The organism is Streptomyces luteolifulvus, assembly GCF_008806595.1.
GTDB lineage: Bacteria > Actinomycetota > Actinomycetes > Streptomycetales > Streptomycetaceae > Streptomyces > Streptomyces luteolifulvus.
Genome location: NZ_VZRB01000019.1, coordinates 112,451 through 165,447, shown reverse-complemented (window position 1 = coordinate 165,447; position 52,997 = coordinate 112,451). Strand labels below are relative to the sequence as shown.

At 68.7% G+C, this 52,997-nt stretch carries 39 protein-coding genes, 1 tRNA gene and 13 pseudogenes (1 of these 53 cut by a window edge); 29 read left to right on the top strand and 24 right to left on the bottom strand.

Annotation, left to right across the window (positions count from 1 at the left end; genetic code table 11):
• Nucleotides 1-145: 145 nt before the first annotated feature.
• Nucleotides 146-310, top strand: a pseudogene (locus F7R91_RS44345) (ANTAR domain-containing protein); the annotation flags it as partial.
• A gap of 939 nt (nt 311-1,249) precedes the next feature.
• On the opposite strand, the gene F7R91_RS25770 reads toward F7R91_RS44345, so the two are convergent.
• The 5 genes and pseudogenes from F7R91_RS25770 to F7R91_RS44340 form a co-directional block, all read right to left on the bottom strand.
• Nucleotides 1,250-2,032, bottom strand: a complete 783-nt coding sequence (locus F7R91_RS25770; protein ID WP_150951584.1) for an Fpg/Nei family DNA glycosylase — start codon at nt 2,030-2,032, stop codon at nt 1,250-1,252.
• Between the two features lie 2 nt (nt 2,033-2,034).
• Nucleotides 2,035-2,775 (bottom strand): UdgX family uracil-DNA binding protein, encoded by a 741-nt coding sequence (locus F7R91_RS25765; protein WP_150951582.1) that lies wholly within the window; start codon nt 2,773-2,775, stop codon nt 2,035-2,037.
• Between the two features lie 779 nt (nt 2,776-3,554).
• Nucleotides 3,555-4,118 (bottom strand): hemerythrin domain-containing protein, encoded by a 564-nt coding sequence (locus F7R91_RS25760; RefSeq protein WP_150951580.1) that lies wholly within the window; start codon nt 4,116-4,118, stop codon nt 3,555-3,557.
• A gap of 505 nt (nt 4,119-4,623) precedes the next feature.
• Nucleotides 4,624-4,845: a DUF6480 family protein gene (locus F7R91_RS25750; RefSeq protein ID WP_150951576.1), complete on the bottom strand. Its 222-nt coding sequence runs from the start codon at nt 4,843-4,845 to the stop codon at nt 4,624-4,626.
• A gap of 56 nt (nt 4,846-4,901) precedes the next feature.
• Nucleotides 4,902-5,295: pseudogene (locus F7R91_RS44340) on the bottom strand (CBS domain-containing protein).
• 554 nt (nt 5,296-5,849) lie between these two features.
• Between F7R91_RS44340 and F7R91_RS43845 the strand changes: the two are divergent.
• The 3 genes and pseudogenes from F7R91_RS43845 to F7R91_RS25735 form a co-directional block, all read left to right on the top strand.
• Nucleotides 5,850-5,981, top strand: a complete 132-nt coding sequence (locus tag F7R91_RS43845) for an LPFR motif small protein (protein WP_269144757.1) — start codon at nt 5,850-5,852, stop codon at nt 5,979-5,981.
• Between the two features lie 743 nt (nt 5,982-6,724).
• Nucleotides 6,725-6,913 carry a hypothetical protein gene (locus F7R91_RS42170; protein ID WP_191971638.1) on the top strand — a complete coding sequence of 63 codons (189 nt, stop codon included), beginning with the start codon at nt 6,725-6,727 and terminating at the stop codon, nt 6,911-6,913.
• A 364-nt stretch (nt 6,914-7,277) separates the two neighbouring features.
• Nucleotides 7,278-7,535, top strand: a pseudogene (locus F7R91_RS25735) (ubiquinol-cytochrome c reductase cytochrome b subunit); the annotation flags it as partial.
• A 230-nt stretch (nt 7,536-7,765) separates the two neighbouring features.
• On the opposite strand, the gene F7R91_RS25730 reads toward F7R91_RS25735, so the two are convergent.
• Nucleotides 7,766-8,428 (bottom strand): response regulator, encoded by a 663-nt coding sequence (locus tag F7R91_RS25730; RefSeq protein ID WP_150951574.1) that lies wholly within the window; start codon nt 8,426-8,428, stop codon nt 7,766-7,768.
• Nucleotides 8,425-9,594, bottom strand: a complete 1,170-nt coding sequence (locus tag F7R91_RS25725) for a sensor histidine kinase (protein ID WP_150951572.1) — start codon at nt 9,592-9,594, stop codon at nt 8,425-8,427. The genes F7R91_RS25730 and F7R91_RS25725 overlap by 4 nt, the downstream gene beginning before the upstream one ends.
• 566 nt (nt 9,595-10,160) lie before the next feature.
• Between F7R91_RS25725 and F7R91_RS25720 the strand changes: the two genes are divergently transcribed.
• Both F7R91_RS25720 and F7R91_RS25715 read left to right on the top strand, forming a co-directional pair.
• A complete protein-coding gene (locus F7R91_RS25720; protein ID WP_225320786.1) occupies nt 10,161-11,399 on the top strand; it encodes a DUF418 domain-containing protein in 1,239 nt (412 codons plus the stop codon).
• A gap of 617 nt (nt 11,400-12,016) precedes the next feature.
• Nucleotides 12,017-12,955, top strand: a complete 939-nt coding sequence (locus tag F7R91_RS25715) for a DUF389 domain-containing protein (RefSeq protein WP_150951571.1) — start codon at nt 12,017-12,019, stop codon at nt 12,953-12,955.
• A 114-nt stretch (nt 12,956-13,069) separates the two neighbouring features.
• Here the strand turns inward: F7R91_RS25715 and F7R91_RS25710 are convergent.
• Nucleotides 13,070-13,250 (bottom strand): annotated as a pseudogene (locus F7R91_RS25710) (phosphoglucosamine mutase); the annotation flags it as partial.
• A 539-nt stretch (nt 13,251-13,789) separates the two neighbouring features.
• Between F7R91_RS25710 and F7R91_RS25705 the strand changes: the two are divergent.
• Complete coding sequence (locus F7R91_RS25705; RefSeq protein ID WP_150951569.1) at nt 13,790-15,301, top strand: SDR family oxidoreductase; 1,512 nt, start codon at nt 13,790-13,792, stop codon at nt 15,299-15,301.
• Nucleotides 15,302-15,629: 328 nt separating this feature from the next.
• Here the strand turns inward: F7R91_RS25705 and F7R91_RS42965 are convergent, their stop codons facing one another.
• A complete protein-coding gene (locus F7R91_RS42965; protein ID WP_225320785.1) occupies nt 15,630-15,977 on the bottom strand; it encodes a transposase in 348 nt (115 codons plus the stop codon).
• Between the two features lie 1,170 nt (nt 15,978-17,147).
• Here F7R91_RS42965 and F7R91_RS25690 point away from each other — a divergent pair.
• Nucleotides 17,148-17,972 carry an FkbM family methyltransferase gene (locus tag F7R91_RS25690; protein WP_191971637.1) on the top strand — a complete coding sequence of 275 codons (825 nt, stop codon included), beginning with the start codon at nt 17,148-17,150 and terminating at the stop codon, nt 17,970-17,972.
• A 408-nt stretch (nt 17,973-18,380) separates the two neighbouring features.
• On the opposite strand, the gene F7R91_RS25685 is transcribed toward F7R91_RS25690, so the two are convergent.
• Complete coding sequence (locus tag F7R91_RS25685; protein WP_225320784.1) at nt 18,381-18,722, bottom strand: glycosyltransferase; 342 nt, start codon at nt 18,720-18,722, stop codon at nt 18,381-18,383.
• A gap of 869 nt (nt 18,723-19,591) precedes the next feature.
• On the opposite strand from F7R91_RS25685, the gene F7R91_RS42165 reads away from it, so the two are divergent.
• The 3 genes and pseudogenes from F7R91_RS42165 to F7R91_RS44335 all read left to right on the top strand — a co-directional run.
• A complete protein-coding gene (locus F7R91_RS42165; RefSeq protein WP_191971635.1) occupies nt 19,592-20,713 on the top strand; it encodes an O-antigen ligase family protein in 1,122 nt (373 codons plus the stop codon).
• 1,093 nt (nt 20,714-21,806) lie between these two features.
• Nucleotides 21,807-22,565: a hypothetical protein gene (locus tag F7R91_RS25670; protein ID WP_150951561.1), complete on the top strand. Its 759-nt coding sequence runs from the start codon at nt 21,807-21,809 to the stop codon at nt 22,563-22,565.
• A gap of 37 nt (nt 22,566-22,602) precedes the next feature.
• Nucleotides 22,603-22,683 (top strand): annotated as a pseudogene (locus tag F7R91_RS44335) (IS5/IS1182 family transposase); the annotation flags it as partial.
• A gap of 114 nt (nt 22,684-22,797) precedes the next feature.
• Here F7R91_RS44335 and F7R91_RS25660 read toward each other — a convergent pair.
• Together F7R91_RS25660 and F7R91_RS25655 are read right to left on the bottom strand one after the other, a co-directional pair.
• Nucleotides 22,798-23,181, bottom strand: a pseudogene (locus F7R91_RS25660) (transposase); the annotation flags it as partial.
• Nucleotides 23,182-23,292: 111 nt separating this feature from the next.
• Entirely contained in the window at nt 23,293-23,949 is a 657-nt protein-coding gene (locus tag F7R91_RS25655) for a type III effector protein (RefSeq protein WP_150951559.1), read from the bottom strand.
• A 126-nt stretch (nt 23,950-24,075) separates the two neighbouring features.
• On the opposite strand from F7R91_RS25655, the gene F7R91_RS25650 reads away from it, so the two are divergent.
• From F7R91_RS25650 to F7R91_RS25630, 4 genes and pseudogenes are all read left to right on the top strand, one after another.
• On the top strand, nt 24,076-24,507 hold the full coding sequence (locus tag F7R91_RS25650; RefSeq protein WP_150951557.1) for an Hsp20/alpha crystallin family protein: 432 nt from the start codon (nt 24,076-24,078) through the stop codon (nt 24,505-24,507).
• A gap of 100 nt (nt 24,508-24,607) precedes the next feature.
• Entirely contained in the window at nt 24,608-25,003 is a 396-nt protein-coding gene (locus tag F7R91_RS25645; RefSeq protein WP_150951555.1) for a DUF2267 domain-containing protein, read from the top strand.
• 66 nt (nt 25,004-25,069) lie between these two features.
• Nucleotides 25,070-25,507, top strand: a complete 438-nt coding sequence (locus tag F7R91_RS25640; RefSeq protein WP_150951553.1) for a DUF2267 domain-containing protein — start codon at nt 25,070-25,072, stop codon at nt 25,505-25,507.
• Nucleotides 25,508-26,174: 667 nt separating this feature from the next.
• Nucleotides 26,175-27,435: pseudogene (locus tag F7R91_RS25630) on the top strand (IS256 family transposase).
• Between the two features lie 838 nt (nt 27,436-28,273).
• On the opposite strand, the gene F7R91_RS25625 reads toward F7R91_RS25630, so the two are convergent.
• The 3 genes from F7R91_RS25625 to F7R91_RS25615 form a co-directional block, all read right to left on the bottom strand.
• Nucleotides 28,274-29,317 (bottom strand): TolB-like translocation protein, encoded by a 1,044-nt coding sequence (locus F7R91_RS25625; protein ID WP_225320783.1) that lies wholly within the window; start codon nt 29,315-29,317, stop codon nt 28,274-28,276.
• Nucleotides 29,314-30,591 carry an MFS transporter gene (locus F7R91_RS25620; RefSeq protein WP_150951551.1) on the bottom strand — a complete coding sequence of 426 codons (1,278 nt, stop codon included), beginning with the start codon at nt 30,589-30,591 and terminating at the stop codon, nt 29,314-29,316. Before F7R91_RS25620 ends, F7R91_RS25625 begins: the two co-directional genes overlap by 4 nt.
• Nucleotides 30,592-30,697: 106 nt before the next feature.
• Complete coding sequence (locus F7R91_RS25615; protein WP_150951550.1) at nt 30,698-32,110, bottom strand: CBM96 family carbohydrate-binding protein; 1,413 nt, start codon at nt 32,108-32,110, stop codon at nt 30,698-30,700.
• Nucleotides 32,111-32,456: 346 nt separating this feature from the next.
• Here F7R91_RS25615 and F7R91_RS25610 point away from each other — a divergent pair, with 346 nt between their 5' ends.
• The 4 genes and pseudogenes from F7R91_RS25610 (at nt 32,457) to F7R91_RS25590 (ending at nt 36,730) form a co-directional block, all read left to right on the top strand.
• Nucleotides 32,457-33,614 (top strand): HupE/UreJ family protein, encoded by a 1,158-nt coding sequence (locus tag F7R91_RS25610; protein WP_191971634.1) that lies wholly within the window; start codon nt 32,457-32,459, stop codon nt 33,612-33,614.
• Nucleotides 33,615-35,237: 1,623 nt separating this feature from the next.
• Nucleotides 35,238-35,531, top strand: a pseudogene (locus tag F7R91_RS25600) (3-oxoacyl-[acyl-carrier-protein] synthase III C-terminal domain-containing protein); the annotation flags it as partial.
• Between the two features lie 11 nt (nt 35,532-35,542).
• The gene (locus F7R91_RS25595; RefSeq protein WP_150951546.1) at nt 35,543-36,217 is read left to right on the top strand and encodes a lysophospholipid acyltransferase family protein; all 675 of its coding nucleotides are present in this window, start codon (nt 35,543-35,545) and stop codon (nt 36,215-36,217) included.
• A 117-nt stretch (nt 36,218-36,334) separates the two neighbouring features.
• Entirely contained in the window at nt 36,335-36,730 is a 396-nt protein-coding gene (locus F7R91_RS25590) for a hypothetical protein (protein WP_150951544.1), read from the top strand.
• A gap of 210 nt (nt 36,731-36,940) precedes the next feature.
• Here F7R91_RS25590 and F7R91_RS25585 read toward each other — a convergent pair whose 3' ends face one another.
• Together F7R91_RS25585 and F7R91_RS25580 are read right to left on the bottom strand one after the other, a co-directional pair.
• Nucleotides 36,941-37,288 carry a ribbon-helix-helix protein, CopG family gene (locus F7R91_RS25585; protein WP_150951542.1) on the bottom strand — a complete coding sequence of 116 codons (348 nt, stop codon included), beginning with the start codon at nt 37,286-37,288 and terminating at the stop codon, nt 36,941-36,943.
• 18 nt (nt 37,289-37,306) lie between these two features.
• Nucleotides 37,307-37,902 (bottom strand): annotated as a pseudogene (locus F7R91_RS25580) (reverse transcriptase domain-containing protein); the annotation flags it as partial.
• Nucleotides 37,903-38,437: 535 nt separating this feature from the next.
• On the opposite strand from F7R91_RS25580, the pseudogene F7R91_RS42960 reads away from it, so the two are divergent.
• Nucleotides 38,438-38,581 (top strand): annotated as a pseudogene (locus tag F7R91_RS42960) (IS21-like element helper ATPase IstB); the annotation flags it as partial.
• Between the two features lie 89 nt (nt 38,582-38,670).
• Here F7R91_RS42960 and F7R91_RS25570 read toward each other — a convergent pair.
• The 5 genes from F7R91_RS25570 to F7R91_RS25550 form a co-directional block, all read right to left on the bottom strand.
• Nucleotides 38,671-39,450 carry a methylenetetrahydrofolate reductase gene (locus F7R91_RS25570; RefSeq protein ID WP_150951540.1) on the bottom strand — a complete coding sequence of 260 codons (780 nt, stop codon included), beginning with the start codon at nt 39,448-39,450 and terminating at the stop codon, nt 38,671-38,673.
• Nucleotides 39,426-40,016, bottom strand: a complete 591-nt coding sequence (locus tag F7R91_RS25565; RefSeq protein WP_150951538.1) for a hypothetical protein — start codon at nt 40,014-40,016, stop codon at nt 39,426-39,428. The genes F7R91_RS25570 and F7R91_RS25565 overlap by 25 nt, the downstream gene beginning before the upstream one ends.
• Before the next feature lie 200 nt (nt 40,017-40,216).
• A complete protein-coding gene (locus F7R91_RS25560; protein WP_150951536.1) occupies nt 40,217-40,759 on the bottom strand; it encodes a DUF4760 domain-containing protein in 543 nt (180 codons plus the stop codon).
• A gap of 622 nt (nt 40,760-41,381) precedes the next feature.
• Entirely contained in the window at nt 41,382-41,609 is a 228-nt protein-coding gene (locus tag F7R91_RS25555; RefSeq protein ID WP_150951534.1) for a hypothetical protein, read from the bottom strand.
• Between the two features lie 51 nt (nt 41,610-41,660).
• A complete protein-coding gene (locus F7R91_RS25550; RefSeq protein WP_150951532.1) occupies nt 41,661-42,314 on the bottom strand; it encodes a hypothetical protein in 654 nt (217 codons plus the stop codon).
• Between the two features lie 986 nt (nt 42,315-43,300).
• On the opposite strand from F7R91_RS25550, the gene F7R91_RS44330 reads away from it, so the two are divergent.
• The 5 genes and pseudogenes from F7R91_RS44330 to F7R91_RS25535 all read left to right on the top strand — a co-directional run bounded on the left by F7R91_RS44330 (nt 43,301) and on the right by F7R91_RS25535 (nt 44,600).
• Entirely contained in the window at nt 43,301-43,447 is a 147-nt protein-coding gene (locus F7R91_RS44330) for a hypothetical protein (RefSeq protein ID WP_225320781.1), read from the top strand.
• Between the two features lie 9 nt (nt 43,448-43,456).
• Nucleotides 43,457-43,660, top strand: a pseudogene (locus F7R91_RS44325) (helix-turn-helix domain-containing protein); the annotation flags it as partial.
• Nucleotides 43,661-43,872: 212 nt separating this feature from the next.
• A pseudogene (locus F7R91_RS44320) lies at nt 43,873-44,229 on the top strand (hypothetical protein); the annotation flags it as partial.
• 26 nt (nt 44,230-44,255) lie between these two features.
• Entirely contained in the window at nt 44,256-44,432 is a 177-nt protein-coding gene (locus tag F7R91_RS44315; RefSeq protein ID WP_225320791.1) for a hypothetical protein, read from the top strand.
• Nucleotides 44,433-44,481: 49 nt separating this feature from the next.
• Nucleotides 44,482-44,600 (top strand) — tRNA-OTHER (locus F7R91_RS25535).
• A 753-nt stretch (nt 44,601-45,353) separates the two neighbouring features.
• Here F7R91_RS25535 and F7R91_RS25530 read toward each other — a convergent pair.
• A pseudogene (locus F7R91_RS25530) lies at nt 45,354-46,004 on the bottom strand (helix-turn-helix domain-containing protein); the annotation flags it as partial.
• A gap of 1,742 nt (nt 46,005-47,746) precedes the next feature.
• On the opposite strand from F7R91_RS25530, the gene F7R91_RS25520 reads away from it, so the two are divergent.
• Nucleotides 47,747-49,303 carry a Re/Si-specific NAD(P)(+) transhydrogenase subunit alpha gene (locus F7R91_RS25520; RefSeq protein WP_150951530.1) on the top strand — a complete coding sequence of 519 codons (1,557 nt, stop codon included), beginning with the start codon at nt 47,747-47,749 and terminating at the stop codon, nt 49,301-49,303.
• Between the two features lie 6 nt (nt 49,304-49,309).
• On the top strand, nt 49,310-50,776 hold the full coding sequence (gene pntB / locus F7R91_RS25515) for a Re/Si-specific NAD(P)(+) transhydrogenase subunit beta (protein ID WP_191971632.1): 1,467 nt from the start codon (nt 49,310-49,312) through the stop codon (nt 50,774-50,776).
• A gap of 271 nt (nt 50,777-51,047) precedes the next feature.
• On the opposite strand, the gene F7R91_RS25510 is transcribed toward pntB, so the two are convergent.
• Nucleotides 51,048-51,251 (bottom strand): transposase, encoded by a 204-nt coding sequence (locus F7R91_RS25510; RefSeq protein WP_150951529.1) that lies wholly within the window; start codon nt 51,249-51,251, stop codon nt 51,048-51,050.
• A gap of 44 nt (nt 51,252-51,295) precedes the next feature.
• Between F7R91_RS25510 and F7R91_RS25505 the strand changes: the two genes are divergently transcribed.
• Both F7R91_RS25505 and F7R91_RS25495 read left to right on the top strand, forming a co-directional pair.
• Complete coding sequence (locus F7R91_RS25505; RefSeq protein ID WP_225320780.1) at nt 51,296-51,706, top strand: hypothetical protein; 411 nt, start codon at nt 51,296-51,298, stop codon at nt 51,704-51,706.
• A 383-nt stretch (nt 51,707-52,089) separates the two neighbouring features.
• Nucleotides 52,090-52,997: the 5' portion of an IS701 family transposase gene (locus F7R91_RS25495; RefSeq protein ID WP_225320779.1), read on the top strand. 526 nt of this gene lie beyond the right edge of the window; only the first 908 of its 1,434 coding nucleotides appear in the window; its start codon is at nt 52,090-52,092; its stop codon lies beyond the right edge, outside the window.

Below are 52,997 nucleotides of genomic sequence, written 5' to 3'. Positions count from 1 at the left end.
CAGCCATGATGGCAGCACAGGCACAGGTCTCCCCGGTGATCACAGAGCGTCGCAACTCCATGATCACCAGGACCTGTGCCTGTCTTGCTGCCGGGGTACCAGCACCGCGCCTATCTGCGCGACCTCTTAGTCCGCCGTCGCCGCCAAGGCCACCATCGAAATGGCCAGCGGCATGCTCGCCGAGAGCTGCGGACTCACCCTGGCCGAGGCCCACTCGGCCCTGCGCGCCTATGCGGCCGACAACGGCAGTCGGCTTCCGTGGCCACCGCCCAGGCCATCGTGCGCCGTACGCTCGCATCCGGCGCGGTGATCGAACCCACGCCACGGGCGGTCGCCACGTACGGATCAACGGCGAGATCGTAGGGCTTGCGTACAGCCTGGACGATCTCGTTGGGTTCCTTCGCGAGGCGGAGGTGGAGCTCGTCGACCTGGCACAGCCACCGTTGATCGATTGGTGTGGCGTGGGGGCAGAGCACTGGGGGCCCGAAACGCCAGGGTGAAGCCGTCATGACCCCTTACGCAGCCGGCCTCCGGACAGCCGAGAAACATCCATCGCGAGACCGTCGACACAACCTGCCCGGGTTTGCGCGCCGCCCGCCAGCTTGAAGCAGTCAGGACCCTGTTCCGTGTCAGGTCGCATATGACGCTCCATCTGCGACATTTGGTTTCCAGCTCGTCTCGAGCCTCGGGGGACAGTCTGCCAGTGCGGGCCAGGATCAGTTCCGCGACATGGCCCGGTTTGATGCCCGACACCACCACGACACCGACAGGACCACTGCGTGTGGTCACCTCGCCCGCCTAGCGGGACCAGCGTCGTCGTCTGGCTACTGGCTAGGTGCTGACCGGAGCTCGGGGGGCGCTACGCAAAGCCGCCTTCTCCGTGTCCTTCGTGGACTCTCCGCGAGCGCCTCGGGCGGCGTGCTCCGCGGTCTTGATCCACTGCCGCAGCATCTCGTGGTTCACGCCGAGTTCGGCGCCATGCGTGAGACGGGCTGGCCCGACGAACGGGCCAGCGCCACCGCGCCGGCCCGGAACTCCACCGAGTACTTGTAGGTCCCCACTCGGGACGCCCCTCCCTGAACTCAAGATCCAGTGTCGAGGTATCCACGATCAAGGTGGAAGGCTCGGGGCGTGGATGCCGCCGAAGTCCAACGTCGATCTGTACGCGGCGATCCGCCTTGATTCCCGGGCGGGGCTGTCGAACCGGGTGGCAGGGGCACCTGATGGTGCCCCTGGCTCGGCACTGCGATCAATGCTGACAGTGCTCGCACCAGACGGTACGCCGGCCGGCGACGCGGCGTGACTGCAGCCCTCGGCCGCAACGGGGGCAGGCCGGTTCGCCGTCGTCGCGATGACCGGTGAGCCAGGTTTGCCGCGGCGGTACGCACCCGGCGCGGGTGGCAGTGGCGAGCACGCCGCGCATCGCCGTGAACACGTTGCGCGCCTCTCTGTCATCGAGGGCCCTCGCCGGGCGCCGGGGCGCCACACGGGCCCGCCAGAGGATCTCGTCGCTGAGCAGGTTGCCGAGGCCGGCGATGAGGGACTGGTCCATCAGCACGCCCTTGACCGCGCCCCGCCGCTCGGCGAGCAGGTCCAGGAAGTCCTCGCGTGTCATCTCCAGGGCGTCAGGACCGAGCCGGTCGAGCAGTCGCGCCAGCGCGCGCTGATCTGGGGCCAGCCGTATGCCCAGGAGTTTGCGCTGGTCGCGGTAGCGCAGTTGGCGTTCGTCATCGAGAGTCAGGAGGACGCGGTCATGGGCGATCGGCGGTTCGTCCGCGCGTGCGCAGACCAGTTCGCCGGTCATGCCGAAGTGCCAGACGATGACGGCTCCGTCAGCGACCGGGACGATCAGCAACTTCCCGTGACGCCACGACCGGCCGAGGCGCCGCCCCTCCACCTCCCGGCGCAGGCGTTGGGCGCTGACCCCGCGTAGTACGCCCGTGTCGCGCACGTCGACCCGCCGGACGTACTGGCCACTGCCACATTCGTTCAGTACCTCACAGAAACCCTCGACATCTGGCAACTCCGGCATGTCTAACTCCTGGTACGGTCCTCGGCCTGCAGGCCGGACCTGGCGCCGTCTCCCAGCAGGTCGGCCACGATGCGCAGATCGGCGACAAGACCGTCGTAGACGCGTGTGCGGTCGGAGTCGTCGGCGCGCAGTACGGCGGACGGGTGGATCGTCGCCACCAGCCCGCTGATCCCTTCCTCGGCGCCGCCTGTACTGCCTTGGTCGCCGAGGCCGGGCCAGGGCAGCAGGGCGCCGCGCTGCTCGGTCACCCGGAATCCCGAGCCGAGCAGGGCCTTGCCCGCCGTCCCGCCGAGCGCGACGACCACCTCTGGTTCCACGACCCTCAGCTCGGCCATGAGCCAGGGTCGGCAGGCCGTCATCTCGCGGAGGGTCGGGGCCTTGTGGATACGGCGTTTACGGCCTTCGGGGATCGTGAACTTGAAGTGCTTGACCGCGTTGGTGACATACACCCCGTCCGGATCGATGCCCGCGTCCGCGAGGGCGCGTCTCAGTACTCTGCCCGCGGGGCCGACGAACGGTCTGCCCTGGCGGTCCTCTTGGTCCCCGGGCTGCTCGCCGAGGAGCAGGACGCGTGCGTTCGTGTGGCCCTCACCGAACACGGTCTGGGTCGCGTCCTGGTACAGCGGGCAGCCCCGGCAGTCCGCGGCCGCCTTACGCAGCCCGGGCAGCCTCGCGCGCCGTCCCGGGACGAAGGGGGTCGCGTCATGCTCCTGGCCGTGCCCTCGGGCACCCCCTCCGGTCATGGCACGTCACCTCTTCTCCCTTGGGCTGCAGCACTGCAGGGCCATTCCGGTTCCGAGTACCCAGCGAGGCCCGGTACGTGCGGGGTGGGCGGGCCGCGCTCCTGCGGTGCCGCACACGCCCCTGTAGAGGATTTGCGAGACATCATGCGCATTCACGATGGCGGAACGACTGGTCGGACTGAGCAACGAGGACCTGCGCGAGGTCGCAGTGCTCGGTCTGGTCCGGCTGTCGACCGCTACGGGCCCGACTGCGGCCACTCCTTCGAGAGTTGCGTCGTCCCCACGGTCAAAGGCGGGATCAAGCGGTAACTTCCGTGACCACCTGTCAGGCCTGCGCGTGCTGGGCCGAGTCCAGGAGAGACCGCCGGGCACGCCGAGACTTACCGGGGAGACACATGGCACAGAGCCGCATTGCTGAGTTGTTCGGAACTTCCCAGATACACGTGCCGCACCTGATCAGCCGGTCCTGTCGGCAGGTGGGCGTGCGGGAGGCCGCCAGCAGAACGCGGCCCGGCCCCGGTGTACGGCACCGGCACGGATCACCCCATACGGCTCCAGGTGATCTCATCGCCTCTGCTGTTCGACTCCGCGGCAGAAGACCGGGTACCTCACCGAGGGCGACGCCCACCTTGCCCAGGCTGCGCGGACTCCGCGTCGCTGGCCCTCAACGAGGCGTACCTGGACATCACCGTCCGGTGCCGGGAAGAGCTGATCGGCGAAGTGATCGTCGACGTCTATCCAGGGGCCGCCAAACCCACGGTCGGCCATCCTGCGGGGGATCAGTCCTTCTTGCCGCGCCCGGTCAGTGCGTCGCGCATGCGGTCGACCAGGCCGGCCCCAGGGGCCAGCAACTTGTTCGCCGGTGGCTTGTTCGGGGCGGACGGGTGCGGGCGGGTCGGGGCCATCCTCTTCGCCTGACGCACCTTGTCGCCCAGGTTGTCGAGCGTGTCCGCGGAACACGCCGCGCGCAGCTTGGGGAAGAGGTTCTCCTCCTCGTCGGCCACGTGCGAGCGAATCTCGCTCATGAGCATCCCGATGAGCCGGTCGAACTCGGGATCATCGGCGTCGCACCCCTCCAGGTCCTTCATGATCTGCTCGGCCTTGGAGTGATCGTCAATCTCCTTGTCGGCAAGGGCGTCCCCGCCCGCCATGTGCTTCCGTACAGCCGGATAGAGGTACTCCTCCTCGGCCACCGAGTGCCGGACCAGCTCCATCGTGGCCTGGTCGGCGTACACCTTGCGGTCCTTGTCACCGGACGGTAGCCCCTCGATCCGGCCGAAGAACTCCTCGACCTCTCGGTGATCGGTCACCAGTTCGTCGATGACGTTCCCACCATGACCCATATCCTTCGCCTCCCGTCTGGAGCAGCGGGCCGGACGACCGCCGCGGGCTCCGAGTGCCCGAAGTAGGTGGCCTCACACGGGAGTCGCGAGTGGCTGTGATGCGGCGCCCAGGGGAATGAACGTGCGAAACGACTGAGCCGGGAGCCCCGTATCAGTGCGTCGTCGGAAAGGCCGTTCGGCGCGGCACAATGTGCTGGGATTCTCTGCCTGGCCCCTTCGGGTCCGGACGACGAATCCTCAACATGCACGTGACCTGCGGAGACGGCTTCTTCGCACCACATGTACGAGCGCCTGCTGAATTCAGATGTCGAAGTCGACTACGACGACGACCCGCTGTCCTGGTCGCGTGAGAAGATCTCGGACAACCGGGGACGTCCACCAACCTCGCGAGCGCCAGCTGATCGTTGGTCGTGCCGTCCCCGGCCAGACCGTGCGCCTGCGCGTCGACCGTCAACGGCATGGACATCGTGCCGTTTCAATCTCCGATGTGGCGCTCCGGAGCTCGTCACAGGGCCACGGCCATGGCGATCAGCCCGATCACCACGAGGGCCACCACAATCATGATCACGGTCAGGGGCATCGCTGCCCACCCCTTGCGCAGCTCGGGTTGCTCGGGGTGGGAGATGCCGTGGGTACCCCCTTCGGCGGGCGGGGTCTCACCGGGAGAGACCTGACCGCCCGGTTCGAGTCCTGGGGTCCATTTGGGCTCGGGGTCGGGAGTGGTCATGACACGCCCTCCTCTCGGACTGTCTCGTCCCGCGGTCCTTCGCGGTGCGCGGGAGGTCACTTGTTGGGCCTGGCGGCGCTGATGTCGGCCAGAGCCGAGCGGACTCGCGCTCGATGGCCAAGTCACCGAGGGATACGACACCCACCGCGTGCTCAGCCTGGTCGACGACCCGCACCCGGCGCACCGAGTGCTCACGCAATCATGCCGAGCGCGACGTCGAGGTCGCCATCGGGCCCCACCGTGATCAGGTCGTCGCTGTACGCGTCGGCCTGTCGCCCCGGCCCGGGTCGCGTCCCGCGGCCACCGAGCCGAACACCAGGTCGCGGTCGCTGACCAGCCCACGCGGATCGCCTTCGGTGACCAGCACGGCGCCGATTTCTCGTCGCGCATCATCTGGGCGACTTCCTCCACCGAGGCCTGCGGTTCGACGGTCACCAGGTCGGTTGTCACGACGTCGCGGCATGCTGGGTCATTGGGACCATCCCTTCGTACGGGGCGGTGCCATTCGCCGATGCGGTCCGAGTACCCGCACATGACGGGCCCCCACTTGTACGGCACGTACGACGGGGCTGCCGCTTGCGGGGTCGCTACGAGGGGCCCCTACGGTGTCCCCGCCACCCCACGGACCCTCGAACGCGCCGTACTGCGCATGCTGCGGAACGATGCCCGGATCCGCACCAGTGACAACGCCCGCCGCGAGCTCAACTTTGCGGACTCCGCCCGACGACGGCCGGTTCCATGGCGCGCGTGACCAGGGTATACGCCGTTTCAGCGAGGCGGACATGACGTCGGCTCGCAAAGTCGGTGAGCAGGCGGGCGGCCTCGCCGACGGTGCTGCTCGCAGTCTCCGCAACCATGCCCCTGGCGACGTCCAGTCTGGCCTTCGCCGTGATGACGTAAACCGGGATCCCGGCTGCCACGTCTGTCCCAACCGCACGGAGTGGCGACTCGTGCCACGGGAACTCGTCCGCCTTGACACAGGGACCCGTGTGAGGAGGCCTACCATGTTCCGGGCTATCGCCGACGTACTGCGTGCCATCGGCAGCACAATTGCCGCTGTCGTGACCCTGCCGTTCAGGGCCCTTGCCCGACTGTTCAGCGGAGCGTCGAGCAGTACCCGTGGACACCGGACCTAACGCTATGGCCACCGAGCCGATCCTTGAGGGAGCCGGTGGCCTGCATACCGAATACGACGTCGGCTTCCAGCCGCGGCATGCTCTCCAACAGCCCGGCGACCACCGTCACTGCGTACGACCTTTTCGGGAGGCGTCCGCAATCACGTATTTGTCATAGGGCGGTTCTCGCCCCATGCGTCCAGGGCACGCGCCCGGTGGCGACGCGGTAGGCGAACGGCCCGTGAGGGGACTTGGGGCGAGGCTCCTGGGCGGCGAGCGCTCCGCAGGACAACCGCCGCCCTCCCGCGCAGGGCGGCACCGGGGGAGGAGTCCGTATCCCCGTTCCACACACCGAGCCCCAGGAAGCGGTGACGCACACGCGCCCTCACTTCTACACAGTCGGTGGCGGGCGCCGCAACTACGGCTATCGGTACGTGTGAATCCGCGACCAGATCTACGCTAGGCAAAGCCGCAGCCGCCGTAGGCGCCTCCAACAGCGTCGGCCGGCAGTTCCAGCTGGACTGCTTCGGCGAAGCCTGCTGCTGTTCGCTGCAGCCGAACGCCATCACCGCCTCGACGACCGCCCTGGCAGGCCGTCGGCATTGCCCTGCGCGCCATTGCCGAACGCTGGCGGCAACCGGATGCCGGTATCCGGACGACCAGCTGTGGACCCACAGCCGCCTGACCCGCGTCGCAGGCCTGCGAGCCATGGCCGCCGCCGCACCCCGCCATCCGCACGCCGATCCTGCGCCGTACTGGCCGACTTGATCCTGGCCAGCGTCTCGGCCACGTGCGAGCACCCGGACGGATACTGGCAGCGCACTCCGGACGACCCCACGGTCGATGCCGCGCTGCTGCCTGCCGTCCGTGGTGCGCTGCCCGCCCACGGCATCCGCACCCGCCAGACCCTCGCCACCTGGACCGGCCCCTGGAAAGCCGAGGCGCCTTCCTGAATCGGCGCTGGGCGACATCAGCGCCGATTCATCGAACCAGTAGCCGTACAGCGAGTCCCGAAGCGTACGCCCGCCGGGTGGGTGGCGTGTGCCCAATCAGAGAGTGTTTCGCAGGCTTTGGGCACTCGCCCGTATCCATGGCGCGGAATACACAGCACGGCGGCGTACGACAGCCCGCCGGGCGCCGAGGCTACCGGCGCGGCCGGAAACCGCTGCCGGAGCCGACGATGGGAGGCATTCGGTGGGTCGGGAATGGTGGGCCAGGCCTGGAGGCGAGGTGAAGGCGGCGCGGCGGCGTGCCGCACCAACGTCAGAGGCGGGCCGAGGGCCCGGCGAGCGGTTCACCGACGCCGCAGATGGCCGGCTGCCGGTCCTTGACGGTGGCCAACTGCTGCGCAAGGCGTTTCCGGACCACTGGTCGTTCCTCCTGGGCGAGCTGGCGCTCTACAGCCTGCTCGTGCTGGTGCTGAGCGGGGTGTGGCTGACCCTCTTCTTCAAGCCGGAGATGCGCGAAGTGGTCTACGACGGCCGGTACGTGCCGCTGCAAGGTGTGCGCATGTCGGAGGCATGCGAATCCACCCCGCACATCAGCTTCGATGTGCGCGGTGGGCTCCTGGTCCGGCTGTGAACGATCACGTAATTCCCCGGGCCCGGCGTCACGTAATTCCCCAGGTCCTGACCTCGTTCATGTCTACTTGATCGAGGGCTTGTTTGTCTCGTCGGTGCCGCCTGCTCGGGGCCGCTTGTTGGGCGGTCCCCTGTCACGTCAGAGCGCATCATCGCGGGTGAGAAGACCCCACGAAAACAAGATCCAATGAGACGGGACAGTGGGTGTCGAGGACGGCATTGTTGTCATGGTGCGGGGCGGTCCAGGCCGTGGCGGTGGGCCAGGACGATGGCCTGAGCGCGATCGCGGAGCCCGAGTTTCATGAGGATGCGGGTGATGTGAGTTTTGACGGTCGCCTCGCTGATGTGGAGTGCCGTGGCGATTTCGGCGTTGGAGTGGGCCTGGGCGAGGAGGGTGAGGACTTGGCGTTCGCGGGCGGTGAGTTGGTCGTAGCCGGCGGGTGGTGCGGGGTCGGGGGTGGGGAGGCTGGTGTAGCGGCGGATGAGTGCGCGGGTCATCTGGGGCGAGAGGACGGCGTCGCCTCGGTGGGCGGAGCGGATGGCCTGCTGGATGAGTTCGGCGGGGGCGTCTTTGAGGATGAAGCCGTCGGCGCCGGCGTCGAGTGCCTGGTGGAGGTAGATGTCCAGGCCGAAGGTTGTGACGATGACGATGCGGGGTCTGTACGGCCGGTCGCGCAGCTGGCGGGTGACGGCGATGCCATCGCTGCCGGGCATCTGGATGTCCAGGAGGATGACGTCCGGTCGGGTGCGGTCGGTTTGGGCGAGGGTTTCGGGTCCGGATGCGGCCTCGGCGACGACCGTGAGGTCGTCGGCGGCGGCGACGATGAGAGAAAGTCCGCCGCGCACGAGAGATTCGTCGTCGGCGATCAGGACGCGGATCTGGCTCATGCGGTGCTCCGGGGCAGGGCTGCCGCCAGAGTGTAGCCGCCGTCGGTCTGTGGGCCGGCGGTGAGGGTGCCGCCCAGCGCGGTGACGCGTTCACGCAGACCGGCCAGGCCGGTCCCGCTGCCACTGGTGGGCGAAGGCCGGTCGCCGGCGGGTGGGCCACTGGTGACGGTGACGGTGAGCTGGCCGGGGGTGGTGCGCACGGTGATGCGGACGGGGGAGCCGGGGGCATGGCGGGCGGAGTTGGTCAGGCCTTCCTGGACAGTGCGGTAGGCGGTGACGGCCAGCGGCCGGGGCAGCTCGGCGGCCAGCGCGCTGGTGTCGAGGACGGCGTCGACGCCGCTGGCACGGGCGGCTTCCACGAGGGCGGCGAGCTGCTCCAGGGTGGGCGGCGGGCTGTCGGGGCTGTCGGAGGCCTGGCGCAGGACGTGGAGCATGGCGCGGAGGTCCTCCATGGCCTGCCGGCCGGCATTCTCGATGGAGGCCAGCGCGGTGACGGCGGCGTCGGGGTCCTTGTGGGCGATCAGTCGGGTGCCGGTGGCCTGGAGCACCATCAGGGTGACGGCGTGGGCGACCGTGTCGTGCAGATCCCGGGCAACCGCGTGGCGCTCGGCTGTGACGGCCGTGCGGATCTGTGCAGCGAGCTCGCGTTCGGCGTCGCGCCGCGCCCGTTCGGCCCGGGCAAGGCGGAGGCGGGTCTGGGCCGAGTGCCCGAGCAGCCAGACCGCCCACAGGGCGAGGCTGACGAACAGGGCATCCCAGACGGGGTCGCCATTGACGGCGATCGGACCGGCCCACTCCTCCGCCAGACACAGCACCAGTAGTGCCAGCGACACGCGGCGGCTTGGTGCGTACCGGCCTGCGGTGAAGGCCGCGGTCAGCAGCGCCAGGAAGGGCATCGCCAGGTTCGTGGACGGCGTCAGCAGAGCCGTCTGCGCCATGGCCGCCACGACGGCCACGCTCACGGACACCACGGCATGGCGGAGACCGGTCGCCAGCGGCACGGCCGTCCCGACCGCGCACAGCCCGTTGAGCCACACCGGCCCGACCAGGTCGGCCGAGGAAGCGGCCTCTCGGGTGGCGACCGCTGCGAACGCCACCGCCGCGAGGCCGCCCCACCAGGCGGCGGCCGGAGACGAAAGACGAGGTGGCGGTCGGCGCTCGGTCACCACGTCAGTCTAGGAACCCAGCGCGGCCCTCCTGTGCCCTGCCGCATACGACGAAGGTCGCATTACCGCCCGGCCCGGACCTCTTCGCGTACGACGATGGTCGCACCGAAGAACCAGACGTCCGCCAGACGCCCCCGGCACTCCGCGATTCCTAGCGTTGAACCATCCCTCAACAACGTTTCCAACGACAACGCTTCCAAGGAGAATGCGTGAACTCGCCGCATCAGAGCAGGGTGTTGAACGTCGTCCAGTGCGACGGGCTGGGCCTATCCCTCTGCTGCACTTCCTCACCGTCGGAATCCCGCACCGACCCACGTGGCGGATCTCGTTGCGGACCCTGTTCGTCCTCGCCGCCTCCCACAAGGCCATGCTCTGCGCCCAGGACCACCGCTTCGCGCTCGTGGCCCTGTATGCGGTGATCGCCCTCTGCAGCAAGACAGAGCAACGCCAGGACTCCGCAGTGTTCTCCGCCGGCGGGCCACTGCCGGCAGCCGCGACCCTTGCACCGCCGCTTTTGCCCTGGCCGACGGCGTCGGCCCTCGTGCTGCCCTTGAGAGGAATACCTCGTGCTGCAACCACCCCTCGACACAAATACCAAGTCCGCATCCACGGCCGGCCGCTCGCGTCTGACGGACCTGGACGCCCTGCGCGGCTTCGCGCTCTTGGGCATCGCCGTGGTCAACGCCACCTACTTCGCCTCCGCGTTCCACGGCACCGGCGTCGCAGACCCCGGCGTCACCACGACCTCCGACCGTGCCGTCAGTACGCTCATCACCCTCTTGTTCGAAACCAAGTTCTACCTGCTGTTCTCCTTCCTGTTCGGCTACTCCTTCACCCTGCAACGACTCTCCGCCCAGCGCCGCGGCACCCGGTTCACCGCCCCCTTCCTACGCCGCCTCGCCGCCCTCTTCGCGCTCGGCGCGGCCCACGCGGTGCTGCTGTTCACCGGCGACATTCTGACCACCTACGCCGTCCTCGGACTGGTCCTCCTCGCAGCCGGCGGCCTGCGCGTCCGCACTGTGGCCACCGCCGCATGCGTCCTCCTGGTCCTCACCGCCGCGTTCTACGCCGGTCTCGGGGCGCTGCAGGCCGCCTTCGGCCCACCGAGCACACTGGACGCTCAGGCCGTCACCGCGCACGCCCAGCATGCCACCGCCCTCCTCGCAGGCGACCCGGCGCAGGTCATCACCGCCCGCCTCGAGGAACTGCCCGACACCGCCGCGCTCCTGCTGCTGTTCCAGGCCCCCTGCGCCTTGGCGATGTTCCTGCTCGGCCTGGCCGCAGGAAAACGCGACCTCCTCGCCCGGCCGATCAGCGCGAGCGCCCTGCGCCGCGTCCAGCTGATCGGCTTCCCTGTCGGGCTTGCGGGAGCCGGCCTCTACACCCATGCCACCACCCACGGGACCGGCACCCCCGGCGAGACCTTCGCGCTGGCCGTCGACGTGCTCACCGCCCCCGCCCTCGCCGCCGCCTACGCCGCGACCCTCCTGCGCCTGATCCACAGCCGCTACGGACGACGGATCGCCGGCGCACTCGCCCCGGCCGGCCGCATGGCACTGAGCAACTACCTGACGCAGTCCGCCGTCCTCGCCGTCGTCTTCACCGGTTACGGCTTCGCGGCGATAGGCCGGCTCGCCCCCGCCACCGTCCTCGCCCTCGTCCTGGCCCTCTACGCCCTCCAGTTGTCCGCCTCCGCCCGATGGATGCGTACCCACGCCTACGGCCCCCTGGAGTGGCTCCTGCGCGCCGCTACGCACCTGACCCTTCCGCCCTGGCGCGCCGCCGCCGAGAGGACACCCGTCTGACGTTCCGCTGCCTCAGTTCCTCCGCCATAAACGGGTCTGGCCGGCGCGGCCAGTAGAAGCCGTTGCGGGCGTGCGGCGCACGCCCGTGCGGCCTCCAGCCGTACCAAGTTCTTCTCCGGCGAGTTGAGCGTGGGGCACTCCCAGCGGTGGAGACGGCCGCGTGCCGGCCGATCGCGCACGTGGCCCTGCTCTCCAGCTGCCGCTTCCGGCGGGCGATTACGAGGCTCTCCCTCCCGGTGCCCGGCTCGTCGACTCCGCTCGGTTCGCCATCGTTCCCGGCAACGTCGCCCACACCCTGGCGTACCCTCACCGACCGTGCCCCGAGCTGCCGCGTTGGCAGCCCCTACCTGACCACCTGGCCATCATCCCATCAGTGCGCTGACCGAAATCCTGTCCACGCCCTGGCGGCCCTGTCTCATCACCACCACGTACTACCGCTCCAGTGCCGGCCCCCTGGTCTACACGGACGCGCCCGCCCTGGAAACGGCGTTTCCTCGCCCGCCGCGTAGCCGCGGCGGGCGACGCCCCGATGCCGGAGGATGCCGTGTGCAACGACGACGTAGAGATGCGGCTGGGCCTGCCCGGAGGCGGGGCAGGGGGCCTGTTAGAAAGGCGTCATGCTGCATCTGCGCCTGATCACCCCGGCCGCCACGACCGACGACGTGGTGCGTCTGATCGAGTCCACGGTGGGCACCACGCACCTCGTCGTCGTGCCCGGCGCTGCCCGCGACCCCGCCGGGGACGTTGTGATGTGCGACGTGGCACGCGAGGCCGGTGACGAACTCCTCACCAGACTACAGGAGTTGGGCATCGACAGCTCCGGTTCCATCGCCGTTGAGACCATCGACCTGTCGCTGTCCAAGCGCGCCGACAAGGCCGAGGCGGAGGCCCCCGGCGAGGGCGCGGACGCGGTGCTGTGGGAGCACCTGACGGACGCGACCCACGAAGAGTCGACGCTCTCCGTCACCTACGTCTCCTTCATCACGCTGGCGACCATGATCGCGGCCTGCGGTGTGGTGCTCGACAACGCGATCCTGATCGTGGGCGCGATGGCGGTCGGCCCGGAGTTCGGCCCGCTGGCCGGTATTTCCACCTCGATCGTGCAGCGCGCGCCGCGCCTGGCCCTGCGGTCGCTCAGCGCCCTGCTGGTCGGCTTCGCTGTGGCCATGGCGGTCACGGTCGGCTTCAGCTGGTTCATGGACGCGCTGAACCTGTTCAGCAAGGAGCAGCTGGAGGCCGAACGCCCCAACACCAGTTTCGTCTACGCGCCTGACGCCTTCTCCTTCGTCGTCGCCGTCCTCGCCGGCATCGCGGGCACCCTCTCGCTGACCTCGGCCAAGTCGGGCGCCCTGGTGGGCGTGGCCATCTCGGTGACGACGGTCCCGGCCGCCGCCAACGCCGCGGTCGCCCTAAGCTACGGCGACACGAGCCAGACGATCGGCTCGACGAACCAGCTCCTGCTGAACCTCCTGGGCATCGTCCTGGCAGGAACCCTCACCCTGGTGACCCAGAAGTGGCTGTGGAGCAGACAGCGCCAACGCACCACCACACCGTGAGGGGCAACAGACCCCAAGGGGCGCGGGGAAACTGCGCGACAAGCCACGGCAAACCGCAGCCCGCCCGCAACCCCCACCCCCTACCCGGCGGCCGCCATCATGCCAGCCCCGACTTCACACATCCGCGATCCGCCCCGCCACAGACCGAGCGTGATCGATGTCCGCCGCCTCGACCGCCACACGAACCAGCCGCTCCGTCCCGGCTGACGCAACAGCACCCGCCCCGTCGCCACAGCTCCCGCTCCGCCTCGGCGCCGGCGGCGGCGAGTTCGGCCGAGTCCCCGACCCGGGCCTGACGATCGCCCGCCCAGGCCCGGACCCGGACGCCCTCGAGGAAGTCGGACGCACCGCTCGCGCCGAGTACCTCCCCCTGCTCGCCCTGGGCCTGCCGTCGGCCCGTGCCGAGCTCATCGCGGGCCCCGCGTCCGCGCGGGCCTGCGCCGCGGTCGGTTCTCGCGCACCTTCGAATTGCCTGGCCTTACGCCATCCAGGGCCGGGGTCCGCCACATGGTTGCCGACGCCGTCCGACGCGAGACCGACTCAGGATCCGGAACTGCCGCTGATCACGTTGTCACGGACGGGTCCGGCCTCCGTGGCGTGACGTCGCGGCTCATCGCACCAAGCCCGTGCGCCGACCCCGCTGTCACCCTCCGGCCGGGATCGGCGAGGTTGCGGCGCTCGTCCCCGGCCCCAAGCATGGGCTCAGGGGAACAGCGACAGAGCCCCTCGGAGGGGCACGTCCCAGGAAGGCATGGGAACCATGACGCTTCTTGCGGCCCGGTCCGCCGGCCGTCGCCGGACAAGGCGCACTCGACCGGCCTGCGTGCGATCGGTATGACCGACGACGACCGGCCGACTCGCTGTCTGGTCACCGGCGCCACCGGATACCTGGGCGGCAGGCTGGTGCCGGAGTTGCTGGCCGCCGGGTACTCGGTGCGCTGCCTGGCCCGCTCGCCCGGCAAGCTGCGGGACCATCCGTGGGCCGCGCGGGCGGAAGCCGTGCGCGGGGACGTGACCGACGAGGAGTCCGTGCGTGCGGCCATGGAGGGAATGGACGTCGCGTACTACCTGGTGCACGCGCTGGGCACCGGGCGGGGTTTCGAGGAGACCGACCGGCGCGCGGCCAGGATCTTCGGTGAGCAGGCGCGTGCCGCCGGAGTCCGGCGGATTGTCTACCTCGGCGGGCTGAGCCCTTCCGGAGTACCCGAGCACGCACTGTCACCCCATCTGCGGTCCCGCGCCGAAGTGGGCCGCATCCTCCTGGCCTCGGGCGTGCCGGCAGCCGTACTGCGGGCAGCCGTGATCATCGGGTCGGGTTCGGCCTCGTTCGAGATGCTGCGCTATCTGACCGAGCGGCTCCCCGTAATGGTGACCCCGAGGTGGGTGCGCACCCGTATCCAGCCGATCGCCGTCCGCGACGTGCTCCGCCTCCTCGTGGGGTGCGCACGGCTGCCGTACGACGTGAACCGAGCCTTCGACATCGGCGGGCCAGATGTCGTCACCTACCAGGAGATGATGCGGCGGTACGCCGCCATCGCGGAGCTGCCGAAGCGGGTCATCCTGCCCGTTCCGCTGCTCACCCCCCGGTTGTCCAGCCTCTGGGTCGGTCTGGTCACCCCCGTGCCGGGCGCTATCGCGCGCCCGTTGGTCGAGTCACTGAAGCACGAGGTGGTCTGCGCCGAGCGGGACATCATCCGTTACGTGCCGGACCCGCCGGAGGGGCTGGTCACCCTCGACCGGGCGATCCGGCTGGCGCTGAGGCGCGTGCAGGACGCGGACGTGGCCACCAGGTGGTCCTCGGCCTCGACTCCCCGCACCCCCAGCGACCCGCTGCCGACCGACCCCGGCTGGGCGGGCGGGAGCCTCTACACGGATCACCGCGAGCGGACGGTCGCGGCGTCGCCGCAGGCACTGTGGCAGGTGGTGGAGGCGATCGGCGGCGAGAACGGCTGGTACTCCTCGCCGTTGGCCTGGTCTTTGCGAGGCTGGCTGGACACCCTGGTGGGCGGAGTCGGCCTGCGCCGGGGCCGCCGGGACGCGACCCGGCTGCGGGTCGGCGACAGCCTGGACTTCTGGCGAGTGGAGGAGATCGAGCCGGGCCGGCTGCTCCGGCTGCGCGCGGAGATGCGGCTGCCGGGCCTGGCCTGGCTGGAGATGGCCGTCGACCGGAGTCCACAGGGGCGCACGGTGTACCGGCAGCGGGCCCTGTTCCATCCGCACGGCCTGGCCGGGCACGCCTATTGGTGGGGCTTGGCCCCCTTCCACGCCGCGGTCTTCGGCGGCATGGCCCGAAACATCGCCACCGCAGCCGAATCGGCCTTCCCTGAACCGGCCCGTACCGCCTGAAGGGGCTCAAGGGAACGGTGCGCGTCTCCGTCGCCCTGTTCCACCGCGGACCCCATGGTTGACGACAACCTGGTCCTCCAGGCCACTCTGAGAGACGCGGAACGCGTGGGTCCCGCTCTTCGTCGTCGACACGGGCATCCCGCCGCACCGGCTTCGCTGTACCCAACCGCGAGGCGTTCCTCGCCGACAGCCCGGGCGACCTCGACGTGGGTAGCCTGCCCGGCTTCAGCAGCCGGCCGGTATGTCCGCCTCGTCAAGTTCGACGCCGCGCTCGCAGGTGACCACGCGGCCAGTTGGGGTCGAGACGGCCGTGGTCCGCCATCCACGCTCACAGCGGTGAGGTGAGGTTGCGGAGCTGGTCGACGACGGCGGGCTGGGGGAGGGGGACCGTGCCGATTCCGGGGGGTGGTGTCGAGCCCTGCTTGGTGAGGTGCCCACGGTGCACGGTCAGATCCGACTCGCGGTGGCGTGGGGTGAGCCCGGCCCACGAGCACAGCTGTCTGCCGGTCGGGAAGCGCGTGGCGTCGCCGATCTCGGCGACGAACACCGGGGCCAGGACTGCCCGCCGGCCACGCGGCCTGGCGATGGTGTAGCCGAAACCCGCCGAACGCTCGGACAATCCGAAACCCAGGTAGTCGACGACGACACACCGGTACCGGGATTTCCCAGCGGGCAACGTAGTAACCGTTCAGCGCGAAGCCCACCAGCGTGGAGCGCAGCCTGGGGCACGTTGCCCGGCGGAGGTCTGTCATGTTGTGGCCGACCAGCGCATCGAGATACTCCCGGAAGGCGTGGTCGACGGCTTCCCGGTCGAGCGGGGCGTGCTCCGGGGAAGCCGGGGCGGATGCCGGAGGCGGGGATGGCGGGGCCGAAGGCAGGGGCTGGGTTGGCGCCGACGACGCGAGGCCGCCGGCTTCGGCGCCTGCGCCGCGGGATGAGTCCGCCCCCTGCAGCCACTAATCATGACGACGAGGACTGCCACGGCGAACGCGAGGCTCCCGACGAGGTAGGCACGCCGCTGGGCGGCTCTGACGACATTTGTGACGCCGCTGCCCTGACCTGGCTGTGGGTGAACTGCGCGCCGCGGAAGTCGTTGTGGACTGTTCCGCCCGCTGGCTCCCGGTCCTTCCCGTTCCGCTCGTTCCCGCGATGCTCGGTGCCGTCGCATCCCCACCGGCGGTCCTACTCTGCGTAGTTGTTCGTCACGGTCATCGTGCCGCTGCCCTGCACCTGGCTGGCTGCGGTCGAACCGGGCGCGAGGAAGTCGTTGTGTACCGTCTCCGCTGGGCGGGCAGGTGTCCACCCAGAGCGCCCGGGCCAGGCCGAAGCCGGTCGGCCCGGCTTCGTAGGCCGCCGCGGCTGATCCAACCGAGTACGTCACCATGCTGCGGCGTGAGCCGACAGCGGATCAACTCCCCGCTCACCGTGTCGATCGCGCACGCCACGACACTGCGGGCATGCACATCCATCCCGACGCTCGTACGCTCAGAAGACACCGGGCCTCCTGCAAATGTAGGCACTACCGGTCAGGATGCGCCGGGCCGGCTACCCCACGACAACTTTGCGAGTGAGGCCCGGGCTCAGGACCGGCACCTGCATACCGTCTAGGCCAACCAGGCAGCGACTGAACCGGTGAATCTGGGTCCCGGTCAACCTGCCCTGACCAGCCGGTCAGTCACTCCCGCGCGGCGGGAGAACTTCACTTCGTGGGCCGTGTCGACGGGAGAAAACCCGAACCGCTTGTTATCCCTGGAGCCTGTTGTGGTCTCGATCCAGCCGAGTGGAATTCGCGGCAGCGAGTTCCGGCGGCCGTGGCTGGTCCAAGAAGAACAGAGAGGTGAAGGCCGTGCGTATCTTCCTCGACGTCGGGGCGCATTACGGTGAATCCCTGGACGTTGCTCTCGATCCGAGATGGGGATTCGAGAAGATTTGCTCGTTCGAACCCGCACACTCTTGTCAGCGCGTGCTGCGAGGGTTCCGCGACGAGCGGGTCCGGGTGGTTCCGGCGGGTCTTTCCCGCGCGACCGGCTCAGCGACTTTGTTCGGGGCGGGACTTGGGGGGGCGAGTGTTTACGCCGACAAGGTGAATCTGGGGGGTGACATCGAGCAGGAGACGGTCTCCCTGGTGCGTGCAACGGATTGGGTGCTGGCGAACACATCTGACGGTGATGAGATCTATCTGAAGCTCAACTGCGAAGGCAGCGAGTGCGACGTTCTCGAGGACCTGCTCGACAGCGGTGCCATCAGCCGGATCACCAGCATCTACGTGGACTTCGACGTGCGGAAGATCCCGAGCCAGGCCCATCGGCAGACGGCGGTGGAAGAGCGTCTCCGAGAGCGGCGTCGGCACTTCGTCACCCGTGATGTTCTGAGCAGCCCGGGCGGTCCGCGGGCAGTGAGGGAGTGGCTCACTATGGTGAGTGATCACACGCCTTCCGCCTCCGGCAGGCTTCGCTATCGGCTCGGCCTTCACCGGCCGCGCTCCATCTGGCTGGCCTCGGTGGTCGTCCGGCTGGTCTTGGTGGCGAAGGCCGTATTGCCGCGAGCGATGTATGTGCAGGCGGCGCGGTGTATCCGCAGGCTCGGAGTCGTTGTACAGGCCACCCCGGCAGGTCCGCTGCCCACAGGTCTCAAGTGGAACGGCCGTCGGTCCTTGCGGCGGGGGAAGTGAGAGTTGCCGGGACACAGCTGCACAATGCGCGGGTGGTGCCTGCTGCGTGTGATCGGCCGTGTGGCGTTCGCCGTCGGGGCGTTTTCGACGCCACACTGAAGTCGACGCCCTCTGTCGAGGATGGAGACCGGCACGGTCGTGCCTGTCACCGGGCCGCCCGGATTTGCCGGCCACTGCCTTCTTCAACGGCGCGGTCGTCACCCGTATCACCCGCTTTGAGCATCGCTCCCCTGAGGGGCCTGGCGGACACATCCCTCGCTCTCCTCGTCGAACGGGAGTGATGAGTGCTCCGGGCGAGTCCGCTTGACGACGACGCACCGTGGAGGCTGGAGAACTTCGCTCGCCCGGTGTGAGGGGAAAGAGACTTCAGCGTGGTCGCTTCGGCATGGGACAAGCCTGTCGGCTTTCTCATCGCGTCCCGCCGACCGGGGAGCGCCTGTGCACCGTGTGGTCGTCGATCCCGGTCCCTGGCGCACAGGAATCGCCTGAATGCTGCTGGCCCATCATCGATGCCTTGCCGCCGAGAAATTCCACCTGGTGGGAGAGCCCGAGCCGGGCGGTCTGCACTTGCCAGGGTTTTCTCGACGGTCCGTCGCCCACGATGCGCAGCCGTACCGTGGGCACGGTCCGGATCAGGTCGGCCAGTGCCGTCAGCAGTAGGTCATAGCCCTTGGAGCTCACCAGCGGGCCGACCGCCAGGAGTTGGGCTGCCGGGTGCGTTTCAGCGGTTGCTCCCGGGACAGGGAGCAACCGCGGCGGGACCAAGCCGAGGAAGTACCGCCGGTCCAGCGCGTCGGCGATGGACTGTGCGACGGCTCCACGGGCGCTTCAGTGGCGAGCGAAGAAGACGACGGCCCGTCGCAGAACCGCTCGGCGCCGGCGACCGAGGGAGGTGACCGGCAATGCGAGGTAGTCGCCGTGAATGCCATCAGCCATGCGCGCCGGACTCTCGCCGACGGCCGAACGATTCAGCCGACCCCGACACCGACACCGGACACGGATCGAGACGAGAGGGGCGGACAGCCACCCCTATGGTTCGCCGCCGTTGAGCACCACGGTCTCACCCGGCGGATTGCGGCGCGAGAGAGGCGCACACGGGTACGGACCCCCCGAGCCGTCAGATCAGCGACCGGTGGCCGGTGCGGCGCGGCCGTCTGAGAACGTACATCCATCCTCGTTGGCACTTCAGATGCGGATGCCCAGTACACCGGAAACGGCCGAGACGGTTGCCCAGGGCTGCCCAGGTGCGGAAGTTCTCTGCACAGGGAACCGGCGTCGGCATGTTCCCTCGGCTCAGCCTTGCACCGCACAAGCATGACAAGGGCGCTGACGAGCCGCCTGGGACAACTCGTGCACTCCGATGGCGTATCCGCCGGATCCGGGTCGGTGACCCGACGGTGGTACCGGCCCCGCGTGCCGGACGCGTCAGCCTCTGCCGCACGGCCAGACTCGGTCCGGTGACGAGTCAGAGGACGCCAGTTCATGGAGCACAGCCCACCGCACGTACCCGCGGGTCGCGTCGTGCACTCACCCCTCGTGCTGTACTACCGCCACTACCCGGCCCTCGTACGTCTGCGCTCCTGCTGGCCGGCGCAGTCGTGCTGGGCCATGGGCTCGGCATGGCCGGCCTTCAGGCCCCGGTGGCTGGGCTGCTGTTGATCAGCGATGTGCTGTTGCTCGCCTATCTGCTGTGGGGACTTGCACAGCGGCCCGTCGGGAAGGCTGCGCGCATCGGCTTGGTGGGCCTGTTCCTCGTGGTGTTCCTGGCCTGGTCGTTCCTGGCCACCACTCTCGCAGGCACCTCCCTCACGCCACTGCTGCGGATCGCCGTCTACGGTGCGGTGTTCCTGATCCTGTCGCGGCGCGGGGCGGACCGGAGTCTCCTCTACGGCATGGTCGTGTGTTATGCCGTGGTCAACGTCGTCGGTGGAGTATTGCAGGGGCAGACGCGGCTCATTGGGCTGGATGTCGGCGACCCCGGGCAGATGGGGGCGCTCCTGGTGGCTGCGCTGTGCCCCCTGTTGACTGCAGAACTGCGGTTTTCGGGCCGGTGGATCATCGGCGCGGTGCTGCTGTACGGGATCTACCTGACGCAGACCCGCAGCGTATGGTTCGCCACCATCGTCGTGCTGGTCATCTGGGCTCAGAAGAAGCTGTCCCTGTTTAAAGTCATTGTCATCTTGCTGCTGCTCGCCGCGCTGGGACTGATGGCCGTCGACTGGGTCACCCAGCAGTTCGGTCTCAATGAATACAGCACCTACCTCCGGACGCAGAGCATCGTCAACGGTATCCACAATGGCTTGGCCCACCCGCTCCTCGGCAGCGGATGGGGGCAGGTAGCGTCCATGGGCCACTTCCAGCCGCTCACCTCGGAAGCAGTCGACCCGGTCTACCCCTACAATCTGCTCATCAGCGTGTTCACCTTTGTGGGCGCTCCCGGTGTGCTGATGCTGGTCCTGTTCTTCGGCGGGCTCCTCCGGCACCTGGTACCCAGACGCCAAGCCCCCTTGTTGGTCACTCTTGATTTCCTCGCGCACTCCGTCACGGAGTTGTCCCTGTATGCCGCATCGATGCAGACGCTCCTGTTCTTCATCTACGCAGGCGTCGGACTCGCCCCGACCGGCAGTGCCACTCAGCCATCGCACGATCCGCACCAGGACGAAGCTGTGCCGGCAAACTGGACCGCGGCTACGCCCACTCCAGCCCGAGGCCCGCGAGTTGCTGGAGCTGGTCGGCGGTGAGCTTGCCGCGTCTCGATTTCGCGTTCGAGAGGAATACCCCCAGCCTGATCGCCTGTTCCTGGCAGTCGACGACGATCTCCGTATGGACCTGGGGACGGTCACTGTCCGCCTCCGAGGGTGCCCTGGTCTTCAGGCCGGGGAGGAATCGGGCTCCTGCGGAGCAGGGCAAGGGTAGCCGGGATCGCCGTCAGGGCGATCCGGCGTCCACTCCAGGAGGCACGGAAGGATCGAGAGCTCTCAACTGTCAGTTCTCCCGGGTAGGTTCGGGTGCATGACGACGGAAGCGATCACGGAAGGGCCGAGCATGCCTGGTACACCTTCCGTGTGCGTCTGGACGTCCGCGGTGACAGCGGTCAAGAAACTTCCCCCCGTACGGCCAGTGACTCCCCACGGGCGGTCACGGTCCCGCTGACGGCCAGTTCCACTCCCCGGCCTCGCTTCGCCGGACGGTGCGTCACCGAGCCGCGGCGACGGCCGTGTCGGGGTGGTAGGCGACGATGACCTGCAGGAGACGCTCCGAGCCGTGGACGGAACTTGAAGACGAGACTGCCCGCGCCGACTACGGCGAGCGATCGAGGCGGAACGGCAGCTGGCCAAGCTGATGCGCGTTCGGTCACACACCGTAGCCCTCGTCGGCGATGGCAGCTGGCTCCGTCGTTGGTCCTTGTCGATGAGGAAGCTGCGATTCGGCGACAGTCCGCCTCGGCACTCGTAGGCTGCCTGGATGCCCAATGCCGCACGTGGGTTGCCGCGTGGGCCGTGCTGTGCGCGGCCGGCCTCGCCGCCACCGCCGAACTGAACGCCTCATCGGGCCCGGACCCACAGCCCCAGGAAACCGTCAGCGCCGAGTGCGCCGAGTGCATCGCGGACATCGAGATGGGTGCGGCTCTTCTGAAGTGAGCTCGTCGGTCGCATTACCAGCATCTCGACGTCTCCCAATGCCCTGCCTCATGGCCCGGCCGGGCGATAGGGTCCAGAGGTGCGTTGATCTTCCGGGCGGCAGCCACGTGCAGCCGCGGAACGGTGTAGGGCGCCTCGTAACGGGGTCGCCCCAGCAGGCATACCCGTTATCACCCCATCGGAGATCCACACCATGACTGCTCAGCAGCCCCTCACCTACGACGCGTTCGTCGAGTTCGCTGCCGCTGATTCAGCCGTCGTCGGCCTCGTCCTCAAAGGTTCGCAGGCCCACGACGGCATGATCACCCCGCACTCCGACCACGACCTGTACGTGGTCGTTGCCGATGACGCCAGTACCGACCTGACCCGGTTCGCGGGGAACCGCAGCGCCGGGCTCGACCTCGTTATCGTCGCTCTCACCGAGTTCTGCGGGGCCGGGATGCCCGGTTGGGAACGCTATGCCCTCGCCCGTTCCCGGATCGTGCTCGACCGGCTCGACGGAGGCATCGCCCGCATCCTTGCCGACTGGGCCCGGCTGGATGCCGATGACGCGTTCCGGGACTCCGGCGAATGGCTCGACGCCTACGCCAACTCCCTCTACCGCTCCGTCAAGAACCACCGGGACGGCCGGGCTCTGGCCGCCTGCCTCGACGCGGCCGACAGCATGCGTCTCCTGCTCGAGCTGCTCTTCGCTCTCAACCGTCGGCCCCGCCCCTACAACAAGTACCTGGAGTGGGAGCTCGCCCGGTACCCGCTGCCGGGCTGGGACACCGACGTGCTGCTCCGTGCCGTGGACCGCATCTCGGCAACAGGCCACGAATCCCTGCAGCGTCACCTGTTCACTCTTGTCGAGAAGGCGGCCCGAGAGGCCGGACACGGCGAGGTTCTGGACGCATGGGGCGACGACCTTGACTTCATGCGACCGCAAGAGGCACACAGCGACACTCCCTGAGCTCTGCCCCGGTGTCACGGCATCGGAGCCGCCCTGGATGGCTCCGTTCGCTGGCCGGAGCCCGCGGCAGTTCACCGAGTTGATCAGCGCACTGCGGCGCGAGGGCGCCCATCCGGTTCCAACGGCTCCAGGGCACCATCCCGGCCCTGAACGGGAGGGCCAAGCCACCCATGGAAAGGATTCCCTATGGAGTTGTCAACCCAGGTTGGTGACTCGCTGTGAGCGTGTCAGCTCAGTGTGACGGGGTCTGTGGCGCTGCGAGCTCGAAGGCGCGGCCGTCGCGTATGAGGGCCCACAGAACGTTCAGGCGGCGCCGTGCGAGGGCGATGATCGCCTGCTTGTGGCCCTTGCCCTCGGCTCGCTTGCGTTCGTAGAAGGTTCTGGAGACGGGGCAGGAGCGGGCGGCGACCATGGCGGACATGCAGAAGACCCGCAGCAGGCGACGGCAGTAGCGGCGTGGTCGGCGCATGTTGCCGCTGATGCGCCCGGAGTCCTTAGGGACCGGGGCCAGGCCGGCGACGCCGGCGAGGCGGTCGGCGCTGTCGAAGATGCTCAGGTCGCCGCCGGTGTGGGCGATGAACTCGGCGCCCAGGACGGGGCCGAGGCCGGGCATGCTTCTTCTCGATCACGTGGGCGCGATCACGTCCGATGAGCATGTGGCTCACGCGCCTCGCGGCCTGCCCGTCAGGGCGCCGCCCTGCGACGCCTGTCGCTTTGCGAAATGCAGTCAGTCGGGGGCTGCCGGGTTCGTGGCGAAGTTCGTAAGGGCATCGAGCTGGGCGGCGAGGTCGGGATGGGCAGCGGTGAGGTGGGGGTGGGTGGCGTTGAGGGGGTGGATGAGGACGGCGGGGTCGTCGTGGGCGAGGGCCGCGTGGAGCTGGCTGAGCGGGTTGCGGGCCGCGGTGGGCAGGTCGGTGAGGGCAGTGATCTGGCCGGCGATGCGGCGCAGGTCGGCAGCGTTGCGGCGGGCCCATGTGGCGGTGGCGCGTGCGGCGGCGCGGCGCTCCCGGGTGGCCTGGACGCGCTGTTCGCCGGTGGTTCCTGCGGGGCCGGGCCGACCCCGCAGGTAGCGGCGTTCGGCGGCCTGGCGGCTGGCGACACCGAGGGGATGGGCAAGGTCCGCCCAGCTGGCACCCGCGTGACGGGCGGTTTCGATCAGGCCGGTTTCCCATACGGCGAGCTGCTCGCGAACCTGCCGCAGCAGCAGAAGGGAGGCCAGGGCCTGCTCCTGGCCGACGTCGTGAGTCCCGGCAGTGCCCGGGACCTCGTGCCGGGCGCCACGCAGGGCGTCGTCTATGGCGTGCAGGGCTGCCGCCGCGGCGAGGAACGACGCCGGGCCCTGTGCGTCGGCGCTGGACGAGGCCGGCTGGTCGGGCGGGGTCATGGGCACCACCTTGTGCAGTCATCCGTTGGACGACACCATGTTTGTCATCCATTGGATGACATGTTACAACGGTGTCAGTGAGGCGCATTGGCAGCAACTGCCTGAACCTTCTGGAGGTGTTTTCCGATGTTGATGCGCACTGACCCCTTCCGGGAGCTGGATCGGCTGGCGCAGCAGCTGATGGGCCCGGGCACTTGGTCGCGGCCGTCCCCGATGCCGATGGACGCCTACCGCGAGGGTGACCAGTACGTGGTGGCCTTCGATATCCCCGGCGTCAGCTCGGACGCGATCGACATCGACGTCGAACGGAACATGCTGACCGTCAAGGCCGAGCGCCGACCCGTGGCGAAGGCCGACGACGTGCAGATGGAGCTGTCGGAACGGCCGCTGGGCGTCTTCTCCCGCCAGATCGTGCTGGCCGACACGCTGGACACCGAGCACATCCAGGCCGCCTACGACTCAGGCGTGCTCACCCTGCGCATCCCTATCGCCGAGCGCGCCAAGCCCCGCAAGATCACCATCGGCGTCGGATCCGGCCACAAGGAGATCTCCGGCTGAGCCGGGCCCGATGAGGGCTGAACAGCGGCGGAGGACGGGCATCTGCTCTCCCCATCGCCCGTCCTCCGCGCCCGAGGACCGAGGAAGGGCGGCGGCCGACGTGACTGTGCGACGCGAAGCGTTCCTCGCCCGCGTGAAGGAACGCGGCGAGTACGACACCTTGCAGGAAGCCGAACGCGCGGCCCGCGTGGTGCTCGCCCTGCTGGGAGCACACCTGGTCGGCGAGGTGCGCGCCCAGCTGGCGGCGCGCCTGCCGGAAGGCTATGCCCTGATCCTGCTCAACCCGCTGCAGAGCGCCGAGCCGTTGCCCCCGGCGCGTTTCGTGCGCGCGGCCGCGGCCTGGATCGAAGGGGCCACCGAACAGACCGCGGCCTGGGATGTCAGCGCCGTCCTGTCCACGGTCGCCGACGCCGCCGGCGACGACCTCCTCAAGGAGATCCTGATCCAGCTCCCCACGGGCTACGACCTCCTCTTCGGCCACACCCGGCCCACCTGACCCGCCCACCCCCGGTGACCGCACACCGGCCACCACGACCCTGGCGACAGAAAGGCAACCACCACCGTGATATCCGATCGCCGCGCGCCGATCCAGCACCCCTACGGGATGGCGTACGAACAGATGCTGGAAAAGGTCCGCTACGACGGCGCCTACCCCACCCGGGAGAAGGCCGAGGAAGCCGTCCGCCTCGTCCTCGCCGGACTGGGACGCCAGCTGACCGGCGACGAACGCGTCGAACTCGCCGCCCGGCTCCCCCTCGAGGCCGCACGCATCCTCACCGCCCAGATCCCCGACACCCAGCCGCTGGGTGGCTGGGCCTTCGTCAAGGATCTCGCCGCCCGCACCGGCGCCTCCCTGGCCACCACCCGCTGGGACACCGGGGCCGTCTTCTCCGCCGTCGCGGTCAACGCCGGCCCCGACCTCATCACCCGCATCCTGCGCCAGCTTCCCTCCGGCTACGCGCTGCTCTTCGGCCGCGCCGAACTCACCCAAGCCGCATAGCGGGTCGCGCCTTTCCGGCGCCACGGCATGCCGGTGACCGTGACGCATGCACGGGCTGCAAAAACCGCACAGCGCGTCACGGTCACCGGCATCATGCTGACTCGGCCAGGGCCGCAAACGACCTTTGGCCGGGCTCCTGAGGTCACAGATCGGTACGATCGTCGCCGCCCGCTCCGCGCAGCCGAGGCATACCCGCCGCCTGCCATCGCGGCCCGACCACCACGATGTGCCCGCCTGGGACGACCCGCCGCCACAGTCGACCAGCTCCGCGGCCGCGCGCACGGTGAGCGAGGCCCTGACCTACCGGGCCCTCGTGGAATGCGCTGGCTGCGGCGTGCCCAAACCGCCCCTGGCCAGGAGCTCTGCCCGGCCTGCCTCGGCTGGCCGCTCTGCCCCACCTGCCCCCGGACCCACCCCCGGCCGCGCCCAGTCCGATGGCGACGGCCGCTGCACGACGTGGGCCTCCGCCTTGACCGATCAACCGGATGGAAGAAACCCGTGACGGACACACTTCACGCGCCGCCGCCGCCGACCGCGGCGGCGCTGGCCGTCCCACCACAGTTCCTGCAGGTGAGCGTGGGCGTGTCTGAAAGATCGTGTAAGTCCGTAATCTGACAGGCTGGCCGAGGTCCCAGCTTTGGGCCATGGCCAGCCGGGACGGACGGACATGACGGATGACAAGACCCCGATCGCCGAGGCGGTCGAGGAGAAGTTGGTGGATGAGGTCGTCGAGCGGCTGATGGACCGCGCCGACGTCTCAGGGGCGGCACTGCTGGGCGAAGGCGGGCTGCTGACCGAGGTGACTCGCGCCGTACTCGAGCGGGCCCTGGACGCGGAGATGACCGAACACCTCGGCTACGAGAAGCACCATCCGGCCGGTCGCGGTTCGGGCAACAGCCGCAACGGCACCTCGGCGAAGACCGTGCTGACCGACGCCGGTGCGGTCACCGTGGCCGTCCCACGAGACCGGGACGGCAGCTTCGAACCGAAGCTGGTTCCCAAGCACGCCAGGCGGCTCGCGGGCTTCAACGACCAGATCCTGTCGCTGTACGCCCGCGGCATGAGCGTGCGCGACATCCGCTCCCACCTCGCCGGCTTGTACGGCGTCGAGGTCTCACCAGACCTGATCAGCAAGGTCACCGACGCCATCGCCGACGAGCTCGCAGCCTGGCAGATGCGACCGTTGGACGCGGTCTGGCCGATCATCTACATCGACGCCCTGTGGATCAAGATCCGCTCCGGATCGGTCGCTTCAAAGCCGGTCTACCTCGCCGTCGGCGTCGACATGGACGGCTGCAAGGACGTCCTCGGCCTGTGGGTCGGGAATGAGGGCGAAGGCGCCACGACCTGGATGACGGTCCTGTCCGAGCTGCGCAACCGCGGGATCGAGGACGTGTGCATCGTCGCCTGCGACTGTGAGGATGATCGTGTTCCGCACGGGGCCCAAAGCCACCGTGCAAACGTGTGTCATCCATTTGATCCGCGCCTCGCTGCGGCTGGCGTCCAAACAGCACCACCCCGCGCTGGTGGCGTCGCTGAAGGACATCTACACGGCGTCGACGGAACAGGCTGCCCAGCAGGCCCTGGAAGACTTCGCCGCAGGCGAGTTGGGTCAACGCTATCCGGCGATCGTGCGAACCTGGCGGGCCGCCTGGAGCGAGTTCACCCCCTACCTTGCCTTCCCGCCGGAGATAAGGAAGGTGGTCTACTCGACAAACCTCATTGAGTCGATCAACGCCCGGCTCCGGAAGACCACTCGCAACCGCGGGCACTTCCCATCCGAGCAAGCGGCAATGAAGGTGCTCTACCTCGCGGTCCGCGAGCTGATCACCCCCAAGGCGCGCGATGTAAACCACGTCGCGGCACACTGGAAGAAGGCGCTGAACCAGTTCTCACTCTTCTTCGAGGACCGGCTCAACGTTCGGTGAACGTCAAGGACTTACACAAAGTCCCTTACACGTCCGTGAGCGTCGGCCGCCCGATAGTTGACGTGCTGGGTTCCGTCGGGATGCACATGGCCGTCTGCGTCATGACCAATCATGGACGGGATTGGGGCGCCTGCCGCGCCACTCAGGTTGTTGTGGTGCCAGGAACCGTTCCACCACAGTTCGTGGATTTGCCCCTCGTGGCCCACGTAGATGACGTGCTGCGTCCCGTCGGGGACGCCCGAGCCGACGATCACTGGCGTGTACGACTTCGACCGGACGTGGTGGGGGATCCGGCGGCCGACTGGACCATCCGCAGGCGCCATCCGCCTTCAGCGTCATCGCCTCGGAAACCGTGAGGGGTGCGGGCGAGCTACGGCTCCATGGGGGACATCCTTGCCGTCGTGGGCTGAAGCTGCGTCATCACTGCGTCGGGGTTTCGCCCAGACGGCAGCCAATAGCCGCGGCTTACTACATGGCGGCAGCGGCTTCGTCTCGCGCCCGACCTCCAACAGATCGACACCGAGGTTGGCCAACGCACCGGCGAGGTTGTGCCGATCGGCAGCCGGGCGGTTTCGTAGGCGGGAGCCGGCAACGTTTGTCGACGTTTTGGGGAGCGCATGGCGGGTGGTTGGGTGCCGGGGCCGCCCGCGCCGGAGTCACGCTGGCGGGCGCCGCCGGGATCCGTGGCACCCATCTGCTCTGTCCTGTCGGCTCGCCCGAGGTGACTCCGTCGCCGCATGGTGGCCTTGGCCAGGTGATCTCCATGAGAACCAGCCAAGGACCTCACGGAGAGGATCACGGGCGCCCCGTGTGCTTTGGGGCTTGCCCGACAAGGTGATCAGCCGAGCGCGGCGGGGGAGTGGGCGTTGCGCAGCAGCAGTTTCGGCTTGTCGGAGCCGTCGGCGGGTACGGACCAGACGTCTTTGGTGCCGTCGTCGTGTTGCTGGGCGTAGGCGAGGGTGGAGTTGTCCAGCCAGGCCGCCTGGTCGTCCACGCTGCGGGTCTCGGCCGTGCGGGTGACCTGATTGGTGGCCAGGTCGAGCACGGAGAGCCGCCAGCCCCGGGTCGAGTCGCCGTTGATCGGTGATTTGAACGCGATCCGGGTCCCGTCGGGCGACAGCGAGGGGCATTCGAAGCGGTCGCGCAAGGTGCGGACGGTTCGCGCGGCGAAGTCGCCCTGGACCAGGTAACGGTGGCCCTTGGTGTACATGGTCGCGTAGAAGGTGTTGTCGTCGCTGGTGAACGTCACTCCCCAGTAGTTGACGTCGACCGACTGATACGGCTTTCCGTCCTTGACGACGGAGAAGGTCTCCAGCGTCTTGAACAGGGTCCCCGTCTTGGTGTCGTAGATCCCGGTGCGGGTGGCGAAGTTGAGGGTGGCGTAGCTGTCGCCGCCGACGAAGGCGGTCCAGGAGACCATGCGGCCGCTGGCCGAGACACGGACCCGGTTGGGGACGCCGCTGACCTCGATGGCTTTGCGTTCCTTGAGGTCCGCGTCGAGGATGCGCATCGTGACGCTGCCGAGTACTCCGTCGGCGTAGAGGCAGGCGACGGTTCCCTGGGCAGCGTAGACGCGGTCGCACTTGGTCTTCGACACCGCCCGCTCGCCGCCCGGGTTGTTCTTGTCGACCGTGGTCACCTGCCCGGTGCTCGTCAGGGTCAGCAGTCGCGGACCCGGTGCCAGCGACACCGTTTCGGCCGTGGCTGGCGCGTCGGGGGCCTCGGCCGACGAGCTGAGCCGGCCGTAGCCGATCGCGACGCCGGCGAGTGCGAGAGTGGCGGCCACCATGGTGGCGATGCGAGCCGAGCGCCCGAACCGGTGTGGCGCGGGCGGTGGGCTCGGCTGCAGCGTCTGGGTGTCGATCGTGGACTGCCGGCTCATGCGGTCACCTCGGTGTCGGTAGGGGTGCTGGATCGGTTGATCAGAAGGAAGGCCGTGGCCACGACAGCCAGCACGGTGACGGCGGCGGCGCACCGGCTGGCGGTGAGCGGGCCCCACAGCTGCCAGGCGAGTCCGAACAGGACCGAGGAGGCGAGGTAGGCGAGGGCCTGTCCGGTCTGGATCAGCGCGATGCCGGTGGTGCGTAGATGTTCGGGCAACACCGGGCCTGCCAGCGCCATCAGTACGCCGTCGGTTGCTGCGTAGAAGAAGCCGTAGAGGAGCAGCACCAGTGCCAGGAGTGGCCAGCCGTGCAGGGGGCCGAACAGGAGTAGGTAGACGACGACCAGGGCCGTGTAGCCGCCGAGCACGACGGGCACCCGGCCGATCCGGTCGGCCAGCGCCCCGATGGGGATCGCGAGCAGGAGGTAGGCCAGGCTGGTGCCGACCGCGAGCAGGGGGAAGCTGCTGATGGGCACCTCCTCCCGGCGTTGCAGGAGCAGGTAGACGAAGCCGTCGCCGATGACGGCGAAACCGAGCAGACACGCCGCGATGAGCAGTCGGCGCACCGGCGCGGCCCGCAGCAGTTGCATGGCCTGGCGGGGGGAGACCGCGGCGGTGGGTGGGCGTTCGCCGTGTCGGTCCCGGACGAAGAGTACGAGAACGAGCACGCCGAGCGCGGCGATGCAGAAGCTGGTGACGAGGACGGCATCGATGGCCTGGCCCGTGGCCGCCAGCACCGCGAGGGCAACGATCGGGCCGAGAAATGCGCCGATACCGTCCATGGCCCGATGCACGCCGAACGCGCGCCCCAGGGCCCGCGGCGGGGCCGACAGGGTGATCAGAGCATCCCGCGGTGCGGTGCGCAGTCCCTTTCCGGCCCGGTCGGCGGCGATGACCAGCCCGATCGCGCCGGCCGAGCGGCCGACCGTGAGCAGCCCGAGCTTGGCCAGCGCCGACATCGCGTATCCGATGCCCGCCACTGCTTTGGGTGTGCGGACCCGGTCCGCGACGTATCCGCCGACGAGCCGCAGCAGTGCGGTGGCTCCGGTGTAGATCCCGTCGATCATGCCGTAGGCCAGCGGGCTCATGGACAGCCCGAACACCAGGTACACCGGCAGTATCGCGGTGACCATCTCGGCGGAGATGTCGGTCAGCAGGCTGACCGTGCCGAGCGCGAACACATTGCCGCCGACGATCGTGAGTCCGCGCAGGCGGGAGCGGCCTGCGGTGGGCGTGGCATCGGACCCGGGTCTGTCGATCGCGGACAGATACATGGGGGTGGACCTTTCGGGCGGGAGACAGGAATGGGGCACTCGGCCGGAGGCCGGCAGCCGGGGGTGCCCTCCCTGGCCGGGAGGGCACCCATCTCTCAAGTGCCGGTCAGTGACAGGCGTTGGTGCCGCTGTCGGTGAAGGTCTTGCCCGCCTGGGGGACGAACTGCCAGTCGTAGCTGCCCGAGTGCAGGGTCAGCTTCAGCACGCCCCAGGTGCTGCTGTTGCGGACTTCGCTGTTGGGCTGGATGGTGCCAAAGCCGCCCAGGCCGGTGCCGCCCATGCCGGCCACGAACTGCCGGATGCCGCGGGTGTTGTCCAGGCCGCCCGTGGCGTTCATCGGCGCGAACCGCTCGTAGTTGTGGTTGTGCCCGGTCACGATCACCTCGGCGTCGTTGTCGTACAGCGCCTGGTACAGCGGCTGCACCGCGGTGTTCGGGCCGTGGCTGGAGCCGGACGTGTAGCGCGGGTGGTGCCAGTAGGCCACCGTGCACGGTTTGGTGCTGGCCGCCAGGTCGTTGCGCAACCACTGCTCCTGCGCCGAGCCGGCCGAGCAGGACACGATCGAGCAGTTGGAGTTGAGCGCCACGACGTGCCAGGTGCCCAGGTCGAAGGAGTAGTAGCCCTTGCTCGGGTCTCCCGCCGAAGCGCCGAAGTAGTTGAAGTACCCCGACGCACCTGTGGTGTGGTACTCGTGGTTGCCGGTCGCCGGCTTGGTGCGGGCTTTGTGCCTGCCCCACGACGGCTGGTAGCAGTTGGTGTAGTCGGATGACGTGCCGTCCGGGTAGGCGGTGTCACCGATGGCCATGACGGTGCCGGTGATGCCGTCCAGCAGGCTGGCGGTGGCCTCGTCGCCACCCGTGCCGCAGTTGGCGATGTCACCGGCGCCGACCAGCACCGGGTCACCGGACGGCGGCGGCGTGGACGTCGTGGGCGTGGGCGACGGGGCGGTGCCCGTGGTGATCACCAACTGTGGCGCGTCGGCGCCGGACTCACGGGAGTCGTAGTACGCGCCGTTGGTGCTGGTGGAGGTGCCGCCGAAGCTGAACGTGCCGTTGCCGGTCACCACCGAGGTTACGTCGATCTCGACCCACTGGTCGTTGGCCACGGAGCCGAGCGATGCGACGGTGGCGCCGTTGATGACCGGCTTGTTGTTCCAGGTGACGCCGGTCTCCGTCCAGGTGGTGTCGGCCATCGACTTCCAAGTGCCGCCGTTGCTGCTGTTGCCGCTGTTGGTGACGCGGATCCGCAGCTTGGCGCTGGCCACGGTCTCGGTGAGGCCGCTGACGGTGAACTTCAGGAAGGACTGGCGCACCGGCGAGTTGTCGACGGTGAACTGTGACGAGGTGCCGTAGTTCGTCGTCGGGGTGCTGTCCTGCACGTAGGTGTCGGCGGTTGGATTGATGGTGGTGGTGGCTGCGGTGGCCGTGGGGGCGGTCGTGAGCAGAGCCGCGACGGCGGCGGTGGTGGTGGCGACTGCTGCGGTCGCCGTCGATGCTCTTCGGATGTGGCGGCTGCCCATCACGTGGTCCCTTCCGAGGTGAAGGCTGTGGCTCCGTGCGGGGGGGCGGTGAGGAACCTATGAGTCCGCTGAGGGCCACGACCACGGCGAGTAAATGAACGTTGGGCGTTCGGCAGATGGCGTTTCGTCGCCGTCCGAACAGGAATGCTGACAGCCGGTCAACTGTGCGATGCAACTGGCGAGTTGCACCCCGCGCGGGCCGGTCACGGCACGGGCCGTCAAGAATTCAACTCGGCGTCACAGCGGGGAAATGGCCAGGGCACGTGATCCTCGCCTGCGGGCGGCTTTGTTCCTCAGCATGATGCTCTGGGCTCCGCTGCAAGGCTTTCGAGGTATCTCCGGCCGAATGATCCGCGCGGTTCTGGTCATGCTGGGGGGTGCGGTTCTCGCTGGGCTCCTGGTGTCGTTGACGGCTTCGGTCGCCTCGGCACATGTCCCGACGACGGACGGCACGTCCACAATCCGCCAGGACGGGTCACTGGTGCGCTACAAACTGGAAGTGGACTACGACAAGCTCACGAAGGCCGCCGGCCTCGGCGGGCTCCCGCGTAGAGCGAAGGACGCCGAGCGCGAGACATTTCTCGACTCCCACCGCTCGCAGCTTGCGTCATACCTGGCCGACCACCTGACCGTCGCCCTCGACGACGTCCGCTGTGCCGCAGCACTCGAAGACACGGGAATCACCAAGCGGCAGAACTTCCTCTACGCCCGCATGCTCCTGATCCATCGCTGTCCGGGCTCGGGGGGCGAGTTCACCGTGCGCTACGAGGTGTTTTCCGATACGGCCGCCATCGGCGCCGAGCACACCAACATGGTCGACTACGACCTCGGCGGTTCCGGCGGGAGCGACGTCTTCGACGCCGGCCACCATGAACTGCGGGTCGGCCAGAGTCACGCCGATGACGCCGGCCAACACGAGCCGCAGGTCGGCGCGCGGGTTTTCTCGTCGTCGATGGGCCGGTTCGTGTCCATGGGGCTGGAACACATCCTGTTCGGGGTGGACCATGTGCTCTTCCTGGTGCTCCTGCTGCTCGGCGCGCAAGGATGGCGCAGTGTCGTCCGGCTCGCCACCAGCTTCACCCTCGCGCACAGCGTCACACTCGCCCTGGCCGTGCTGGGGTGGGTCGAGGTTCCCGCCGAGATCGTCGAACCGCTGATCGCCCTGTCCATCGTGTACGTCGCGGTCGAGAACATCGTGCGCGGCGAGTCGCAGCACCGCACCCTCATCGTGTTCGGCTTCGGCCTGCTGCACGGGCTGGGCTTCGCCGGCGCGCTGAGCTTCACCGACCACTTCAGTGGCCACCTGCTCGTCTCTCTGCTGAGCTTCAACCTCGGCATCGAATTGGGACAACTCGCGATAGTTCTGGTCGTGTTCCCGCTGCTCCTGCTGGCGCGCCGGTACTCCTGGTCGACCGTCGCCCACGCCGGCGCGACCGCCGTCGTCGGCGTCATCGGCCTCGTCTGGTTCATCGAACGTCTCCTGGCGCCGAGCGGCGCCGCGTAGCCCTCCCGTAGGTGATTGCGTGATCGCGAAGGAGCCGACACGCTGCTTCCCGCAGCCGGCTTGCTGGTGGACGGTCCACAAGTCCCCTGTTGCTCTCGTGGAGGACGAGGCGGTGTTCGCCGGCGAGGTCGGCGACCTTTGTGTACGTCCGCTGCGTCCAGGCCGAGATACTCCAGATCGTCGGCGATGACGTGCACCGACACTCAGGGGGCCCGAATGGATGGCCCGAGATCCAAGGTTGAGCTCTTCGCGGCGATCCGTCGCGATTCCCGCGGGATGGCTCGGTGGTGATCCACCGGGCGACTTCGCGGGGCGAGGGCGGCCGTTCGCGTGGGATGTCGATCGGCAGGCCGCGGCGCAGCGGTGCGATGGCCATCTTGACCCGTTGGTAATGGCCGCGGTAGCCCTTGGCGGCGATTTCCTGGTGCAGCACCGTCGCGGTGTGCTCGCCTTCCTCCCACCGCTGCCGAAGGTACTCCAGGTATGGATCGAGGCTGGTGGGTCGGCGGGGTCGGGTGCGCCGTACGCAATCCTGCCAGGCGGCGGCCCGGGCGTTTTTCCCCACGGTGCGCCGGTTCAGGCCCAACTCGCGGGCTGCGGCGCTCAGCGAGAGACCGGTGTCGGTCACCGCGTGCACCGCCTCGAACAGCCGCTTCGCGTGGCGGCGGGCTGGGGTGTCGGCCTGGTCGGACAGTCCCGATGGAGTCGCGGGTGGCGGTGACGGTTCGGGCTGGGGTACTGCGGTGGGTAGGCAGTCGCGGCGGGTGGCGGCGATATCCCCGATCCGCTTCGACAGCCCCTGCCACAGGGTGGGGAAGCGGTCGCTGACCTGCACCGCGTCCGGGCGCCGTCGGTGATGCCTTGGCGGTAGACCAGCGAGCCGTCCCGGCAGACCACCTCAACACCGGGGTGCGTCTGCAGCCAGGCGGCCAGTTGCTCGGAGCCGCGCCCGGCCCACAGCTCGATCGGCAACCGGGTGTCGGCATCCACCAGCAGGGTTCCGTAGACGTCCGCGTACAGCGCGAAGTCGTCCACGCCCAGCACCCGCGGGGTCGCTGCTGACGGAAGCGGCAAGCGATCAAGTGGAACAGCACGCTTGTCCGCGACAGCGGGACCTTCAGGATCTGCAGGAGCCGGGCGCCGCCACGGCCGGCGAGTAGCACCCCGGCCATCTCCACCAGGTGCTGCAGCAGCGGGCTGCGGCGCTGGTAGCGCGCCGTCAGCCCCTCGGCCTGCTCGGCAAACGTCCGCCGACCGCAGCCCGGGCTGTCACAGAACAACCGCCGCACCGACAGCTCGATCAACACCGGGCGCCCTCCGACATCGACATCGGCCAGCGCGCGGCACTAGCGACTGTGAACCCGCGCAGAACCGCGACCGCAGTCCGGACACGCCACGGTCAACTCGTGGGTGCAGGCCGCGATGCGGACCACGTCGCCCGCCACCCACACTCGTTCCACCCGCACCGCATCGAGGTGCGGAGACAGGATCCGTACAAGGTCATCACACTCGCTGACAGTGCCGCTACCCGTGACGGAGCGTCACCGGCGCACGGTGGCACACCCCAGCTTCACGGAAACCTTGCCAGGGCCAGAGAACCTCGTACGCCGACAAATGCCCGCCGTCGCCGAGGACGCCTGCCACCGTGCCGGCATGGCCACCACCGACCTCGCCGCAGTCATCACCCACCAGGCCAACCTGCGGATCATCGAGGCACTGACCCGACGCCTCGCACTGCGCGATGACGTCGTGATCGCCCGGGACGTCGTCGATTCGGGCAACACCTCCGCCGCCTCAGTCCCGCTCGCGCTGTCCAAGCTCGTCGAGCGGGGCGAGGTACCCGCCGGCGCCCCCGTGCTGCTGTTCAGCTTCGGCGGAGGCCTGTCCTGGGCCGGCCAGGTCGTCACCTGCCCCTGAGAGGCCAGCCGATGCTCTACTCCCTCGCCCGCCTCGTACTCGCCCCGCTACTGCGACTGATCTACCTGCCCGTCATCCGCGGCCGCGGCAACGTCCCGCGGCGCGGCCCGGTCGTCCTCGCCAGCAACCACCTGTCGTTCATCGACAGCATCGTCATCGCGCTCCTGGCCCCGCGCCCGGTCCATTTCCTCGCCAAGGACGAATATTTCACCGGCACCGGAGTCAAAGGCGCTCTCACCCGCCTCTTCTTCACCGCCTTCGGGTGCATCCCGGTCGACCGCCGAGCACACCGCAGCGCTCAGGTTTCGCTGGGCACAGCCGAACAGGTCCTGACCAGCGGCCGCGCTTTCGGCATCTACCCCGAGGGAACCCGCTCCCTCGACGGCCGCCTCTACCGCGGACGAACCGGTGTCGCCTGGCTCGCCCTGGCGACCGGAGCCCCCGTCGTGCCGGTGGCACTGACAGGCACCGAACGCCTCCAGCCCGTGGGCCGGTGCCTGCCCCGCTACCACCGCATCACCGTGGAGTTCGGCACGCCACTTCACTGCACCCAGTCCCGGCCCGAAATGCGCCCAGCTCAGGCCCGGCGGGCCGTTACGGATAGGATCGTCCAGGCGATCGGCGACCTGTCCGGGCAGGAATACGCCCAGGTCTATGGGAGGACGCCGGAAGCGGGGCCTGAGTGACCCAGGCCACTCACACTTCAATGGCACAAGCTCAATGATCAGTGACACAGGACAGCTGTCCCGTGACAGCGAAGATTGATCCAATTGCCACCGAAGTTTGACTGCAAGCGAGGGTTGATGAGCCGCCGTATATCGCAAGGTGCACTGGTCGTCGGCTCGATCGGCGTCTTGATCAACATCGTAGACGCGATCGGGATGGGGCGCCTGGAGCCGCACGATGCCTTCGCCGCGCTCATCGCGCTCGGTGCGGGTGGTGAACTGCTCAAAGAGCGGCGGCCCAGGGCTGCAAAGGCGTTGTGTGCCGCAACTTCGGTGCTGCTGGTCGCTGCCGGCTCCGTCGCGGGTGCCCGGGCGTGGGTCTCACTCTTCCGAGGCACGACCTATGACTGGCTCGACCTCGGACTCGGCGTTCTGGTCGTGTTTTACGTTGCCGTCGGTGCTGGTCAGCTACTCGCGCGCCTGTCCCGCAGAGCATCGAGGTCCGGCATGAATGCCAGCACGCTCAGCGAGTAGCGCCTGCATCGGTCACACTTCGTTTGGCAATGGATCAATCTTCGCTGACCCCTCGCTCACTGACAGACACGCACCGCCGGCCCGTGCGGCCCGAAGCCAAAACGAGGAAAGGGCCCTTTCCGGGCCCTTTCTGTATGCGCCTGGCGGGCTGTCTGGTGAAGGAGGCGGCGTGCCGGGAGAAGGCCCATTTCAGCTCTACGACCGGCCGGTTCACGGTGGTGGCTGCCATCGGCCGGCCTCGTCGCGGAGGTAGTCGGCCAGTGCCTGGGCCACCACCGAGGAGACCGTTGCCCCGCTCGCACGGGCATGCGCTCGGACCTGCTCGGCCAGCGACCCGGGCAGCTTTACGGTGAAGACCACGTTCGCCTCGGGGACGGCGACTCGGCCTTGCGCCACGGCCTGCTCCACATACCGGTGTGCCTGACGGACCGACACCCCATAACGTACGGCCGGCACACGGGCCGCCTCGGCGACAGGAACCTCCATCGCGAGAAGATCCGCGGCAGCGTTGACCTGCCGGGCGTACTCGATACCGTCGACACGATCCCCGCGCACCATGTCACGAACGTACTACCCGTCATGACGCGGGCCTGCTCTCGCCGCGAGGCAACTTCTCCGCAGAAATCGCCCGTCGTGGATCTTCTCTCCCAGGATCGCGAGCATCACCTCGTGATCCAGACCGCCGAAGCAGTCGGAGATGTCTCCTTCGACGAACCAGTGTGTTCCTTTCCAGACTTCCACCACCTCATTGAGCGCGCGGTGTGACAGCCCCGGCCGGGACGGAATCCGTGGGAGTGGCGGGAGAACTGGACGGCGTAGTGCGCCTCCAGCAGGAGACGGACCACCTCGGCGACCAGCTTGTCCGACCAGGTAGGCAGTCCGAGCGGACGTTTCCTCCCGTTCTTCTTCGGGATATAGGTCAGCCGCCGTGGAGTCCACCGGTACGTCTCGGCGCGTAATCGGCCGATGATCGCGTCGATTTTCTCCAGGGACATACCATCCACGGTCTCCCCGGTGGCCCCAGGCGTCATCGCACCTTTGTTGGCGTAGATGCGCCCGTAAGCCATGAGGAACAACTGCGGGTTGAACAACTGCCGATACAGCCTTTCCAGCGGCAGACCTCGCCCGCCGCGTTCCCGGAGGACGTCCAGCACCGTTGCGGCGTTCTGCATTACGCATACCTCCCATCGCCGGACGCCTCAATCACCTGTGCCCCTTCGCCCTGTGACCGGCTTTCCCGGCCTCCCTGGCAGGTCGTCACGCCTGCGACTACTACGGGCACTCCGTCGCCATAGGGCTCGCGCCCCGTAGGTGATCCCGTGGTACGTCTTCGTTGTACGTATCGAGCGCGACGTAGGCCGCCCACTCATTCCCTTGGCCGCCCTCGCTGGGAGGCGCTCTACGCCATGGAGGTTGCCCCGGCCTCCAACCGCGACCGAGACATGGCGTGACGTCGAATTTCAGGCGCCGTTTCGACGGGTGTCTTTCGCACCGCTGGGAATTGGGCTTCAATCAATCAAGCCTTGGCCATATCGCGCGGGTCTCGCGGCACCCGCCCTGGACGCCTCCAGACGGACACCACTTCCCGAGCATGCTGTTGTCCCCTCACGCTTTCGCGCTCAGGTAAGCCCGGCGACCGAAGAACCTCCCTCCAAGTTCATTCCCCGACTGCGTCGGGGATACAACGAAGCGCCTCACGGCGCACACTGGACCAGGACGTTCACCGAGCCCCGGCTCTGCACGGCCAAGGTCGACCGGCTGCCCTTCAACGGCGCCATCATCGAGACCGGCACCGGCTCCTGCCGTCTTGCTCAAAGCCGGGCCACGGCCGAACAGGCCGCCGCGACCTGATCAGAGCCGGGGACCATACAGGGAGAACGGTGCTCGGCGTCCGGTCCCCGGCGCCGCTTGATCTCTCTTCTCAGAGACTCAATCTGCGTTCACAGCTCTCGTTCCAGCAGCGCGGCGACCTGCCGATACCGGCTGACCGGCACCAGATGAACGCCGTCGAACGCGCCGCTGTCACGGATGGCCAGGACCTGCTCGCATGCTGCTGCGACGCCGGCGTCGCGGTCGCGTTGAACGTCAATGACCAACTGCTCGGGGATGTCGATGTCGGGGATCTTGGCTGCGAGGTTGCGGGCCATGCCAGCGCTGGCCAGCACCATCACCCCTGCATACACCGGCACGCTGAGCGAGACACTGTCACGCCAGCGCAGCAGACTCTCCAACGAGTAGCTGACCTGGACGAAGACGAAGTCTGCGGCGCTTTTCCACCCCGGGAGCGGACGCAGCCCGGATGTGACTCCGGCCCGGAAAGGGCCGCAGCCACCGAATGCCGGATCTTCCTCTGCTGCACGCGCCTGTTCGATCATCGCGCGGACGGTCAGCTCGCTGGTTCGGCCTCCCGCGCTGGGCTTGTCGCCATGGACGAACAGGAACCGCTCCACCCCATAGGCGGCGGCCGTCAGTAAGTCGCGCTGAAAACCCAACAAGTTGCGATCCCGCGAGTTCAGACAGGCGATGGAACGTGCGCCCATGGCCTGCACCTCGTGAGCCACCGCGACGCTCGACACGGTCGCCCGGCCGATGTGATTGTCGGGGATCAGGAACGAGTCGGCGATCGGGCTCAACACGCCGATCTGGTGACGCACCCGGGTCAGATCGGGGCGAGTGGGCGGCTCGACCTCACAGATCAGCTCGAAACGACGATCAGCCATGCCCGGATCCTATCGCCTGGTGTTCGCGGGTGTTGACGCCTTCGACCAGCTGCTCGGCGGGCACCAGCCCGCGACGGGCCAGGCGGGTGTGGATACCGGGCCAGGGCTTGGGTGTCGTTCGTGGCGGCCGAGGTGGTGGCCACGTCCGTGATCACGTGGGCGCTGCCGGAGGCACACGTCTCGGTGACATGTGCGGCGACGCCCTTCCAGCGGATGATGTGCCCGGGACGGACGTAGCGCGCCGTGGTGTCGTAGGGGGAGACGATCGTCGAGGAGGAGGGCGGCAGTCCGCCGTCGTCGGCGGTGCGCCAGCGCAGGCGGCCTGCCGCGTCGCGGTGGTAGTTCTCCATGACGATCTGCGGCGGGGCCTCGGTCCGAGGGCCGGGCCGGTAGCCCGGTGCGTGCCGGTGGAGGCGCTCCAGCAGCCGGCAGGCGTCCTCGCCGGCGGCGAGGATCCTGGTCTTGGGCCGGGCTGGGCGGGCGAGAGACCGGGACGGCCGTTGTGCGGGTACCAGCCGGCCAAGTCCTCGTCGTGGCACGGGTCGTTCAGCCGGTCCGGCACCCATGTTGCTGTCGTACCGTCCGGGTTGCTCGCCCGCGCGCTCCGCGCGGTCAGAGAAGGGACTTGATCACCGGAACGGGGACGAAGCGACTACAGACACTTCAACTACTGCATCGGCCTGCGGAACAGGCCCGGGCATGCCCGTTGATCACGCCGTCGTATCGGGAAACTCCAAGATCCCCGACAGAATCAAGCCTTGGCGCTTCAGCGCATCATTCTCAGGCGGGTAAGGCGGCGCCGCGTCTCGGCCATTTGGTCCCGGACATGTTCCGGCGGCAGCTCCGCCGCAAGCCGGGCCAGTTCCTCGAAGATCGACAGATACGTTCCGCCGCCCTCGCCCCGCAACTCCCGCTCCCGCTCCACGAATGGCCGGACGGCCTGCCAGACGGAGGTGATCCGGGTCCGCAGGACCGTGACCATCAGGGTTTCGTCGAGCAGCCCGAAGACTGCGAGGTTGGCGAAGGACTGGTAGTAGTAAACGATGTTGTAGAAGGCCGCCTTGGCCTCACCCGGCAGCCCGCGCACTCCGGCCTCCGGGTCGTGCTCCGCCCCCAGACGCGTGCACACGTAGTCGTGCTGTTCGTGAAACTGGGCGGACCGGAACTCCGCGAGCAGGTCGACCATCACCGATATGTGGTTGGCATGCCGGGCGATACGGGCCTGCCGCACGCTGAACACGATGGAGGTCACCACTGCCACGACGGCGATGGCGGTGGTTACCACGTTGAAGACGACAGAACTGTCCATCCGGTCACCGTACGGAGCCTTCACCGAGAGCGCATGCACGGCGAGACGTTGAATGTGTGTCGCCAGCCCGGGCTTTCGCACATCAAGCGAAGCGCTCCGCGCCGCGTTGCGGCAGACCTGCCCGGCCTGACCGGTGCCGCACTCGACGAAGTGAGGGTTCCGTGGGTAGGAGCAGCGGCTGAACGAAGTACGGGACATGTCGCGGAGACAGGCCCCTGCTGGCATGACGCGCCGTGACGGCCCCCCTGTGATCGCTGCGGGACCCCATGTGAAACGGTCAGGGCCGGCTCTTGTCTGGCCGGCGCCGAATCTGACTCCCGCCGGCGGTGCGGGCCGGGGCTGGAAGGCTTACGCGTCGTCCGTGAGTATCCCGGCCACACCGCTGACGCTTACGGGCAGCCCGGCTGCCCCCTCCATGGGGGCGAACAACTCCGGCAGCTGCATCCTTGAAGCCGGCGCCATTATCGTCTGGGGCGGCCTCGAGCCTGGCTGCCAGATGTCTTGCGCCGCGTCCTCGCCGCCTGTCGCCGCAGCCACGAGGACCTGCTCGACTGGCTGACCTCCTGCACGTCCGCTGCGCCCACTGGACCGCCTGTCCGGCGGCCCCGGCGGGCATTGATTGTCAGCAGGGCCGATCATCCCGGTCTGTCGGGTGGCGCAGCAGCCATTGCCACACCCGGATGCGCAGCCCATCCAGCAGCGTCCGGGCCTTGGCGCGGAGCTGCCGGGCTACCCAGATCCACCCGATCGCCAGCGGAACGCTCACGAGCAGCACAACCGCCAAAAGCAGCGGCAGCGGCACGCGTCCCGACAGCTCGATCGCACCTGCCTGAAGATCGAACCTGACCACCTGAAGAACCTCGTCCTGTTTATGGCGCGCCTCAGGGCCCGCCGGAAGAGGTCAGGCTGCTGGCGCGATTGAGCTGAATGGACCGGATGAGCCCCGCGGAGGGGCCGGTTGTCCAGGTGCCCTGGGAATTGCGGGGGCAGCGAGTTTGATCACGCCGCACGCGGTTGATGCGTGGGGTGGTGCGTGAGAGTCGAACTCGTAACGGTGAGATCCAAGGCTCTCAGCCAGGAGATCTACCGTGGCCAGCCAGAGGAGTTGAACGATCTCGGCAGTGTGGGCCAATACCTCCCCGGTGGGGAGCGGGCCAGGCTGCGCAACGGCCGTTGGACCCGTGAGCGACGTAGTGATCGACGGCAGCCGAGTTTCTTCTTCCGAGGAACAGAGCAGCCGGCGCGTCAGGTCAGCGGCGGGCCAATGTGCTTGGGCGTCGTCGAGGGCGGATTTCGCGCCCTGAAGCCCCAGAGCCATGCTCAGGAGCTGTGTTGTGCTCAACTGGCCCATCGCTTGGACGTTCGCCGGCAGGCGTTCGTGCTCTTCCTCAACTGTCAGGCCGTGGCCGGCGTAGTAGACCACCAGCAGTTCGCCTGCTCGCGCCGAACCGAGCGCGGAGTGCAGGGCGTCAATGTCGTCAGAGACGCGAACGCTCGCACAGTCCGAGGCGGGAATGCTCGGATAGTTCGAAACCCCCACCAGAACCGCACGCACGCTGGACAGGCTGTCGGAGGGAGTCGCTCGGCCTGTCATGGCTGAACTCTAGCGACCGAGACATGATCGCCGGGCCCAGACGGACACATCCGCAGGAGGAATCTGCTGTCGGCTGAGGATCACGAACAGGGGCGTCGGCGGAGCGGGTTCTTCGGGTGTGGGGGTGGGGTGTGGCTATTGGACGCTGACTCCGCAGGCGCGGGCGAGTCCGTCGGGGCCGTCGGCCCGGCCCTGGCCGACGGCACGGAGATTCCCCACGGATCCCGGTGTGCCGGTACAGCCCGGCGATGGCCCTGGCCTTGATGTTGGGGTCGGCGGGCGGCCTGAAGTCCACGCGGCCGATGCAGTCCACGTCCAGGGCGGCGTGCGTGGGCGAGGTGCAGGTCAGGCCGGTGCCGATGCCCACGTTGACGACGATGGCGATGCGCCGTACCCACTCGGGCTCTCCTATGCCGGCGCAGCGCGGCCAGTTCGGGCACGAAGTCGGCTCCGGCGAGCGGGCCGAGGTACCGGAACGGCCGGCGGGTGTCCTTGCGCGGTGCCGGGTAGCTGATCCCGAAGCTGCTGCGTACTCCGATGTCCTCGCCGGCCAGTTGGCGCTCCGGCTGCGAGATGCGCCGCCTTTCGTCGGCGAGCAAGTCCGGCGTGCTCGCTCAGTGGCCCTCTTACGAGGGTGTCCGCGGCGTCGCGCTCGGCGTCGATGATGCGTTCGAACAGTCGCAGCGGCTGCGTGTCGGGCAGCGGTTCGACCTTCACCCGTTCCGCGCCCTGGACGAGGGCAGAGCCGGGCGGCTGGTGATGAATCGCTGTGCTGCCCGGTGCCGCGGGCGGCAGGGAAACGACGGGGGCCGCGTCGGTCACGTTGTCGAGGACGAGGATGACTGGGACCGGCTCGCAGATGGTCCTGGAGTTGCTATCCGCCGCGCCCGCGCGTTGGGGGGAAGGCTGTCGCCGCGCGGGGGGCGCCGGACGGCCAGAATGATCAGGTGGCTGAACGTCTGCGGGTCCGGGAGATTGATGACGACGAGGGCAGGCGGTTGCTGCGGATCATCCGCAGGGGCACCGGTTCGGTGGTGACCTGGCGGCGGGCCCAGATGGTGGTGTTATCCGCGCAGGGCATGCCCGTGGCGTAGATCGCCGAGGTGAAGTTCACCAGTGCGGACCGGATCCGGGACGTGATCCACAACTTCAACGCCGACGGCTTCGACTCGCTCTACCCCAAGTACAAGGGCGGCCGGCCAAGGACGTTCACCCTCCCAGAACGCCGGGAAATCAAGAAGATCGCCAAGTCTAGGTCGGCCGAGCACGGCCTGCCGTTCTCGACCTGGAGCCTGGCCAAGCTGGCCGACTTCCTGGTCGCCGAGGGGGTGGTCGACGACATCAGCCACGAGGGCTTTCGGGTCCTGCTCCGCGAGGAGGGCGTCTCGTTTCAACGCATAAAGACCTGGAAGACCTCACGCGACCCGGACTACGCGGCCAAGAACGCCCGCATCGAGCATCTCTACGCGATCGCTGACGGCGAGGTCATACCCGAGGAAGTCGAGCCCGAAGTCGTCTTGTGCATGGACGAGTTCGGGCCGCTCAACCTACAGCCCCGCCCGGGCCGGCAGTGGGCGGAGCGCGGCGGACGACACAAGGATCCCGACCGCGAGCCGAGGCACCGCCGCCCGGCGACCTACACCCGCCCGCACTGCGTCAGGCCCTGCTCGTCGCCTACGACCTGGGCAAGGACAAGCTCTACGGGCACATCAAGCCGAAGAAGAACCGGACGAGGTTCCTCGAGTTCTGCCGCTACCTGCGCAGCCTGTACCCACCCAGAATCCGGATCGCGATCGTGCTCGACAACTTCTCCCCGCACATGACCACCACGAGGGACACCCGGGTCGGCGACTGGGCGGCAGCCAACAACGTCGAGTTCGCCCACACACCCACCAACAGTTCGTGGCTGAACCGCATCGAGGCCCAGTTCACCGCCTGCGCTACTTCGTCCTCGACGGCACCGACCACGCCAGCCACAAGGAACAGGGCAGCATGATCCGCCGCTACATCATCTGGCGGAACAAGTACGCCGCTGACAAACGCCTTCGCGAGATCGTGAACAGAGCGAACGTTGCCTGATGCGGCACTAGGGTCGGGGGACCGGGATCGCGTGGTCCTGGCAGGCTGCGGCGCCGTGGCAGAGCGGCCCATTGCGATCGTCGCGCGGAAGGCCCTTCGCGCGACGACTGATGAGGCGCGGGCGGGCCTTGCTCGTCCTCGTCCGCGGGTTCGAATCCCGTCGGCGTCCGCAGCCGCACCTTCAGCTCGTAATGCACCACACCGTGCTGCATTACGCAGGAGCGCCCGGTGTCCGGGGCCGGTGGCCCCCGTCCCGCACTCGCATGGCCGGGGTCCGTCAGGGGCCGGACCTCGCCGGCCTCGCTGTAGGGGGTGGCTGGAGTCGGTGATGCCGTCGGGTCGATGCCCTTGCCGGCGAATTGGCGCAGTGGCGGCACGACCAGTTCCGTGAAGTGCTCGCGGCCGTGGACGCGGTGGCCGACCGCATGACGGTCACGCCGGCCGCGGCGGACGCAAAGATCAGGGCCGACGACGCGCTGCCCGCGGTACTCCTGCCGAGGGCCAGGTTCGGCCTGCTGCAGCAGGCCGAGCGGCTGCTGACCACCACGCCGACCAGCCCACGGCCGCGCACGCCACAGCAGCTGCGGGGAATCGTGGCCAACCGCCGCGCCACGTTCGACGTCCGCCTCTCCGGGATGGAGGCGATCGCGAAGACGCACCGCACGACCCTGTCCGGGCTGCTGCACGACGTCGGCGCCCTGCAGCCGATCACCGCATTCGATCCGCATGGCCTGGATCTCACGTTGACCGAGGACGCGGTGATCGCGTTCCTGACCGGGCTCGCGGCGCGCGCCGCGGACCTGCGGGCGGACGTCGGCGAACGGCTGACCGCGCCGACGCGGAGCTCGCCCGCTACGACGCGGTGGCCGCCGGCAAGGACCGGGTCACCGCCGCGGTCGCCGCGACCCGGTGGCCGGCCTACATCGAGGCGAAGTCCTCGCTCTTCGCACTCAGCTCGCCCAGCAGCCTGTGCAGTGCGGCGTCCTGCGGGTATTGGGTCGCCACCAGGCGCAGATTCCCCACTACCGCCATGGCCTTGCCCGGCCAGTCCGCGTACAGGCTGCGGGTGTGGGCGTCGAGGAACACCAGCCTGGCCATGTTGGGGCGCTCCGCCGGTACGTCCGGGGCATCGGGGTCGAGGTGTCCGGCGAACAGCGCGTGGCCCAGCCGGTTCCACGCCAGGACGTCACTGCGTCGGCCGATCACGATGGGAACGTCCCCGAGCGCCTCCAGCAGTTGGGCGGTCGCCTCCGTCACTCGCTCGGGCGCTGGGCGCCGCCCGCTGCGGGGCTTGGTCCGTCGGGCCAGGTCGTACAGATGCCGGCACTCGGACTCGTCCAGCTGCAGGGCCCGGGCGATCGCGTCCAGCACTTCGGGCGAGGCGCCCAGCGAGTGCCCCTGCTCCAGGCGGGCGTAGGAGGAGGCGCTCACCCCCGCGAGCAGCGCCAGCTCCTCACGGCGACGACCCGGCACCCGCCGGCGCTCCCCGTAGGTAGGTACGCCGGCCTCCTCGGGTCGCAGCTGGGAGCGCCGCATCCGCAGGAAGTCCCCGAGCTGTGATGTCCCGTTCATGGCACCGAGTATGTGCCGACCCGCGACGCACAGCCTCTCCCCGCCGGGGATAGGCACCAGCGGGACTGGCTCCCCGGCCCGAGCGGCGATGAGCTGAGTCCCACCGCGTCCCGCACTCGTACAGGAGGAACGCCTTGAGCAGCACGACCCGCGAACACGACCGCTTCGAAATCCTGAACGCGTCGGATTTCGCCTTCACCAGGCGCGCATGGGTCGACGCCGCCCCCGCACCGGTCGACGACCTCATCAGCGATGTGTTTGCCATCCACCGGTGGAGCCCCAACGCCACCGACGTCGCCTACGACCAGAACGCCGGCCCCCTGGTCGGGCCTCGTCGTCGCCCGGCGGCAGCAGCTCATCCAGCAGCGTGGCCGCGGACTCGACCTCGTCCCGCGGCCGGATCTCCGTCTCCAGCGCTCACCACATCGCCGCCGCATCCAGGTCGACGCCGTGCTCGGTGACGAGGCTCAGCTGCTCGCTCCACAGCCGGTAGACGCCGTGACCGTACGGGACGCCTTCGCCAACCGCGGCTTCGCCGCCAGCCGAGGTCCCCCGGAGGGGCGGCGGCCAAGACCCACTACGACCGGCGGCGCAACGACGGAGGCCGCCACACCGCCGCCCGGCGCAACCTTTTCAATCGCATGATCGGCTGCCTCCAGCACTGCCTCACCAAACGCATCCGCTACGACGAAGCGACTGCCTTCCCCGCATCGGCGGACCGACAACTCCCCGTTGCCGCTTGACAGATCAACGGCATTGGATGTCTGCCCCTCCGCCACACCGCGCAGAACAAGGTCTGGCTGGAGATGTCTACCTCCGGGCTCCTCGACGGGCCCGGAACGGTGCTTCCCGTCCGCGGGTTTCACTTCGCCCACCGGGCGGGAGGCCAAACGGATCTGGCGGTTGGTCGCAGACATCCCGCCTCCTGTCGTGTATGGCTCGCGGCAGCATACCGACCAGTAGGTATTGCGGGAGTGTGTCGGTGATCACAGTTGATGCGCAGCCCAAGGAAGGCCGATCACCCTCAGCAGCACGTCGGCCACTGCGAACACCTCGACGCTGTCCCGATTTGTGAGTGACAGTCAAACCGCCCCACCAGGCGTTGCCTGTGGCGGCAGGGCGCTGTTGACGTCGATCCACATGGGGCTGACAACCTTGCGGCGGGCACTCTGGCGCCGCTGAAGCTGTCGTGACCTTTGTGCCTGACACTGCACAGCGTCCGCGCTCATCATGCCCGCAGACGACAGACCACAGACAAGGATCCCAACGCTGGAATGCTGTCGGCGTCCACCCTTGCCCAAGTGGCTCACTGCGACCTGGCGTTCCCGAGGCTGCCGGTGATCGCGCCGGTCGACGCCGGTGCCGCCGTTCAGCGGCAACCCTGCGGCCGCGGGGCGTGGCCTGGACTGTCCACGCAGGCCTCCGCGCATGGCCGCGCCCGATGAACCGCCCGCCCCTCACATGTCTATAGGCGTTCCTGATCCTTCCGAGCCGACGGATGCACCGTCAGATGGGCCGCCACGGCAAGGCGGAGCGGCCCCAAGCGCACAAGGCTGGCTGGTGTGGTCCCACGTTGTCCGAACATTCTCGGCCAGTACCGCAAGGTGAATCACGTCACCGTCTGTTGGCGTTGGCCCGTACTCGTCTGACGGGTTAGGTTCCAGCGATCACGGGGCAGGACGTCGTCACTCCCCCGAACGCAGATCCCGCTTTCGCACCTTCCTTTGACAGAGATACAGGACATGTCTGCTCAAAAACCCTCACACCATCCTCCTCACCGCGTCGGCGTTGTGGCCGAGTCCGTCTCCGGGGAGACGCGGGTCGCGGCGACCCCGGTGACGGTACGACTCCTGCTGGGCCTCGGTTACGAGGTCGTCGTCGAGTCCGGTGCCGGTGAGGCCTCCGGCTTCGGTGACCAGGCGTACGCCGATGCCGGCGCGGCGATCGGCGAGGCCTGGGACGTGGATGTCGTTCTGAAGGTGAACGCCCCCTCCGACGCGGAGATCCGCCGGTTGCCAAGGGGTGCGGCCGTGGTCGCTCTGCTGGCCCCAGCGCAAAAGCCCGAGTTGCTTCAGGCGCTCGCCGACGCCGGGGTGACCGCCCTGGCGCTGGACGCGGTGCCGCGCATCTCGCGGGCGCAGTCGATGGACGTGCTGTCTTCGATGGCGAACATCGCCGGCTACCGCGCGGTCATCGAGGCCGCGCACGTCTTCGGACGGTTCTTCACAGGCCAGGTCACTGCGGCTGGCAAGGTGCCTCCGGCGAAGGTGCTGGTGGCCGGCGCAGGTGTGGCCGGTCTTGCGGCGATCGGTGCCGCTTCCAGCCTCGGCGCGATCGTGCGCGCCACTGACCCGCGGCCGGAGGTCGCGGACCAGGTGAAGTCGCTGGGCGGCGAGTACCTGCCGGTGGAAGCCGCTCAGGAGGCGAGCACCGACGGCTATGCCAAGGCGACCTCCGCCGACTACGACCGCGCTGCCGCCGAGCTCTACCGCGAGCAGGCCGAGGACGTAGACATCGTGATCACCACCGCGCTGATCCCGGGCCGTCCGGCGCCGCGCCTGCTGACGGCCGAGGACGTGGCTGTGATGAAGCCGGGCAGCGTCATTGTCGACATGGCCGCCGCGATGGGCGGCAACGTCGAGGGCACCGTGCCGGGGCGGACGGTGGTGACCGACAACGGCGTCACCGTCATCGGCTACACCGACCTGGCCTCCCGGCTCCCGGCCCAGGCCTCGCAGCTGTTCGGCACCAACCTGGCGAACCTGCTGAAGCTGCTCACTCCCGGCAAGGACGGGCATCTGACGGTCGACTTCGACGACGTTGTGCAGCGGGCGGTGACCGTGGTGCGCGACGGAGACGTCACCTGGCCGCCGCCGCCCGTCGCGGTCTCGGCCGCGCCCGCCGCGCAGCCCACGCCCGCACCCGAAGCACCCGAACCAAAGCAGTCGAAGCTGACGCCTGCGGGGCGCTTCGGCCTGATCGGGCTCGGGATGCTCGCGATGTTCCTGCTGGTGGCCTTCGCTCCGGCGCAACTCGCGGGCAACTTCACCGTGTTCGCGCTGGCGGTGGTGATCGGCTATTACGTCATCGGCAAGGTGCACCATGCGCTGCACACCCCGCTGATGTCGGTGACCAACGCGATCTCCGGGATCGTCGTGATCGGCGCCTTGCTGCAGATCGGGCACGAGAGCTGGATCGTCACCACACTGTCGTTCGCGGCGATCCTGCTGACCAGCGTCAACATTTTCGGAGGCTTCGCCGTGACCCGCCGCATGCTGTCCATGTTCTCGAAAGGCTGAGCCGAGATGACCTCCCTGACGGCTTCACACGCTGCCGACCTGGTCGCCGCCCTGTTGTTCATCCTCAGTCTGGCCGGCCTGTCCCAGCACCGCACCTCACGCGCCGGCGTCGTCTACGGCATCGCCGGCATGGCCCTCGCCCTGGTCGCCACCGTGGTTGTGGCGGCGCAGAGCATCACCGCCGGAGCGGTCGCGCTGATCCTGCTGGCGATGGCGCTCGGCGCGATGACGGGCCTGTGGCGGGCCCGCCGCGTCGAGATGACGCAGATGCCCGAACTGATCGCTGTCCTGCACAGCTTCGTAGGCCTCGCCGCGGTACTGGTGGGCTGGAACAGCTACCTGGAGGTGGAGTCCCACGGCACGGCCCAGACCCGGATCGGCGCCGACCTGCTGGGCATCCACCACGCCGAGGTGTTCATCGGGATCTTCATCGGCGCGGTCACGTTCACCGGCTCGATCGTCGCGTTCCTGAAACTCTCGGCGCGCATCAAGTCCCGTCCCTTGATGCTGCCGGGCAAGAACGCGCTGAACATTGGCGCCCTCGCGGCGTTCGTCGTGCTGACCGTCTGGTTCACGATCAGCCCGAACCTTCCACTGACGATCGCGGTGACCGTGCTGGCGCTGGCGCTCGGCTGGCACCTCGTCGCCTCGATCGGTGGCGGCGACATGCCGGTCGTCGTGTCCATGCTGAACAGCTACTCGGGCTGGGCGGCGGCCGCGGCCGGCTTCCTGCTCGACAACAACCTGCTCATCGTCACCGGCGCACTGGTGGGCTCCTCCGGCGCCTACCTTTCCTACATCATGTGCAAGGCGATGAACCGGTCCTTCCTCTCCGTCATCATGGGCGGTTTCGGCATCGCGGCGCCGTCCGGGCACGAGGAGGACCACGGCGAGCACCGCGAGGTGCGGGCCGCGCAGGCAGCCGAGATGCTGGCCCAGGCCCGCTCGGTGATCATCACGCCCGGCTACGGCATGGCCGTCGCCCAGGCCCAGCAACCGGTCGCGGAGCTGACGCGGCAACTGCGCGAGCGGGGCGTCGCGGTCCGCTTCGGCGTCCATCCTGTCGCCGGGCGCCTGCCCGGGCACATGAATGTGCTGCTGGCCGAGGCGAAGGTGTCCTACGACATCGTCCTGGAGATGGACGAGATCAACGACGACTTCGCCGACACCTCCGTCGTGCTGGTCATCGGCGCGAACGACACCGTCAACCCCGCCGCGACCGAGGACCCGGGCAGCCCGATCGCCGGCATGCCGGTGCTGCGGGTCTGGGAAGCCGAGCAGGTCATCGTCTTCAAGCGCTCCATGGCCTCCGGCTACGCAGGCGTGCAGAACCCCCTCTTCTTCCGCGAGAACAGCAGCATGCTCTTCGGCGACGCCAAACAGAGCGTGGAGGAGATCCTGCACGAGCTCAGTGCCAACAACCGACGCGACGCGGTACCGGCCGCACGCCAGGCGACGGTGGTGAGCCACTGATAGGGCTTTTTGTCGAAGGCATGCCCGACGAGTTGCTCCTTAGCTGATGTCCACCTTGACCTTGCGCATGGTCGGGTGGGTGTCGGCCACCCGGTCGACTCCTGCTGGATTCCGCAAAGGACGTACGAATAGCGGGGTCGTAGAGGGCCTGGTGGGTGGTGCGGGTCTGCCCCAGATCCACGGGCGCGCGGCAGTTGAGCTGGTCAGTGGCGACCTGGGTCGCGTGGCTGATGTGTCGCGGTCGCCGAACGAGCGGCCGGCCAGGGCGGTCTTACGGAAGATGCCACCAGCCTTCTTGGAGGTTGAGCCAGCAGGCGCCGACAGGGATGAAGGCGTGCTTGATGCGTGGGTGGTCCTCGAGCCAGGTGCGGCTGGACACGCTGCTGTGCGAGGACAGGTTGTCCGTGATCACGTAGACGTCCCCGGCGGGATTGGCTTCCTCGACCAATTCGAGGAACCGCTGGTAGAGGGCCATCCGTCTCTTCGGTGGAGGAGCCGGGATGCCGTCGGTGATGGGGGTTGCTGGAGGAGCGTGAACGCGCCGCTCGGCAGCGGGTGGAGGCTCTCCAGGCCGTGTGGCTGGAGGGGGAGGCCGTGTGGGAGCGGTTCGTGATCGCCCGTGAGACGGTGGGGGAGGTTCTGGCGGAGCCTCGCGGTGGTGAGGACGTGCCGCCAGTCGTGGGGGCCGACGAACGGCCGGTGCAGGTCACGGCGGCGGTGCCCGGTTCGGTGGTGCCGCACTGGCAGGAAGGACGCGCCCTGACGGTTCTCGCGGACTACCCGCGGATCATGGACGTGGCCGGTGGGAACGGGACGCGCGCAGCAGCGATGGACTGTCGGCAACTCGCGGCGGCTACCGGGCTGGAGCCGGTCCCAGCGAAGGTGGAAGGGGTGCGGTCGAAGGCGAAGCGTCTGGCCGCGCGGGGATGACGGTGGCTTCGTAGCCGCGCACGGTGGCGGTGCGCCGGTACTCGGCGACGTACCGCTCCTGGACGCCACGATGTCCGGCGGCGAGCTGGCGCCGCCACGACCGGGCCCGGGACTCCATCCCGCGCAACCGGCTCTTGAGTTCTGCGGCCTCGGATTCAGCGCCGGCTGCCTGCGCCGACGTGTCGAGGTCCTCGGCGGTCGCGGTCTGCTTGCCGTTCTCCTGCCTGGTGTCCTTGGAGCGCTGACAGTGAGTAGCTCGGTGAACTTTCCGCCGTTCAGGCCGGCCTGGGTGCGCAGCTTGCTGGCGGTGGTTTGTTGACGGCGGGTCCGCGCGGGAGTAGGCCGTGAGGTGAAGGCGTCAACTACGGCCTGGAGAGCCCGAGATGACGAAACGGATGCCGTGTCCGCCCGCGCCAGGTCCGCTTGAAGCGTACGCCGTCCGCTTCGATGATCTCTTCGGAACGCTGGCCCAGCGGCGTGGGTTTCGCGAGTACCTGGCCGGGCTGCTGCTGCCCCGCGATCGCAACAAGACACTGACCTGTCTGGCTAGCGCCGAACCGGTGGCCGGTGCCCAGCATGCGGCCGTGCAGCGGCTGCAGTTCTTCCTGTCCGAGTCGACCTGGAGCCAGGACGCGGTCAACGCCCGCCGGCTGGAGCTGCTGCTGGCCGACCCGGCCACCGCCCCGCACCCGGACGGTGTCCTGGTGGTGGATGACTCCGGCGACCGCAAGGACGGGACGGCGACCGCGCACGTGGGCAAGCAGTATCTCGGCTCGGTCGGGAAGATCGACCGAGGTGTGGTCACCGTGACCACCTGCTGGGCGGACGAGCGCGTCTACTACCCCGTGCACGCCCGCCCCTACACCCCGGCCCATCACTTCCCCCGCGGCAAGAACGACCCGGGCTTTCGCACCAAACTACAGATCGCGGCCGACCTGGCCGCCCGGGCCAAGGCCACCGGGCTGGTCTTCCGCGCGGTGACCGCCGACTGCGCCTACGGCGACCAGGACAGCTTCCGCTCAGACTTACACGCTGACGGCCTGCCGTTCGTGATGGCCCTCAAGCCCCGGCACGGCACCTGGGCCTACGGCCCCGACACCCACACCCCCGTCGACGCCGCCCGCCTCCTGACCTGGCAGGATGCGGAACATCCCGGGGACTGGTCGCGCATCGAGCGCACCTTCCGCGACGGGCACACCGCCACCTGGTGGGCCGCCGAGGCCTCCTTGGGCTGGTGGGGCCCGGACGGCAACGTCCGCCTGGTGGTGGCCACCGGCGACCCGGCCACCCT

Bases quoted from the DNA above. Each gene is read 5' to 3' on its own strand.
- F7R91_RS25705 (WP_150951569.1), top strand. From the start codon at position 13,790: ATGACCGACGACGACCGGCCGACTCGCTGTCTGGTCACCGGCGCCACC.
- pntB (WP_191971632.1), top strand. From the start codon at position 49,310: ATGACCTCCCTGACGGCTTCACACGCTGCCGACCTGGTCGCCGCCCTG.
- F7R91_RS25730 (WP_150951574.1), bottom strand. From the start codon at position 8,428: ATGAGCCAGATCCGCGTCCTGATCGCCGACGACGAATCTCTCGTGCGC.
- F7R91_RS25625 (WP_225320783.1), bottom strand. From the start codon at position 29,317: ATGAGCCGGCAGTCCACGATCGACACCCAGACGCTGCAGCCGAGCCCA.
- F7R91_RS25595 (WP_150951546.1), top strand. From the start codon at position 35,543: ATGCTCTACTCCCTCGCCCGCCTCGTACTCGCCCCGCTACTGCGACTG.
- F7R91_RS43845 (WP_269144757.1), top strand. From the start codon at position 5,850: ATGTTCCGGGCTATCGCCGACGTACTGCGTGCCATCGGCAGCACAATT.
- F7R91_RS25520 (WP_150951530.1), top strand. From the start codon at position 47,747: ATGTCTGCTCAAAAACCCTCACACCATCCTCCTCACCGCGTCGGCGTT.
- F7R91_RS25655 (WP_150951559.1), bottom strand. From the start codon at position 23,949: ATGACCCCGCCCGACCAGCCGGCCTCGTCCAGCGCCGACGCACAGGGC.
- F7R91_RS25770 (WP_150951584.1), bottom strand. From the start codon at position 2,032: ATGCCGGAGTTGCCAGATGTCGAGGGTTTCTGTGAGGTACTGAACGAA.
- F7R91_RS25510 (WP_150951529.1), bottom strand. From the start codon at position 51,251: ATGGCCCTCTACCAGCGGTTCCTCGAATTGGTCGAGGAAGCCAATCCC.
- F7R91_RS42165 (WP_191971635.1), top strand. From the start codon at position 19,592: ATGGCCGGCCTTCAGGCCCCGGTGGCTGGGCTGCTGTTGATCAGCGAT.
- F7R91_RS25760 (WP_150951580.1), bottom strand. From the start codon at position 4,118: ATGGGTCATGGTGGGAACGTCATCGACGAACTGGTGACCGATCACCGA.
- F7R91_RS25570 (WP_150951540.1), bottom strand. From the start codon at position 39,450: ATGGCTGATCGTCGTTTCGAGCTGATCTGTGAGGTCGAGCCGCCCACT.
- F7R91_RS25765 (WP_150951582.1), bottom strand. From the start codon at position 2,775: ATGACCGGAGGGGGTGCCCGAGGGCACGGCCAGGAGCATGACGCGACC.
- F7R91_RS25650 (WP_150951557.1), top strand. From the start codon at position 24,076: ATGTTGATGCGCACTGACCCCTTCCGGGAGCTGGATCGGCTGGCGCAG.
- F7R91_RS25585 (WP_150951542.1), bottom strand. From the start codon at position 37,288: ATGGTGCGCGGGGATCGTGTCGACGGTATCGAGTACGCCCGGCAGGTC.
- F7R91_RS25590 (WP_150951544.1), top strand. From the start codon at position 36,335: ATGAGCCGCCGTATATCGCAAGGTGCACTGGTCGTCGGCTCGATCGGC.
- F7R91_RS25750 (WP_150951576.1), bottom strand. From the start codon at position 4,845: ATGACCACTCCCGACCCCGAGCCCAAATGGACCCCAGGACTCGAACCG.
- F7R91_RS25615 (WP_150951550.1), bottom strand. From the start codon at position 32,110: ATGGGCAGCCGCCACATCCGAAGAGCATCGACGGCGACCGCAGCAGTC.
- F7R91_RS25670 (WP_150951561.1), top strand. From the start codon at position 21,807: ATGACTGCTCAGCAGCCCCTCACCTACGACGCGTTCGTCGAGTTCGCT.
- F7R91_RS25560 (WP_150951536.1), bottom strand. From the start codon at position 40,759: ATGGACAGTTCTGTCGTCTTCAACGTGGTAACCACCGCCATCGCCGTC.
- F7R91_RS25610 (WP_191971634.1), top strand. From the start codon at position 32,457: ATGATCCGCGCGGTTCTGGTCATGCTGGGGGGTGCGGTTCTCGCTGGG.
- F7R91_RS25565 (WP_150951538.1), bottom strand. From the start codon at position 40,016: ATGGGTGCCGGACCGGCTGAACGACCCGTGCCACGACGAGGACTTGGC.
- F7R91_RS25715 (WP_150951571.1), top strand. From the start codon at position 12,017: ATGCTGCATCTGCGCCTGATCACCCCGGCCGCCACGACCGACGACGTG.
- F7R91_RS25620 (WP_150951551.1), bottom strand. From the start codon at position 30,591: ATGTATCTGTCCGCGATCGACAGACCCGGGTCCGATGCCACGCCCACC.